The organism is Pseudoxanthomonas spadix BD-a59 (genome assembly GCF_000233915.3).
Classification (GTDB): Bacteria; Pseudomonadota; Gammaproteobacteria; order Xanthomonadales; family Xanthomonadaceae; genus Pseudoxanthomonas_A; species Pseudoxanthomonas_A spadix.
Genome location: NC_016147.2, coordinates 847,306 through 904,976 on the forward strand (window position 1 = coordinate 847,306; position 57,671 = coordinate 904,976).

Annotated in this window: 45 protein-coding genes and 1 tRNA gene (2 of these 46 only partly in view); 33 read left to right on the top strand and 13 right to left on the bottom strand. The window is 68.8% G+C overall.

Annotated elements, in window-relative coordinates:
- The 7 genes from tolA to DSC_RS03820 form a co-directional block, all read left to right on the top strand.
- On the top strand, positions 1–583 hold the 3' portion of the coding sequence (gene tolA / locus DSC_RS03790; RefSeq protein WP_014159808.1) for a cell envelope integrity protein TolA. Its footprint begins 434 nt before the window's first position; only the last 583 of its 1,017 coding nucleotides appear in the window; its start codon lies off the left edge, out of view; the stop codon is at positions 581–583.
- Between the two features lie 103 nt (positions 584–686).
- Positions 687–2,015, top strand: coding sequence for a Tol-Pal system beta propeller repeat protein TolB (gene tolB / locus DSC_RS03795; RefSeq protein WP_014159809.1), 1,329 nt, complete (start codon positions 687–689; stop codon positions 2,013–2,015).
- A 91-nt stretch (positions 2,016–2,106) separates the two neighbouring features.
- Positions 2,107–2,622 (top strand): peptidoglycan-associated lipoprotein Pal, encoded by a 516-nt coding sequence (gene pal, locus DSC_RS03800; protein ID WP_014159810.1) that lies wholly within the window; start codon positions 2,107–2,109, stop codon positions 2,620–2,622.
- A 183-nt stretch (positions 2,623–2,805) separates the two neighbouring features.
- Positions 2,806–3,645, top strand: coding sequence for a tol-pal system protein YbgF (ybgF, locus tag DSC_RS03805; protein ID WP_425476611.1), 840 nt, complete (start codon positions 2,806–2,808; stop codon positions 3,643–3,645).
- A gap of 100 nt (positions 3,646–3,745) precedes the next feature.
- Positions 3,746–4,435: a 7-carboxy-7-deazaguanine synthase QueE gene (queE, locus tag DSC_RS03810; RefSeq protein ID WP_014159812.1), complete on the top strand. Its 690-nt coding sequence runs from the start codon at positions 3,746–3,748 to the stop codon at positions 4,433–4,435.
- An 82-nt stretch (positions 4,436–4,517) separates the two neighbouring features.
- A complete protein-coding gene (gene queC / locus DSC_RS03815) occupies positions 4,518–5,198 on the top strand; it encodes a 7-cyano-7-deazaguanine synthase QueC (protein WP_014159813.1) in 681 nt (226 codons plus the stop codon).
- 85 nt (positions 5,199–5,283) lie between these two features.
- Positions 5,284–5,359: transfer RNA gene (locus DSC_RS03820), tRNA-Lys, on the top strand.
- 178 nt (positions 5,360–5,537) lie between these two features.
- Here DSC_RS03820 and hslO read toward each other — a convergent pair.
- Positions 5,538–6,428: an Hsp33 family molecular chaperone HslO gene (gene hslO, locus DSC_RS03825; RefSeq protein WP_043290936.1), complete on the bottom strand. Its 891-nt coding sequence runs from the start codon at positions 6,426–6,428 to the stop codon at positions 5,538–5,540.
- A 179-nt stretch (positions 6,429–6,607) separates the two neighbouring features.
- On the opposite strand from hslO, the gene mtgA reads away from it, so the two are divergent.
- From mtgA to DSC_RS03840, 3 genes are read left to right on the top strand one after another with little or no spacing between them, the layout of a single operon-like run.
- Positions 6,608–7,321 carry a monofunctional biosynthetic peptidoglycan transglycosylase gene (gene mtgA, locus DSC_RS03830; RefSeq protein WP_014159815.1) on the top strand — a complete coding sequence of 238 codons (714 nt, stop codon included), beginning with the start codon at positions 6,608–6,610 and terminating at the stop codon, positions 7,319–7,321.
- Positions 7,322–7,325: 4 nt separating this feature from the next.
- Positions 7,326–8,348, top strand: coding sequence for a glycosyltransferase family 2 protein (locus tag DSC_RS03835; RefSeq protein WP_014159816.1), 1,023 nt, complete (start codon positions 7,326–7,328; stop codon positions 8,346–8,348).
- On the top strand, positions 8,308–8,736 hold the full coding sequence (locus DSC_RS03840) for a CBS domain-containing protein (RefSeq protein WP_043290386.1): 429 nt from the start codon (positions 8,308–8,310) through the stop codon (positions 8,734–8,736). The genes DSC_RS03835 and DSC_RS03840 overlap by 41 nt, the downstream gene beginning before the upstream one ends.
- Positions 8,737–8,746: 10 nt before the next feature.
- On the opposite strand, the gene DSC_RS03845 is transcribed toward DSC_RS03840, so the two are convergent.
- The 5 genes from DSC_RS03845 to DSC_RS03865 form a co-directional block, all read right to left on the bottom strand.
- The gene (locus tag DSC_RS03845; protein WP_014159818.1) at positions 8,747–10,711 is read right to left on the bottom strand and encodes an AsmA family protein; all 1,965 of its coding nucleotides are present in this window, start codon (positions 10,709–10,711) and stop codon (positions 8,747–8,749) included.
- Between the two features lie 88 nt (positions 10,712–10,799).
- On the bottom strand, positions 10,800–11,468 hold the full coding sequence (trhA, locus tag DSC_RS03850) for a PAQR family membrane homeostasis protein TrhA (RefSeq protein WP_014159819.1): 669 nt from the start codon (positions 11,466–11,468) through the stop codon (positions 10,800–10,802).
- 118 nt (positions 11,469–11,586) lie between these two features.
- Positions 11,587–13,191, bottom strand: a complete 1,605-nt coding sequence (locus tag DSC_RS03855; protein ID WP_014159820.1) for a peptide chain release factor 3 — start codon at positions 13,189–13,191, stop codon at positions 11,587–11,589.
- Positions 13,192–13,362: 171 nt separating this feature from the next.
- Positions 13,363–13,980 carry a hypothetical protein gene (locus tag DSC_RS03860; RefSeq protein WP_014159821.1) on the bottom strand — a complete coding sequence of 206 codons (618 nt, stop codon included), beginning with the start codon at positions 13,978–13,980 and terminating at the stop codon, positions 13,363–13,365.
- A 110-nt stretch (positions 13,981–14,090) separates the two neighbouring features.
- Entirely contained in the window at positions 14,091–16,559 is a 2,469-nt protein-coding gene (locus tag DSC_RS03865; RefSeq protein WP_014159822.1) for a penicillin-binding protein 1A, read from the bottom strand.
- A 226-nt stretch (positions 16,560–16,785) separates the two neighbouring features.
- On the opposite strand from DSC_RS03865, the gene DSC_RS03870 reads away from it, so the two are divergent.
- The 13 genes from DSC_RS03870 (at position 16,786) to tkt (ending at position 32,437) form a co-directional block, all read left to right on the top strand.
- Positions 16,786–17,844 carry a pilus assembly protein PilM gene (locus tag DSC_RS03870; protein ID WP_014159823.1) on the top strand — a complete coding sequence of 353 codons (1,059 nt, stop codon included), beginning with the start codon at positions 16,786–16,788 and terminating at the stop codon, positions 17,842–17,844.
- Entirely contained in the window at positions 17,844–18,551 is a 708-nt protein-coding gene (locus DSC_RS03875) for a PilN domain-containing protein (protein WP_014159824.1), read from the top strand. The genes DSC_RS03870 and DSC_RS03875 overlap by 1 nt, the downstream gene beginning before the upstream one ends.
- Positions 18,548–19,216: a type IV pilus inner membrane component PilO gene (locus tag DSC_RS03880; RefSeq protein WP_014159825.1), complete on the top strand. Its 669-nt coding sequence runs from the start codon at positions 18,548–18,550 to the stop codon at positions 19,214–19,216. Before DSC_RS03875 ends, DSC_RS03880 begins: the two co-directional genes overlap by 4 nt.
- A gap of 17 nt (positions 19,217–19,233) precedes the next feature.
- Complete coding sequence (locus DSC_RS03885) at positions 19,234–19,749, top strand: pilus assembly protein PilP (protein ID WP_425476612.1); 516 nt, start codon at positions 19,234–19,236, stop codon at positions 19,747–19,749.
- A 14-nt stretch (positions 19,750–19,763) separates the two neighbouring features.
- Positions 19,764–21,644, top strand: a complete 1,881-nt coding sequence (locus tag DSC_RS03890) for a type IV pilus secretin PilQ (RefSeq protein ID WP_043290387.1) — start codon at positions 19,764–19,766, stop codon at positions 21,642–21,644.
- 211 nt (positions 21,645–21,855) lie between these two features.
- The gene (locus DSC_RS03895; protein ID WP_043290388.1) at positions 21,856–22,887 is read left to right on the top strand and encodes an AAA family ATPase; all 1,032 of its coding nucleotides are present in this window, start codon (positions 21,856–21,858) and stop codon (positions 22,885–22,887) included.
- Between the two features lie 140 nt (positions 22,888–23,027).
- Complete coding sequence (locus DSC_RS03900; RefSeq protein ID WP_014159829.1) at positions 23,028–23,894, top strand: DUF58 domain-containing protein; 867 nt, start codon at positions 23,028–23,030, stop codon at positions 23,892–23,894.
- A complete protein-coding gene (locus DSC_RS03905) occupies positions 23,891–24,355 on the top strand; it encodes a DUF4381 domain-containing protein (protein ID WP_014159830.1) in 465 nt (154 codons plus the stop codon). Before DSC_RS03900 ends, DSC_RS03905 begins: the two co-directional genes overlap by 4 nt.
- Positions 24,352–25,371, top strand: coding sequence for a vWA domain-containing protein (locus DSC_RS03910; RefSeq protein WP_014159831.1), 1,020 nt, complete (start codon positions 24,352–24,354; stop codon positions 25,369–25,371). Before DSC_RS03905 ends, DSC_RS03910 begins: the two co-directional genes overlap by 4 nt.
- Complete coding sequence (locus DSC_RS03915; RefSeq protein WP_014159832.1) at positions 25,368–27,155, top strand: VWA domain-containing protein; 1,788 nt, start codon at positions 25,368–25,370, stop codon at positions 27,153–27,155. The genes DSC_RS03910 and DSC_RS03915 overlap by 4 nt, the downstream gene beginning before the upstream one ends.
- Complete coding sequence (locus tag DSC_RS03920) at positions 27,155–28,915, top strand: BatD family protein (protein WP_014159833.1); 1,761 nt, start codon at positions 27,155–27,157, stop codon at positions 28,913–28,915. Before DSC_RS03915 ends, DSC_RS03920 begins: the two co-directional genes overlap by 1 nt.
- Positions 28,916–29,015: 100 nt before the next feature.
- Positions 29,016–30,320 carry a dicarboxylate/amino acid:cation symporter gene (locus tag DSC_RS03925; RefSeq protein WP_014159834.1) on the top strand — a complete coding sequence of 435 codons (1,305 nt, stop codon included), beginning with the start codon at positions 29,016–29,018 and terminating at the stop codon, positions 30,318–30,320.
- A gap of 107 nt (positions 30,321–30,427) precedes the next feature.
- Positions 30,428–32,437, top strand: coding sequence for a transketolase (tkt, locus tag DSC_RS03930; protein WP_014159835.1), 2,010 nt, complete (start codon positions 30,428–30,430; stop codon positions 32,435–32,437).
- A 100-nt stretch (positions 32,438–32,537) separates the two neighbouring features.
- Here the strand turns inward: tkt and DSC_RS03935 are convergent, their stop codons facing one another.
- A complete protein-coding gene (locus DSC_RS03935) occupies positions 32,538–34,637 on the bottom strand; it encodes a glycosyltransferase (protein ID WP_014159836.1) in 2,100 nt (699 codons plus the stop codon).
- A gap of 98 nt (positions 34,638–34,735) precedes the next feature.
- Here DSC_RS03935 and mrcB point away from each other — a divergent pair, with 98 nt between their 5' ends.
- The 4 genes from mrcB to DSC_RS03955 all read left to right on the top strand — a co-directional run bounded on the left by mrcB (position 34,736) and on the right by DSC_RS03955 (position 41,571).
- On the top strand, positions 34,736–37,174 hold the full coding sequence (mrcB, locus tag DSC_RS03940; RefSeq protein ID WP_014159837.1) for a penicillin-binding protein 1B: 2,439 nt from the start codon (positions 34,736–34,738) through the stop codon (positions 37,172–37,174).
- Positions 37,171–37,695 carry a hypothetical protein gene (locus DSC_RS03945; RefSeq protein ID WP_014159838.1) on the top strand — a complete coding sequence of 175 codons (525 nt, stop codon included), beginning with the start codon at positions 37,171–37,173 and terminating at the stop codon, positions 37,693–37,695. Before mrcB ends, DSC_RS03945 begins: the two co-directional genes overlap by 4 nt.
- 82 nt (positions 37,696–37,777) lie before the next feature.
- Positions 37,778–39,775, top strand: a complete 1,998-nt coding sequence (gene yoaA / locus DSC_RS03950; protein ID WP_014159839.1) for a DNA repair helicase YoaA — start codon at positions 37,778–37,780, stop codon at positions 39,773–39,775.
- A gap of 155 nt (positions 39,776–39,930) precedes the next feature.
- Complete coding sequence (locus DSC_RS03955) at positions 39,931–41,571, top strand: NAD+ synthase (RefSeq protein ID WP_014159840.1); 1,641 nt, start codon at positions 39,931–39,933, stop codon at positions 41,569–41,571.
- 161 nt (positions 41,572–41,732) lie between these two features.
- On the opposite strand, the gene DSC_RS03960 is transcribed toward DSC_RS03955, so the two are convergent.
- Positions 41,733–42,611: an outer membrane protein assembly factor BamD gene (locus tag DSC_RS03960; protein ID WP_014159841.1), complete on the bottom strand. Its 879-nt coding sequence runs from the start codon at positions 42,609–42,611 to the stop codon at positions 41,733–41,735.
- A gap of 107 nt (positions 42,612–42,718) precedes the next feature.
- Here DSC_RS03960 and rluD point away from each other — a divergent pair, with 107 nt between their 5' ends.
- The 4 genes from rluD (at position 42,719) to DSC_RS03980 (ending at position 47,009) form a co-directional block, all read left to right on the top strand.
- Positions 42,719–43,723 carry a 23S rRNA pseudouridine(1911/1915/1917) synthase RluD gene (rluD, locus tag DSC_RS03965; RefSeq protein WP_014159842.1) on the top strand — a complete coding sequence of 335 codons (1,005 nt, stop codon included), beginning with the start codon at positions 42,719–42,721 and terminating at the stop codon, positions 43,721–43,723.
- Positions 43,724–43,733: 10 nt separating this feature from the next.
- The gene (gene pgeF, locus DSC_RS03970) at positions 43,734–44,501 is read left to right on the top strand and encodes a peptidoglycan editing factor PgeF (protein ID WP_014159843.1); all 768 of its coding nucleotides are present in this window, start codon (positions 43,734–43,736) and stop codon (positions 44,499–44,501) included.
- A gap of 323 nt (positions 44,502–44,824) precedes the next feature.
- A complete protein-coding gene (locus tag DSC_RS03975) occupies positions 44,825–45,301 on the top strand; it encodes a DUF3574 domain-containing protein (protein WP_014159844.1) in 477 nt (158 codons plus the stop codon).
- Between the two features lie 112 nt (positions 45,302–45,413).
- Entirely contained in the window at positions 45,414–47,009 is a 1,596-nt protein-coding gene (locus DSC_RS03980; RefSeq protein ID WP_014159845.1) for a SulP family inorganic anion transporter, read from the top strand.
- A gap of 10 nt (positions 47,010–47,019) precedes the next feature.
- Here the strand turns inward: DSC_RS03980 and DSC_RS03985 are convergent, their stop codons facing one another.
- Positions 47,020–47,727, bottom strand: a complete 708-nt coding sequence (locus DSC_RS03985) for a glutathione S-transferase (RefSeq protein ID WP_014159846.1) — start codon at positions 47,725–47,727, stop codon at positions 47,020–47,022.
- A 75-nt stretch (positions 47,728–47,802) separates the two neighbouring features.
- Positions 47,803–48,081 carry a GIY-YIG nuclease family protein gene (locus tag DSC_RS03990; protein WP_014159847.1) on the bottom strand — a complete coding sequence of 93 codons (279 nt, stop codon included), beginning with the start codon at positions 48,079–48,081 and terminating at the stop codon, positions 47,803–47,805.
- 178 nt (positions 48,082–48,259) lie between these two features.
- Here DSC_RS03990 and clpB point away from each other — a divergent pair, with 178 nt between their 5' ends.
- Together clpB and DSC_RS04000 are read left to right on the top strand one after the other, a co-directional pair.
- Entirely contained in the window at positions 48,260–50,845 is a 2,586-nt protein-coding gene (gene clpB, locus DSC_RS03995; RefSeq protein WP_014159848.1) for an ATP-dependent chaperone ClpB, read from the top strand.
- A gap of 319 nt (positions 50,846–51,164) precedes the next feature.
- Positions 51,165–52,451: an O-acetylhomoserine aminocarboxypropyltransferase/cysteine synthase family protein gene (locus DSC_RS04000; RefSeq protein ID WP_014159849.1), complete on the top strand. Its 1,287-nt coding sequence runs from the start codon at positions 51,165–51,167 to the stop codon at positions 52,449–52,451.
- Positions 52,452–52,458: 7 nt separating this feature from the next.
- On the opposite strand, the gene ybaL is transcribed toward DSC_RS04000, so the two are convergent.
- The 3 genes from ybaL to DSC_RS04015 all read right to left on the bottom strand — a co-directional run.
- Positions 52,459–54,213 carry a YbaL family putative K(+) efflux transporter gene (gene ybaL, locus DSC_RS04005; protein ID WP_014159850.1) on the bottom strand — a complete coding sequence of 585 codons (1,755 nt, stop codon included), beginning with the start codon at positions 54,211–54,213 and terminating at the stop codon, positions 52,459–52,461.
- A gap of 334 nt (positions 54,214–54,547) precedes the next feature.
- A complete protein-coding gene (locus DSC_RS04010; protein ID WP_202944904.1) occupies positions 54,548–55,825 on the bottom strand; it encodes a S8 family peptidase in 1,278 nt (425 codons plus the stop codon).
- Between the two features lie 342 nt (positions 55,826–56,167).
- Positions 56,168–57,671: the 3' portion of a TonB-dependent receptor plug domain-containing protein gene (locus DSC_RS04015; RefSeq protein ID WP_193384091.1), read on the bottom strand. The gene runs 899 nt beyond the window's last position; only the last 1,504 of its 2,403 coding nucleotides appear in the window; its start codon lies off the right edge, out of view — the gene reads right to left on this strand; the stop codon is at positions 56,168–56,170.

Sequence of the window (57,671 nt, forward strand, 5' to 3'; positions counted from 1 at the left end):
CGCCCAGGAAAAGGCCGAGAGGGAACAGGAGGCCAAGCGCAGGCAGGAACAGATCGACCTGACCGAACGCAAGCGTCAGGAGGAAGCCGAGCGCAAGCAGCGCCTGGCCGAGCAGCAGCTGGAGGACGACCGCCAGAAGAAGCTGGCCGCGATCCGCGCCCAGCGCGAGCAGGCCGCCAGACAGGCCCGGCTGGCCGAACAGAAGCTGCGCCAGCTGGCCGACGCGCGCGCCAAGCAGGCCTCCGCGCAGGCCGCCACAGCCGCGCCGTCCGCCCCGCCGGGCCAGAACGGCGTCGACGAAGGCCTGCTGGCCAGGTACGCCGCGGCCATCCAGAGCGCGGTGGCCCAGCAGTGGACCCGGCCGGACAGCGTGTCGGTGGGGACCAGATGCGTGGTCGAGATCACCCAGCTGCCCGGCGGCGAGGTGATGGAAGCCCAAGTGCGCCCGGGTTGTCCGATGGACGCGGCCGGCCAGCGCTCGATCGAGGCCGCCGTGCTCAAGGCCCAGCCGCTGCCGTATCGCGGGTTCGAACCGGTGTTCCGGCGCAAGCTCACCTTCATCTTCGAGGCGCAGGACCGCTGAGGCCGCGCCTTGCGGGGTTCACGCCTCCTTGGCGTTCATGATTGCGAAAATGTTCACGCCCGGCCTGCTATCCCTAGCGCCCTTTCGCAAGACCCACGCCTCCATGAAGAAATTGTCGCACTGGTTCGTCGCGCTCATCGTCCTGCTGCTCCCGGCCCTGGGCCAGGCGCAGGATCAGGCCCTCGAGATCAACATCGTCGGCGGCAACGCCTCGGCGCTGCCCATCACGATCGTGCCGATGCCCTACCAGGGCTCCGGCGAGGCTCCGGCCACCGACGTCTCGCAGGTGGTCCGTGCGGACCTGGAGCGCTCCGGTGCCTTCCGCACCCTGCCAGAGGCCAGCATCGTCGAGAAGCCGACCCGCGGGGCGGAGATCCAGTACCCGACCTGGCGCGCGCTGAAGCAGGACTACATCGTCGTCGGCCGCGTGCTGGACGGCGGCAACGGCGCCTACCGGGTCGAGTACGAACTGTTCGACATCGCCAGGCAGGAGCGTCTGCTCGGCCTGGCCATGACCGGCCGCGCCAGCGCCATGCGCGATGTCGCCCACCAGATGGCCGATGCGATCTACGAAAAGATCACCGGCATCCGTGGCGCCTTCTGGACCCGCATCGCCTACGTCACCCAGACCGGCCTGGGCGCCAATGCGCGCTACGCGCTGATGATTGCCGACTCGGATGGGTTCAACCCGCAGACCATCGTGCGTTCGGCCGAACCGCTGCTCTCGCCCTCCTGGAGTCCCGATGGCCGCAGGCTGGCCTATGTCAGCTTCGAGCGCGGCAACTCCTCGATCTACCTGCAGGACATCACCACCGGCGCGCGTGAGCTGGTCGCCAGCTTCCGCGGGATCAACGGGGCGCCGGCATTCTCGCCCGATGGCCGCCGCCTGGCCCTGACCCTGTCGCGCAGCGGCAACCCGGAGATCTACGTGATGGACCTGGGCAGCAAGGCGCTGACCCAGATCACCAACCAGTACGGCATCGATACCGAGCCGACCTGGAGCGCCGACGGCAGCCAGCTCTATTTCACCTCCGATCGCGGCGGCCGGCCGCAGATCTACAAGGCCTCTTCCGGTGGCGGCGGTGCCACCCGGGTGACCTTCGAAGGCAACTACAACGCCACCCCGACCGTGTCCTACGATGGCAAGAAGATCGCCGTGGCCCAGGGCAGCGGCAGCACCTATCGCATCGCCATGATGGACACCAGCCTCGGCTCGCCGCGCTGGACCACGCTTTCGCCCGGTTCGCTCGATGAGTCACCGAGCTTTGCCCCCAACGCCTCGATGATCCTGTACGCCGCCCGCGAGGGTGGCCGGGGCGTGCTGTACGCCGTTTCCGCAGATGGCCGTGTCCGTCAGCGACTGGTGCTGGCCCAGGGTGATGTGCGTGAACCGGCCTGGTCGCCGTACCGCAACCCTGCACCGCAAAAATAACCCGGTCGTGCCATTCCGTTGGCTTAATATTGCGTTAAACTAGCGCACGTCTGTATCCCACCATCCCGGATTCGTGTCACAAGGAACCCACATGAACACCACGTTTCGCGTCGCTGCTCTGTCCCTGATGTCTGTGGCCGTTCTGGCCGGTTGCAAGAAAAACACGAAGGAAACCCCGCCGCCGCCGGCCGTCGAGCCGCCGCCGGCGATGACCCAGCCGGTCGAAACCTCCGGTCTGTATGGTCCGAGCGATCTGGATACCGACGCCTGCCTGCGTCAGCGCGTGGTCTACTTCGACCTGGACCAGGATTCGCTGAAGCCGGAGTTCCAGGCCATCATGGCGTGCCACGCCAAGTACCTGCGTGACCGTCCTTCGGCCCGGGTCAACCTGGAAGGCAACGCCGACGAGCGCGGTTCGCGCGAGTACAACCTGGGCCTGGGCGAGCGTCGCGGCAACGCGGTTTCCTCCGCCCTGCAGGCCGCCGGCGGTTCGGGTGCGCAGTTGTCGGTGGTGAGTTACGGCGAAGAGCGTCCGACCTGCACCGAGTCCAACGAAGACTGCTGGGCCAGGAATCGTCGCGTCGAGATCGTGTACACCGCGAAGTAATCGACGGCTGAACTTCAGGCCACCGCTTGCGGTGGTCCACCAGGGCCGGTGACCGGAGCGGGCAACAGGACACAACCTGTCTGCCCGACCTGGCACCGGCCCTTCTCATTGGCCCGCCATGATTCAATGCCGCTTCTGCCGTGCCATGCGCATCCCTTTCGTCACGTGAGCCCCATGCGTCCAATCCATTTCCGTGTGCTTCTGCCGGTCCTGCTGCTGTCGCTGGGACTGGTGCCCACTGCCTTGGCCCAGCGCGCCAGCCTGGCCGATCGGGTTGCCGCGCTCGAAGCGCAGTCGGCCAACAGCCGCGGCAACATCGACCAGCTCAACCAGCTCAACCAACTGCGCAGCGAACTGGCCGAGCTGCGCGGCATGGTCGAGCAATTGCAGAACGAAAACGCCCAGCTCAAGCAGCGCGCCAAGGACCAGTATCTGGACCTGGACGGGCGCATCGGCCGCCTGGAGGGCGGCGGTGGCGCAGCGCCTGCAGCTGCCGGTGCGGTGCCTTCGGTCGTGCCGCCGCCGGCTTCAGGGGGTGCTTCGGCCGCCACGCCGACGGCCGTTCCGGTCGCGGACGCGGCGGTGGAAGCGCCCCCGTCCGTGCACGGCGATGCCGGCGCGCTGGCCCAGGCCGGCGACGAGCGCACCGCCTACGGCGTGGCCTTCGATGCGCTGAAGAAGGGCGAGTACGCCGACGCGGCCAACCTGTTCACCAGCTTCCTGCAGCTGTATCCCGGCGGCGTGTATGCGCCCAACGCGCTGTACTGGCTGGGCGAGAGCTATTACGTCACCCAGAACTACCAGATGGCCGCCGACCAGTTCAGCGCGCTGATCGCGCGCTATCCCACCCATGACAAGGCGCCGGGTGCGCTGCTGAAGTTGGGCCTGGCGCAGTACGGCCTGGGAAAGGTCAACGACGCCGAGGGCACCCTGCAGTCGGTGATCCAGCAATATCCCAACAGCGATGTCGCACGCACCGCCGAAGACCGCCTGCATTCGATCCAGGTCGGCCAGATGCGCTGAGGTGGATGGCTTCATCCGGGCCGCTCGAACCTGTTGTGCTGAAGATCGTTGAACGCCACTGCGGGGTCTGCGGTGGTGCACCTGTTGGAGGCCCCGTGAGATGAACGCCACTGCCGCCGCCCTTCCCGGCGATATCGAACAATCACCGCAGGAGCGGCTGAAGATCACCGAGATCTTCCTGTCGCTGCAGGGCGAGGCCGATGCGGTCGGCTGGCCGACGGTGTTCGTGCGCCTGACCGGTTGTCCACTGCGCTGCAGCTACTGCGATACGGCCTACGCCTTCCATGGCGGCACCTGGTGGGAGATCGACGACATCCTGGCCGAGGTCGCGCGCCAGGGCGTGCGCCATGTGTGCGTGACCGGCGGCGAGCCGCTGGCGCAGAAGCGCTGCATCGGCCTGCTCGAGCGCCTGTGCGATGCTGGCCACGAAGTCTCGTTGGAAACCTCCGGCGCGATCGATGTCTCACAGGTTGATCCGCGGGTGTCACGGGTGGTCGACATCAAGACGCCGGGCTCGGGCGAGCTACACCGCAACCGTTGGCAGAACCTGGCGCTGCTGAGCGCGCGCGACCAGCTCAAGTTTGTCCTGTGCGGGCGCAGCGATTACGAATGGGCGCGCGCACTGGTGCGCGAGCACGCGTTGTCCGGCCGCTGCAGCGTGCTGTTCTCGCCGTCCAAGGATCAGTTGAGTCCGCGCGATCTGGCTGATTGGATCGTCGAAGATCGTCTGCCGGTGCGCTTTCAGATGCAGCTGCACAAGCTGCTGTGGAACGACGAACCCGGTCGCTGAGTCACCGGCCGCGCGTCCTGGCGCTAGTACCGTACTAGGCTATGCATCCCCCGCCCGCTCGAGCCGGCAAGAACAAACGCCCATGAAAAATGCAGTGGTTCTCGTCTCCGGCGGGATGGATTCGGCCGTGGTCCTGGCCATGGCCCGCGCGCAGGGCTTTGTGCCCTACGCCCTGAGTGTGCAGTACGGGCAGCGCCACACCTCCGAACTGGACGCGGCCGCGCGCATGGCCGCCGCGCTCGGTGCGGCCGCGCACAAGGTCGTCAATGTCGACCTGCGCAGCATCGGCGGCTCGGCCCTGACCGATGACATCCAGGTGCCCGTGCGGACCGGTGAAGAGCCGGGCGGCGAGGGCATCCCGGTCACCTACGTGCCGGCGCGCAACACCATCATGCTGTCCATCGCACTGGGCTGGGCCGAGGTGCTGGGCGCGGCCGACATCTTCTGCGGCGTCAACGCGGTGGACTACTCGGGCTACCCGGACTGCCGGCCGGAGTTCATCGCCGCTTTCCAGACGCTGGCCAACCTGGCGACCAAGGCCGGCGTGGAAGGGGCGGGCATCGTCGTGCATGCACCGCTGCAGTTCATGGGCAAGGCCCAGATCGTGCGCGAAGGGGTGGCGCTGGGCGTGGATTTTTCCAGCACGGTATCCTGCTACAACGCCGATGCGGCCGGCAGGGCCTGCGGCCATTGCGATGCCTGCCGCCTGCGCGCGGCCGGCTTTGCCGAGGCCGGCGTGGCCGATCCGACGCGCTACGCCTGATCGGGCGTGATAGATGCGATTCGCGCATCGGCGTAGCGATGCGGTAAAATTCCCGGCCCGGCGCAAGGCCGGGGCCGCAGTGTCCGGGCCGTTAGCTCAGTCGGTAGAGCAGAAGACTTTTAATCTTTTGGTCGATGGTTCGAATCCATCACGGCCCACCATCTCAGAGCCGCAGGAAAAACAGCTGGCGAGTCGGTCTGGCACCGTTGTTCTTGCCAGTGAGGTGGCCACTCCCGGGCCGCCCAGGTGATCAGCAAACCGGCACACCGCGCGGGCATCGAGCGCATCGGTCCTGGCCGGTTCTCCGGTCGCGCACCCCAGGCCGGTGCCGGTCGCACATCATTGCAGGCGCTCGGAGCCACTGGCCAACAGCGGTGCGCCTTCGAACAGCTGTGCGATCTGATCCGGGCTGAAGTGATAGCGGCGGCCGCAGAACTCGCAACGGATCTCGGCCTGGCCCTCCTCAGCGGCGGCCATGGCCTCCTCGCGTCCCAGCGAGACCAGCATGCCTTCGACCCGCTCGCGTGAGCACGAACAGGCAAAGCGCAGCGGCTGCTGGTTCAGCACCACCACCGACTCTTCGTGGAAAAGCCGGTGCAGCAGCGCGGTCGGCGCGGTGGCCAGCAGTTCCCCGCGGCCCAGGGTGTCAAACAGCATGCCGGCGCGCTGCCAGCCGTCGGCATCGCCTTCGTCGCCGGGCAGTTTCTGCAGCATGATTCCGGCAACCTGGTCGCCGTCGGCGGCCAGCAGCAAGCGCGTGGGCAGCTGTTCCGAACGCAGGAAGTAATCCTGGAAGGCAGCGTCCAGCGTGGCCGCACTGAGTTCGACCAGGCTCTGGTAGCGCTGCGGCTCGCGCGGGTCCAGGCCGGGGTTCTCGATGGTGATGGCCAGCAGCGCATCGTCGCCGAGTGCGGTCAGGTCGGCAGGCGCGTCGTGGCCATCTCGCAGCTGGACAATCCCGCGCACGGTGCCGGCGGCGGTGCACTCGGTAAACAGCGTGCGCAGGCCGACGCTGCTGCGCAGCTGTACCGACAGGCGCCCGTCGATCTTGACGTGGCCGGTGAACAGTGCCGCTGCCGCCACGGCCTGGCCGAGCAGGTCCCGGGCGCGGGGCGGGTAATGGGCCGGTTCGCGCAGGTCGGCCCAGGCCTGGCGCAGGCGCACGCTGACCCCGCGCACACCGGCCTGGGGGAGCAGGAAACGGGTACGCAGGTCGTCTGAAGACGGGATCGAGTTCACGGGTGCATCCAAGGGCAGCGGCCTCGCCTGGAGGTCCGTCAGAATCCCTAGCGTGCGGGCGGCCGCGGCACTTTCCAAGGCGGCGCCGGATCCTGGCCGTCAACGCAGTGGAACCAGCAAGTAACATTGCCGCTTCCGCATCATCGCGCAGGAGCCCGGCCATCGACCCCATGCCCGCCATCGCCCGACCGCGTCGCTGGCTGCGCTGGCTGCTGGCCCTGCCCTTGCTGATCGCGGCCGGCAGCGCGCTGCAGGTGGCGGTGTTGCGGTTCGTCGATCCGCCGGTGTCGGCCTTCATGATCGCCCGGCAGTTCGAAGCGTGGGGCCAGGGCCAGTGGCGCTTCCATCCGGCCTACCAATGGCGCGACTGGGACCAGATCGCCCCGGCGCTGCCGTTGTCGATGGTCGCCGCCGAGGATCAGCGCTTTGCCAGCCATGCCGGTTTCGACCTGCAGGCCATCGAGAAGGCGCGCGCCCACAACGCGCGCGGTGGCCGGGTCCGCGGTGCCAGCACGATCAGCCAGCAGGTGGCCAAGAACCTGTTCCTGTGGTCCGGGCGCAGTTACCTGCGCAAGGGCGTCGAGGCCTGGTACACGATGCTGATCGAGCTGCTGTGGCCCAAGCGGCGAATCCTGGAGGTCTACGCGAACATCGCCGAGTTCGGCGATGGCGTGTATGGCGCGCAGGCGGCCGCACGCGCCTTCTGGGGCGTGGATGCGTCGCGGCTCAGCGCCGAGCAGGCCGCGCGCCTGGCCGCGGTGCTGCCTGCGCCGCGCACCTACAGCGCGGTGCGCCCCGGCCCGTACGTCTCCCGCCGCGCGGCCTGGATCCAGCGCCAGACCCGCCAGATCGGCGGTATCGGCTACCTGCAGACCCTGGAGTGAGCTGATGGCCCAAGACCGCCTGACCGTGGTGATCGCCGCGCGCAACGAGGAGCAAGCCCTGCCGCGGTTGCACCAGCGCCTGCGCGCGGTGCTGGACCGGCTCGATGCCGTCTCCACCCGGGTGCTGTACATCGACGACGGCAGCACCGACCGCACCTGGGAGGCCATGCAGGCACTGGCCTCCCGCGACGCGCAGGTGGAATTGCTGCGGCTGTCGCGCAACTTCGGCAAGGAGGCGGCGCTGACCGCCGGCCTGGACCTGGTCGCCGAGGACAGCGCGGTGATGATCCTGGATGCCGATGGCCAGGACCCGCCGGAGCTGATCCCGCAGTTCGTCTCGGCCTGGCGCGAAGGGCATGACAACGTCTTTGGCACGCGGGTCGAACGCGATGGCGAAGGCTGGCTCAAGCGCTTCACCGCGCACGGTTTCTACCGCCTGATCGGGCGCCTGTCCAAGACCCCGATACCGGCCGACACCGGCGATTTCCGCCTGCTGTCGCCGCGTGCGCACCTGGCCCTGAGGCAACTGCGCGAGCGCCATCGTTTCATGAAGGGCCTGTTCGGCTGGGTCGGCTATGGGCCGCTGTCCATTCCCTACCATCGCCAGGCGCGCATCGCCGGGCGCAGCAAGTTTGGCGCGTGGAAGCTGTGGAACTTCGCCCTGGAAGGCATCACCAGCTTCTCCACCGCGCCGCTGCGCGCGGCCACCTACCTGGGTCTGATCGTGGCGGTGCTGTCCTTCGTCTACGCGGTGATCGTCATCGCGCGCGCGCTGGCCCATGGCGACCCGGTCGCCGGCTGGCCCAGCATGATGACCGTGGTGCTGTTCCTGGGCGGCACCCAGCTGATCGCGCTGGGCCTGATCGGGGAATACCTGGGCCGGCTCTACGAGGAAGCCAAGCAGCGGCCGCTGTACCTGGTCCAGCAGTGGCAGCCGGCGCGCGAAGGCGTATCCTTCGAGCCAACCGAAGCAGACGGAGCGCGCCATGCGCACAGTCAGGCAGTTGCTGGCGGGCAAGACCGCTGAACTGGTCACGGTGACACCGGATCAACCGGTGTTCGAGGCGGTCCGCAAGATGGACCAGCATGGTGTCGGTGCGGTCCTGGTGATGCGCGGCCAGGTGTTGGTCGGGATCCTGTCCGAGCGCGATTACGCGCGCAAGGTGGTGCTGCTGGAGCGCTCCTCGCGCAGCACCCGGGTCGAGCAGATCATGACCACCGAGGTGGTGACGGTGGAACCGCAGCAGAGCGTGGCCCACTGCATGGAAGTGATGACCAGGCGCCGCTTCCGCCACCTGCCAGTGGTGATGGAGGGCCGGGTGATCGGGGTCGTGTCGATCGGCGACCTGGTCAAGGCGGTGATCGAGGACCAGCAGGCCGATCTGGACGCGCTGCAGCGCTACATCGCCTCCTGAGCGCGGTCGCCTACTTGGCGTACTTGCCACCGCAGTCGCTGTCCTGGCCGGCCCCGGTGTCGATGGTGGCCAGCAGGGCCGCCGGCGGCGCGATGGCGCCCAGCGCCAGGGCCACGGCGCCGCGCAGGCCCAGTTTGCCCGGGTCGGGGTGGAACGAGGGGTCCTTCAACGTGCCACCGATCTTCAGCGGTGTGCGGAAGCTCAGGATGCTGCGGTCCTTGGGACGCGGGTTCAGTTCCAGCGCCAGCGATTCGTCCTTCAGATCGATCTGGCCGCTGCCGAGCACGATGGTGTCGGTGGTGTCAAAGGCCATGCTGCGGGTCTGCATCAGCCCGTTGGTGACGCCGAAGTCGGCGAAGGCACAGCGGATCGGCACCTGCTTGTCCTGGTTGAACAGATAACCCAGCGACTGCGTCACGTCCAGGCCGGCCAGTTCAACCAGCAGCTGCGGAATCTGGCCCTTGCCCATGCCCACCGCCACCTCGCCGTTGGCGTTGCCGGCCATGTGCGCGATCGAGTTGCCGGTGGTGTCGACGCGAACGTGTCCGCCGATGCGGCCGGTGGCGGCCTGGGCGATCTGGGCCTGGGGGAACAACCGGCCCAGGTCGAGCGTGTGCATCTGGATGTCGGCGCGGGTGCGGATGGTCGGGGCGCGCGCGTCCATGCCGATGTTCGAGCGGATCTTGCCGCCGGCGACGCCGAAGTCCAGCGGCTGCAGCTGCAGCAGGCCGTCGTTGAGCAGCAGGTGCGCCTCCATGTTGTCCAGAGGCAGTCGGGTGTTGATGTGCCCGGCCTGCAGGCGGACGTCGGCATCCATCGAACGCAGCTTGGACAGGTCATAGGGATCCTGCGGCAGCACGCGTGGGTCGGCGGCCAGCCTGGCGGCCCTGGATTCCTGCTCGGCGTTGCGGGTTTCGCCGGCACCGCCTTCGGGCGGCGCGCCGATGAAGCCAGCCAGATCATCCAGATCCAGCCGCTCGGACACCAGATCGGCCTGCAGCTTCAGGCGCGGTCGACCCAGGATCACCGTGGTCGAACCGGCCAGGTCGCTGTCGCCGACCTTGCCGGCGAAGTGGTCGTAACGCCAGGTGTGGCCATCGCGGGCCAGGTCGCCGTCGATGGCATACGGCGGTGATTCGGGCAGGGCCACGCCGATCAGCCGATACAGGTCAGCCAGGTTCTGCCCGGACAGCGCCAGACGCAGGTTGAACTGGCGCAGGTGCAGGGGGTCGACCAAGGTGCCGCGCGCGCGCGCCTTGGTGTCGCCGGCGGCGGCATGCAGATCGACGCGATACGGGCGCTGGCTGTTGGCCAGGTCCAGCGGCGACTGGATGCGTCCACCCAGGGTGAACGGGTTCTCGCTCCAGCGGCCGGCGCCGGTCAGGTCGATCGGCGGTGCCCTGTACTGCGCGTTGGGCTTGCCGCTGCTGGCCTGGATTTGCAGGTCGGTCTTGTTGGCGGCATCCAGATAGTGCAGGCGCCCGCGCTCGACCACGACCGCGCCAAAGCGCGGGCTCATGCCGCCTTTTCCGTCATCGGGCGTGTCGCCCTGGAACACCCAGTTGCCACCGCCCTGGCTGGCCGGGCGCGATTCCAGTTCCAGCACCGGTTGGATGATGCGGATCGCCGGCAGGAACAGGCTGCGCTGGAACAGCAGCTGGCCCAGTGCCACGTCCAGTTCCAGGCGCTGGGCAGTGGCCATCTCCGGCGCGGTCTTGCGCGCCCAATCGGCGTTGGCCAGGCGCAGGCGATCGGCGCCGATGGTGGTGATGCGGCCCAGGTCCACGTCCAGGTTGCCGTCGATATGGAAGGCGCGCCCGGTGTTGGCCGCCACGGCCCGCTCCACCGGGCCCTTGAACCAGTTCCAGTCCCAGAAGCCGATCAACAGCACGATCAACACTGCCGCGATGGCCAGCGCGGTCAGGACTGGATGGGCGCGGGCGACATTGCGCGAGGGCGGCTTGGCAGGGCTCATGCGGGGCCACTATCGACAGCCTGGGTGTCTACGTGCTGCGAAGGCAGGAGCAGGCATTCAGCCCCGCCCTGACGCTCCGCGAAGCCGATCAACCGCCGTGATGCAGCCGTGGTCCCACCACCTGGCCGGTCACTGCAACGAAGTGGCAGACGCTGCCGGCCAGCACGAACAGGTGCCAGATCGCGTGGAAGTAGCGCACCGAGTCGCGCTGGTAGAAATAGGTGCCCAGGGTGTAGAAGATCCCGCCGGCCAGCAGCCAACCCAGGGTGAAGGCATCGACCGATTTCAGCAGGGGTTCGATCGCCACCACCACCAGCCAGCCCATCGCCAGGTACAGGCCGGTGGAAAGCAATCTGAAGCGGCCGGTGAAGAACAGCTTGAACACCACCCCGAACAGCGCGATCGTCCACACCGCAGCAAACATCCCCCAGCCCCAGGGCCCGCGCAGCCCGATCAGCAGGATCGGCGTGTAGGTGCCGGCGATCAGCAGGTAGATCGCGCAATGGTCGAAGACCTGCAGCCGCGCCTTGGCCATCGGATGCTGGATGGCGTGATACAGCGTGGAGGCCACGTACAGCAGCAACAGGGTCACGCTGAACACGATCGCCGTGCCCAGCTGCCAGCCATCGCCATACAGCGCCGCCAGGGTGATCAGCACCGCGCCGCCGGCCAGCGCGGCGATCGCGCCCAGGCCGTGGGTCAGGGCACTGGCGATCTCGTCGCGGACGTTGGTCTTGGGATGTGCCTGCAGCGCCATGTCCTGACTTTATCGCAGCCCATTCCCGGCCAGATGTGAGAATGGGCGGAGAGGCTGCACCGCTGCCAAGTCGTGTTCAGCCCGGGTGTGCAGCCGAGTTGCCGTTTGACCGACTGGATCAGTCGGCCAGCGCGCTGTGGGCGTGCTCGCGGGTCGCGCGGAAGATCACCTCCGGCGCGCGTTCCTGGGCCAGCTGCAGGTTGACCCGGGTTGGTGCCAGATACACCAGCTGGCCGGCCGCGTCGATGGCCAGGTTGGCGGCGTTCTTCTCGCGGAACTCTTCGAGCTTCTTTGGATCGGCGCACTCGATCCAGCGCGCGGTGGTGACCGCGACCGGCTCGAAGATCGCATCCACGCCGTATTCGTCCTTCAGCCGGTAGGCGACCACCTCGAACTGCAGCACGCCCACTGCACCCAGGATCAGGTCGTTGCTCATCAGCGGGCGGAAGAACTGGGTCGCCCCTTCCTCGGACAGCTGGGCCAGGCCCTTCTGCAGCTGCTTGAGCTTGAGCGGGTCGCGCAGGCGCGCGCGGCGGAACAGTTCCGGGGCGAAGTTGGGAATGCCGGTGAAGCTCAAGGATTCGCCTTCGGTGAAGGTGTCGCCGATGGAGATCGTGCCGTGGTTATGGATGCCGATCACATCGCCCGGCCAGGCTTCGGCGGCGATCTCGCGGTCGGAGGCCATGAAGGTCAGCGCGTTGGCCAGCTTGTGCTCCTTGGCCGTGCGCACGTGGAAGGCCTTCATGCCGGCAGTGAACTTGCCCGAGCACACGCGCATGAACGCCACTCGGTCGCGATGCTGCGGGTCCATGTTGGCCTGAATCTTGAACACGAAGCCGGACAGCTTGTCCTCGGTCGGTTGCACCTGGCGGCTGGTGGTGGCACGCGGCTGCGGCGGCGGGGCGTGTTCGACGAAGAAATCCAGCAGCGGCTGCACCCCGAAGTTGTTCACGCCCGAGCCGAAGAACACCGGCGTCTGCCGGCCGGCGCGGTAGGCGTCCAGGTCGAAGCCATTGCTCGCGCCCTGGACCAGCTCCAGCTCGTCGCGCAGCTCGGCCAGCATCGCCTGGCCGAGCTTCTCGGCCAGGCCCGGAGCGTCGAGCGAGGCGAAGATGGTCGAGTCCTGGCGGGTGAAGTTGCGGCCCGGCTCGTACAGGTGCACCTGGCCGGTGATCAGGTGGACCACGCCTTTCAGGCGCTGGCCCATGCCGATCGGCCAGGTCACCGGCGCGCACTGGATGCCCAGCACGGTTTCCACTTCGTCCAGCAGCTCGATCGGGTCCTTGCCCTCGCGATCGAGCTTGTTGATGAAGGTCATGATCGGGGTGTCGCGCAGCCGGCACACTTCCATCAGCTTGATGGTGCGCTCCTCCACGCCCTTGGCCACGTCGATGACCATCAGCGCCGAGTCCACTGCGGTCAGCACCCGGTAGGTGTCCTCGCCGAAGTCGGCGTGGCCGGGCGTGTCGAGCAGGTTGACGATCTTGCCCTCGTACGGGAACTGCATCACCGAGGAGGTCACCGAGATCCCGCGCTCCTTTTCCAGCGCCATCCAGTCCGAGGTCGCATGGCGCGCGGCCTTGCGGCCCTTGACCGAACCGGCCATCTGGATCGCACCGCCAAACAGCAGCAGCTTTTCGGTCAGGGTGGTCTTGCCGGCGTCGGGATGGGAAATGATGGCGAAGGTGCGGCGGCGCGCGGCTTCGCGGGAGACATCGGACATGGCGGTGGCGCCGGCACGGGCGCTGATGAGCGGTCAGGAAGCCGGCAAGTATAGCGGGGCAGGTGGTCCGGACCGGACGATGTTGGACCAACAGGCGCGCAGGAGCGCACCATGGGCGCGATGGGGCTTCCCCGGAACAGCCCCATCGCGCCCATGGACCCCCTGCGCCCCTCAGACGGCCAGCAGGCGCTCGAGCTGGGAAGCCGAGGCACGCGCCATCGGCTGTCCGTCCACCGGCGAGAGCGGCGCCTGGCGCAATGCCTGGCGCGGCAACACGGCCAGTTCGAAGTGCACCCCGTCGGCGGCAAAACCCCACACCGTGACCTCGGCATTGCGCTGGCGGTCCATGCGCAGCCGGCGCACGCGCACATCGGCCGGAATGCGCTGGTCGTCCAGGAAACGGGCAACGGCTTCCTGGTCATCGCTGTGCAGGTGCAGCTGCACCGGTGAACGCGCATCGGCGGTGCCGTCCAGGACCGGCCCCAGCAGGCGCGGCGAGAACGCAGCGAAGAACTCCATCGCCTGCAACGCGGCCTGGCGCAGCCGGCGCAGCAGTGCGGCATGATCCGGGCCGGCAAACAGGCGCTGGTACTCGCGCAACGCCGCCTGGACCTCGTGGTTGCGCGGAAGCGAGGCATCGTCGTGGATGCCAAGCCGGCTGGCGGCCTTGCGCTTGGCCAGCTGGTAGTCACCGATGCCGCTTTCGGCGATCAGGCGGGCTGCTTCGTGGGCCAGCCGGCGCCGGCGCTCGGCTGTGTGGATCTGGGCGTGCTGGCGGGCGTGGTGCATGGCGGGCCTCTGGCTTCGAGCAGTGAGCAAGGAGGAGTGAGAAGTGAGCGAAAGATGGATTGGGCTTTTGCTTTTGCTCACTTCTCACTCCTCCCCACTCACTCCTGGCTTCAAAAGATGTCGAACGCGGCCTCGTCGGTGGCGTTCTCGTCCTGCAGCGCATCATCGCCCTGCATGCGCTCCAGATCCTCGATCTTGATCCATTCGGTTGCGCCGTTCCTGGTGACCTCGACCATGCCCTCGGGCGGCGCATTCGGGGTGATCGGCTTGTCCTTCAGGGCCACGCGCATGTAGTCGATCCAGATCGGCAGCGCGGCCTTGCCGCCGTATTCGCGGTAGCCGAGCGAGCGGAAGTTGTCCCTGCCCACCCACACCGTGGTCACGTATGGCCCGGCGAAGCCGGAGAACCAGGCATCGCGGTGGTCGTTGGTCGAGCCGGTCTTGCCGGCGGTGTCCTCGCGGCCGAGCACGTTGGCTGCGGTGCCGGTGCCACGCCGGACCACGTCGCGCATCATCGACACCAGCTGGTAGGAGGTGCGCTCATCGATCGCACGCGGCGCCACCTTGGTGCCCGGCGGCGGCGTCTGCGGGGCAGGGTCGGGTTCGGAGGTGGCCAGCGGCGCGGGCCTGGTCGGCTGCTGGGTCTGCACCGGACCGAAGTTGAAACCATCGACCACCTGGCTCGGCGCCGGCGCGTTGGCGCCATGGCGACCGCAGGCACGGCAGGCGGTGGCCGGGTTTTCCTTGAACACCACCTTGCCGTCGCGGTCCTTGACCACATCGACCAGCCACGGCGTCACCAGCGAGCCGCCGTTGGCCAGCACTGCATAGCCGCGCGCCATCGACATCGGCGTCAGCGACGCCGAGCCCAGCGCCATCGACAGGTTCGGCGGCAGCTCGGCGATGTCGAAGCCGAACTGGCTGATGTACTTGCGTGCGAAGTCCACGCCGATCGCATCGAGCAAGCGCACCGAGACCAGGTTCTTGGATCGCACCAGCGCCTCGCGCAGGCGCATGGGACCGGCAAACTTGCCGTCGTCGTTGCCCGGGCGCCAGACATGCCCGCGGCGGTCGCGGAACACCACCGGCGCATCCAGCACGATCGACAGCGGGTTGAAACCCTTTTCGAACGCGGCCGAATACAGGAACGGCTTGAAGCTCGAACCCGGCTGGCGCCGCGCCTGGGTGGCGCGGTTGAACTTGTTGGCGGCAAAACTGAAGCCGCCGACCAGCGCGCGGATCGCGCCGTTGTTGGCGTCCAGCGAAACCAGCGCCGACTGTGCCTGCGGCAGTTGCTCCAGGGTATAGACGTATTCGGCCGTGGCATCGGGCTGGGCGGGTTTGCTGTCGGCATCGGCCAGCGCCTTGCGCTTGGCACCGACGCGGACCAGGTCACCGCGTGCCAGCAGCTTGCCCGGGGTGCGGCCGGTCCACCTGCTGGCTGCCGCGCCCAGCACGATCTGGCGCGCGTCGCGGGTGACAACCGTGGCGCTGTCGCCGGAAGTACCGGCGACGATCGCCGGGTCGAGCCCGCCTTCGGAGGCGATCCCGGCCAGGTGCGCGGCCAGCGACTCGGCGTCGGCATCGGAGGCCAGGTCGACATGCTTCTCCGCGCCGCGCCAGCCATGGCGGTGGTCGTACACCGCCAGGCCGTCGCGCACCGCCTTGTCGGCGGCCGGCTGCAGCAGCGGGTCGATCGTGGTGGTGACGTGGTAGCCCTTTTCCAGGACGTCGCCGCCGAACCTGGCGAGCATTTCCTGGCGCACCATCTCGGCGATGTACGGCGCATAGACTTCCACCGGGCGCTCGTGCGGTGCGGCGTGCGGCGGCTCGGCCTTGGCGGCGTCGGCCTGGGCCTGGGTGATGTAGCCGTCCTCGCGCATGCGCTCGATCACGTACACGCTGCGCTGCTGGTTGCGCACCGGGTTGCTGATCGGATTGCCGCTGGAGGGGAATTTCAGCGAGCTCACCAAGGTCGCCGCCTCGGCCAGGGTCAGCTCCTCGAGCGGCTTGCCGTAGTAGAACTCGGCCGCCGCGGCGACGCCGTAGGCGCGATTGCCGAAGAAGCTCTTGTTGAGGTACAGCTCCAGGATCTGGTCCTTGCTCAGCATCGCCTCGATGCGCATGGCCAGCAGCATTTCGGCCAGCTTGCGGGTGTAGCTGTACTCGGAACTCAGGAAAAACTGCCGCGCCACCTGCTGGGTGATGGTACTGCCACCTGCCACCCGTCCCTCCCGGGTCAGGGTCTGCCACACCGCCCGCGAAATGCCCTTCGGGTCGATCCCGCGGTGCGTGTAGAAGTTGGCGTCCTCGGCCGCCACGAAGGCCTGCTGGACCTTCCGGGGGACCTGGTCGATGGCGACCGGATAGCGTCGGGTCTCGCCGAACATGCCGATCAGCTGGCCATTGCTGGCATAGACGTACATCGGTTCCTGCAACTGGACATCACGCAGGGACTGGATCGAGGGCAGCCTGGACGAAATGGAGTAATAAAAGAAGCCTAGAATCACCGCGCCCACCAGGGCGCCGACCAGGCACAGACCAATCGCCCAGCGCAGCAGGCGGCGGAAACGGGACATCAGGGAGCTTCCGATTGCACAATTCGTGGCACGGGAGTATAGATGCTTCCGGAAGCGGGGTTGGCTTCCTTGGGGGAAACAAACACTTGGGCGACATCCTTACAAGAACGCGTAAGGCGTCACGGGTTGCTGTACAAGTGCTTGCGGGTTGTGAATAATTCATTATTAATGTGAGGGTGGGCTGAATCCGCTCGCTCAGGTTCCGCCGGTCGGAAGGGGATACACCGTGGGGCTCATCCCGAAAAGTCAGTCCTCGCTGATCGGCGTGGACATCAGCTCGACTGCGGTCAAGCTGTTGCAGTTGTCGCGGGTCGGCAATCGTTTCCGCGTGGAACACTACGCCGTGGAGCCGCTGCCGCCGAATGCGGTGGTGGAAAAGAACATCGTCGAGGTCGAGGCGGTCGGCGAGGCCATCCGCCGTGCGGTGACCCGGGCCGGAACCAAGACCAGGAATGCCGCCGCTGCAGTGGCCGGTTCGGCGGTGATCACCAAGATCATCCCGATGCCCGCCGAGCTGGACGAGAACGAGATGGAAGCCCAGATCGAGCTCGAGGCAGTCAACTACATTCCATATCCCATCGAGGAAGTGAACCTGGATTTCGAGGTGCTCGGGCCGCTGCCCAGCAACCCGGAAATGGTCCAGGTTCTGCTGGCCGCCTCGCGCTCGGAGAACGTGGAACTGCGCCAGTCCGCGCTGGAACTCGGTGGACTGACCGCCAAGGTCATGGACGTGGAGGCCTTTGCGGTCGAGAACGCTTTTGCGCTGCTGGCGGGCGATCTGCCGGTGCCGCATGACGGCGTGGTCGCGCTGGTGGACATCGGTGCCACCATGACCACCCTCAACGTGATCCGCAGCGGCCGCAGCCTGTACAGCCGCGAACAGGTCTTCGGCGGCAAGCAGCTCACCGACGAGGTCATGCGTCGCTATGGCCTGACCTACGAGGAAGCCGGCATGGCCAAGCGCCAGGGCGGCCTGCCGGAAAGCTACGAGGTCGAGGTGCTGGAGCCGTTCAAGGAAGCCACGGTCCAGCAGATCAGCCGCCTGCTGCAGTTCTTCTATGCAGGGAGTGAATTCAATCGGGTCGACCAGATCGTCCTGGCCGGCGGTTGCGCGGCCCTGACAGGCCTGCCGGAGATGGTGGAGGAGCAGCTCGGCGTGTCGACCGTGGTCGCCAATCCGCTGGCGCAGATGACCCTGGGTCCACGCGTGCAGGCGCATGCGCTGGCGCAGGATGCGCCGGCGCTGATGATCGCCACCGGCCTGGCCCTGCGGAGCTTCGACTGATGGCAAAGATCAATCTTCTTCCGTGGCGCGCGGAACGTCGCGCGCAGCGCCAGAAGGAGTTCTACGGCATGTTGGGCATGGCCGCGGCCATCGCGGTCGTGCTGGCGCTCTTCATCTGGTTCTACTACAACGGCCAGATCGACGGCCAGAGGGAACGCAACGCCTTCCTGCAGGGCAAGATCACCGAGGTCGATGCCCAGATCAAGGAAATCGATGCACTGGACAAGCAGAAGGGTCGCCTGCTGGCGCGCAAGAAGGTCATCGAGGAGCTGCAGGCCAACCGCTCGCAGATGGTGCACCTGTTCGATTCGCTGGTGCGCACCATCCCCGATGGGGTGGTGCTGTCCAGCCTCAAGCAGGACGGCAACATCCTGACCCTGCAGGGCCGCTCGCAGTCCAACGCGCGGGTCAGTACCTACATGCGCAATCTGGAAGGTTCGGGCTGGATGACCAAACCAGACCTGTCGATCATCGAGGCCAAGGCCGAAGGCCAGTCCGGTGGGGCGCCGGTGCCTGCACCGATTGCTGGCCGCGCGCTGCCCTATGTGTTCACCCTGAAAGTCGAGCTGGCCACGCCTGCCGATCCAGGCGCGGTCCCGGTCGTTGACCCGACCGCAACGCCGGCGGCCCCGGGCGCGCCTGCCGCGCCGGCCACCACGACGCCTCCGCCAGCCCCCACGCAGACGCAAGGGAGCCCGTCGTCATGAGTCAGAAGAAAGTCAAGCTCAACGAGCTGGATTTCAGCAATATCGGCGGCTGGCCGCAGAACTACAAGATCGGGTTCTGTGCCCTCGTCGGCCTGTTCATCCTGATCCTGGCCTACCTGCTGGTGTTCCGTAGCCAGGGCGAAGAACTGGAGGGCCTTGAGAGCCAGGAATCGACCCTGCGCGCCGAGTTCGAGCAGAAGGCCGGGCGCGCGGCAAACCTGCAGCCACTCAAGCAGCAGCTGGCGCAAATGGAGCAGGTGCTGCAGCAGATGCTGCGCCAGCTGCCGAGCAAGACCGAGATGCCCGACCTGATCGTGGACATCTCGCAGACTGCCCTGTCCAGTGGCCTGACCAACGAGCTGTTCCAGCCCGGCCCGGAAACGCCCAAGGAGTTCTACGTCGAAAAGCCGATCGCGCTGCGCATGGTGGGCAGCTACCACCAGTTCGGCGCCTTTGTCAGTGGCGTGGCGTCGCTGCCGCGCGTGGTCATCCTGACCATGCATGACATTTCGCTGCAGCCGGTCGACCCGAAGACCGGCGCCACCAGCAACGGCAGCCTGGAACTGTCCGGTACGGTCAAGACCTATCGCTACATGGACGAGGAAGAAACCGCCGCGCAGGAGAAGGCGGCCGCCGGCACGCGGCCTGCAGGAGCACAGCCATGAGTCGCGCCTTCTCGGTCATGCTGCTTCGCCTGTCGGTCGCTGTTGCCGCGCTGGCCATGGCCGGCTGCACCCGCGGCATCACCAGCACCCCTGGTGATGCGCCCAACCTGGAGGACTGGGTGGCCAACGTGCGCGCACGCCCGGCACCGCCCCTGGAGCCGTTGCCGGTCATGCAGCAGTTCGAGACCTTTGAATATGCGGCGCAGGGACTGCGCGACCCGTTCAGCGCGGCCTGGAGCACCACCGACGCCGGTGGCCTGCGCCCGGACCCCAATCGCCGCAAGGAAACGCTCGAGCAGTATCCGTTGGACAGCTTGAAGATGGTGGGGACGATCGGCAGCGGTCCCGGACTGGTCGCGCTGGTGATGGCGCCGGACAAGGTGACCTATCGCGTTTCTCCGGGCGACTACATGGGCCAGAGCGATGGCCGGGTCACCGATGTGCAAGCCGACCGCGTCGATCTTGTTGAGCTGGTGCCAGACGGTGCCGGCGGCTGGCTGGAGCGTCCAGCTGCTGTGACGTTAGATCAATGATTAGGGGATACACGATGACCGCTTCCAACGCTCGTAGCCAGCGGCCTTTGCGGCGCGCGGCCACCCACTGGCAATACGCACTGGTACTGGCGATTGCCGCCGTGGCCGGCGTTGCGCCGACATTCGCCGCGCAGCCCTCCACGCCCGGCGGTGCTGCGCAGACCAGTGCGGTGCAGGTTTCGGACATCGACTTCCGCCGCGCGGAAGACGGATCGGGGCGGTTGATCCTGAAGTTCGACCGCGAGGGTGCATCGCCTGACCTGCGCACCGAGGAAGGCAAGGTGATCGTGGACCTGGCCAATGTGGCCATGCCGGCCTCGCTGCAGAAGCCGATGAGCGTCATCGATTTTGCGACGCCGGTGCAGCGCATCGATGCGCACGCTGTGGGCAAGGGGTCGCAGCTGGTGCTTGATATCAAGGGCGTGGTCGAGTCGCTGGCCTACCAGACCGAAGACCAATACGTGGTCGAGATCAGCCCCAGGACGGGGAAGCTGGCGGTCGGTGCCGCCTCGAACCAGGTCGCAGGCTCGGCGCAGCTGGGCGTGGCGGCGGTCAAGCCATACTCAGGCAAGCCGGTGACCTTCAACTTCCAGGACGTGCCGGTGCGCACGGTCCTGCAGCTGATCGCCGAGGAGTCCAACCTCAACATCGTCGCCTCGGACACGGTCCAGGGCAGCGTGACGCTGCGCCTGGTCAACGTGCCGTGGGACCAGGCGCTGGACATCGTCCTGCGTGCAAAGGGGCTGGACAAGCGCCGCGATGGCAGCGTGGTCTGGGTCGCGCCGCAGCCTGAGCTGGCCAAGTTCGAGCAGGACAAGGAAGACGCGCGCATCGCGATCGAGAACCGCGAGGACCTGATTACCGATTACGTCCAGATCAATTACCACAGCGCAACCGAAATCCACAAGGCATTGACCGAGGCCAAGGGCATTGGCGGCAGCGGCGGCGGTGGCAGTGGCAGTGCTGGCAGCAACAACGAGAATGGCTTTCTGTCCCAGCGCGGTCGCCTGGTGGCCGACGAGCGGACCAACACCCTGATGATCAGCGACATTCCGAAGAAGGTCGCTTCGATGCGCGAGCTGATCGGCGTGATCGATCGCCCGGTTGACCAGGTGCTGATCGAGGCGCGGATCGTGGTGGCGACGGACACCTTCGCGCGTGATCTGGGAGCAAGATTCGGCGTGGCTGGTACCCGGGTCGGCGATCGGACCCAGATCATCGGTGGCAACACAGCCGATGTCGTGAACATCGCCAATGGCAATGATCGCCAGTTTCCGGATGCCTACAACGTGAACCTGCCTGCAGGCACTTATACGAATGGCAATGCCGCGAGTCTGGCTTACACCTTGCTCGGGACCAATTTCAGCCTGGATGTTGAACTTTCCGCGCTGCAGGAAGAGGGCCGTGGCGAGGTGATCTCCAATCCACGAATCATCACCGCCAATCAGCGCGAAGGTGACATCAAGCAGGGCAGGGAAGTGGGCTATGTGACCATTACCGGTGGGACCGGGGGCACGGCCGCCACACCGAACGTTCAGTTCAAGGAAGCGCTGCTCGAGCTGAAGGTCACGCCGACCATCACGCATGATGGGCGCATTTTCTTGAATATGTTCGTCAAGAAGGACGACATTGCCCGCTACATCGATCTTCCGGGTTACGGGACCGTGCCTGAGCTCAATCGACGCGAGATCAACACGGCCGTACTGGTCGAGGACGGCCAGACCGTGGTGATCGGTGGTGTCTACGAATTCACCGACGACGCCTCGGTGGCCAAGGTGCCATTCCTGGCGGACATCCCCTTCCTCGGCAACCTGTTCAAGAAGCAGGGCAAGCAGAAGAACAAGGCAGAATTGCTGATCTTCGTGACGCCGAAGGTGATTGCGGTTCGTCAGTAGCGGCACCGGCGGCTGACGCCACATGGACGGGACCTTCGGGTCCCGTTTCCCATTGGGATGTGCGGTTGCCCGTCAGCCGATAGGGGGCCATCGCGCGGACCACGGACGCCAGGGCCTTCGTTAAACCCGGATCTCGGGTTATGGTGCAGGGCGGAACCCCGCAGACTGGCGCCGGTCCAATCCCGCATTGGTCCTGACTGTGAGACACCCAATGGCCTCTTCCCCCGACGTGCTTCCTCCTGCGGCGCCTGTGCCCCAGGCGACTTCGGACAATCGGCTGCATGAGGCCTTCATCGCGCTGCGGGCCTCGCTGTCGCAGACCATCGTGGGCCAGCAGGCGCTGGTGGACCGGCTGCTGATCGCGCTGCTGGCCGACGGGCATCTGCTGGTCGAAGGTGCGCCGGGTCTGGCCAAGACGATGGCGATCCGGGCGCTGGCGGCGCGGTTGGAGGCCGATTTTGCCCGAGTGCAGTTCACTCCCGACCTGCTGCCGGCCGACCTGACCGGCACCGAGGTCTGGCGCCCGCAGGATGGGCGCTTCGAGTTCCAGGCCGGTCCGATCTTCCATCCGATCCTGCTGGCCGACGAGATCAACCGCGCCCCGGCCAAGGTCCAGTCGGCGCTGCTGGAGGCCATGGGCGAGCGCCAGGTCACCGTCGGCCGGCACACCTATCCGCTGCCGCCGCTGTTCCTGGTGATGGCCACCCAGAACCCGATCGAGCAGGAAGGCACCTTCCCGCTGCCCGAGGCGCAGCTGGACCGCTTCCTGATGCACGTGAAGATCGGCTACCCGGAGGCCTCGGCCGAGACCGAAATCCTGCGCCTGGCCCGCGAGCGTGCGCGCGACGCGCTGGAACCGGCGGCGGGCGAACAGCTGGCGCGCATGCCGCTGGAGGATGTGTTCGCGGCGCGCCGGCAGGTGCTGGAACTGCACATGGCGCCGGCCCTGGAGCGTTACCTGATCGAGCTGGTCCTGGCCTCGCGCGATGCCGCGCGCTACGACGCGGCGCTGGCCCGGCGCATTGCCTGGGGCGCCAGCCCGCGCGGCTCGATCGCCCTGGAACGCTGCGCGCGGGCCAATGCGTGGCTGGCCGGGCGCGACTACGTGACCCCGGAAGACGTCCGTGCCGTGGCGCCGGACGTGCTGCGCCACCGCGTGCTGCCCAGCTACGAAGCCACGGCCGAAGGCTGGGATGGCGCGCGCCTGGTCGAGGCACTGATCGAACGCGTGCCGTTGCCATGAGCGTCGGGACCCGGGACCCGGAACCGGGGTCCGGCGAGAGCACGCGCAGGCGCCGAAGTGTCCTTGCCGATGGACGCGTTCCCGCGCCAGGTTCCCCTGTCCCCGGGGTCGGCGACGGCCTCAGGCCAACCCTGGCCGAGTTGATCCAGCTGCGTGCCCTGGCCCAACGCCGACCTGCGGCGCGGCGCGGCAGCCATCACCTGACCGGGCCGGCGGCCTCGCCGCTCCGCGGGCGCGGCATGGAGTATGCCGAGTCGCGCGAATACGTGGCCGGAGACGATGCCCGCCACATCGACTGGCGGCTGACCGCGCGCAGCGGCAAGCCGCACACCAAGCTGTTCCAGGCCGAACGCGAGCGCCTGACCCTGATCGTGGCCGACACCGCGCCGGCGCTGTACTTCGGCACCCGGGTGCGCTTCAAGTCGGTGCAGGCCGCGCGTGCCGGGGCGCTGGCGGCCTGGGCGGCGGTGCGCGATGGCGACCGGATCTCGGTGCTGCGCGGCGCCGGGCGCGAGGCGCCGGTGCCACCGGCCTCGGGCACCCGCGGCGCGTTGCGGGCCCTGGACGGCCTGATGCGCTGGTATGCACAGCGACCGGACGACGATCTGGGCCTGGCGCCGGCCCTGGAACACGCCCAGCGCGTGCTGCGGCCCGGCTCGCGGCTGGTGGTGCTGGCCGATCCGCGCAGCGTGGCGCAAGTGCCCCAGATCCGCTGGCCGTCGCTGGCCGGGCACCACGAGGTGATCGTGCTGCTGCTGACCGATGCCCTGGAACAGGCCCCGCCCAAGGCCACGCTGCCCTTCCAGTCCGGTGACCACCGCGTCGAGCTGGACCTGGGCGATGCCGCGCAGCGCCAGCGCTGGGGGCGCGAATTCGTCCAGCCGCTGCACGCCGCGCTCGAGTACCTGCCGGCGCGCGGGGTGCGCGTGTTCGCGCTGCGCGCCGATGCGGCCAGCGACGCCTGGCTGCCGCTGCTGGGGCGCGCGCCGGCGCCGGCCACCGCATGATCGCCGCCGCGCCGCAACCGCTGGTCCTGCGCGACGTGCACGTGCCGCCTGCGCCCGGTTGGTGGCCGCCCGCGCCGGGCTGGTGGCTGGCGCTGCTGGTGATCGCGCTGGCGGTCGGCGTCCCGCTGCTGTTGCAGCAGCGCCGGCGCGCGCGCCGGCGGCGCTGGGCGGCGCTGTTCGACCGCGACTGCGATGCGGCGTCGGCGCCGCCGGTACAGGTGGCCGCGGCCTCCGAACTGCTGCGCCGCGCCGCGCGCAACGTCGATCGCCATGCCGACCGGCTGCAGGGCCAGGCCTGGCTGACCTTCCTGGACGGCACCAACGGCCAGCCATTCAGTGCCGGTCCGGGCCGGTTGCTCGAGGACGGCGGCTACCGGCGGCGGGTCGATCCGCGCCAGCTTGAACAGCTGCGCGAGCTCGCGCGCGCGCGCTTCGTGCAGCTGATGGAAGGCCGGCGATGAGCCTGGCCGCACAATGGCTGCAGGAATTCAGGCAGGTGTTCGGCGGCTTTGCCTGGCCGTGGATGTGGCTGGCGCTGCCGCTGCCGTGGCTGGTGGCCTGGCTGGCGCCGGCTGCGCGCAGCCAGTCGCCGGCGCTGCGCGTGCCCTATGGCGAGCGCCTGGACGGCATCGCCACCACCGGCGCTTCGGTGCGCCGGCTGCGGGTGAACTGGCTGGCGGCGCTGGCCTGGGTCCTGCTGTGCCTGGCCGCCGCGCGCCCGCAGCAACTGGGCGCGGCGATCACCCCGCCGCAGGCCGGACGCGACCTGATGCTGGCAGTGGACCTTTCCGGAAGCATGCGCGAGCCGGACATGGAGTTGGGCGGCCGCCCGGTCGATCGGTTGACCGCGGCCAAGGCGGTGCTGGCCGACTTCCTGGATCGGCGCATTGGCGATCGGGTCGGCCTGCTGGTGTTCGGCAACCGGGCCTACACGGTGGCCCCGCTCACCCTGGATCGCGATTCGGTGCGCGACCAGCTGCGCGACATGGTCAGCGGCCTGGCCGGGCGCGAGACCGCGATCGGCGATGCGATCGGCCTGGCGGTCAAGCGCCTGAGCCAGCAGCCGGCCGGCCAGCGCGTGCTGATCCTGCTCACCGACGGGGTCAATACCGCCGGCGCGCTGGACCCGCAGAAAGCCGCCGAGCTGGCCAGGAACCAGGGCGTGCGCATCCACACCATCGCCTTCGGCGGTGACGGGGCCGGCCTGTCGGTGTTCGGCATGCGCCTGCCGGGCCAGGGGGCCGACGACATCGACGAGGAGGGCCTGCGCGCGATCGCCGACACCACCGGCGGGCGGTTTTTCCGCGCCCGCGATACCGAGGAGCTGGTGGGCATCTATTCGGAGCTGGATCGGATCGAGCCGATCTCGCGCCCTGGTCGCGCGGTGCAGCCGCGCATCGAACGCTACCCGCTGCCCTTGGCGTTGGCCCTGGGCTGCGGACTGCTGGCCCTGGCCTGGCGAGGACTGCGCCGATGAACCGCGGCGGCTGGGAATGGTTCGTGACCGGGTTCAAGGAGTTCCACTTCCTGCGGCCGTGGTGGCTGCTGGCGCTGCTGGCCCTGCCGCTGCTGTGGTGGCTGTGGCAACAGACCCAGCGCCGCGCCAACGCCTGGCGCGGACTGGTGGACGCGCACCTGCTGGCGCACCTGCAGGCGGGCGGCGGGCGTCGGCAGCGGCTGGCGCTGCTCGGCAGCATCGCTGCCTGGGTGCTGGGCAGCGTCGCGCTGGCCGGGCCCAGCTGGCGCCAGGACGAACAACCGCTGTGGCAGACCCGCGCACCGCTGGTGATCGCGCTGGATCTGTCCGGCACGATCAACGCCAACGACCTGCCGCCCTCGCGCCTGCTGCAGGCGCGGGCCAAGCTGGCCACGCTGCTGCGCGAACGCGCTGGCGGCCAGGTCGCGCTGGTGGTCTACGCGGGCGAGGCCTTCACCGTGGCCCCGCTGACCGATGACGCGGCCAACGTGGCGCTGTTTCTGGATGCGCTGGACCCGGGCATCATGCCGGCCGCCGGCAGCGATGCCGGCAAGGCCATTGCGCTGTCGCAGGCGCTGATGCGCCGGGCCGGGTTCGACCGGGGCCAGATCCTGCTGCTGACCGACCATGCCGACGGCGAAGCCCAAGGCGCGGCCCGGCGCGCGGCCAGCGCCGGCTTCAACGTGTCGGTGCTGGGCCTGGGCACGCCGACCGGCGCGGCATACCGCGATGCCGATGGCAGGATCGGGCGCGCGCAACTGGATGCCGCTTCGCTGCAACGCCTGGCCGCGGCCGGGGGCGGGCGCTACCAGGCACTGACTGCCGGCGATGGCGACCTCAAGGCGCTGGGCGTGCTGACTCCGCAATCGGAAAGCGCCAGCGCCGCCAAGGGCGAGAAGGGGATCGCCTGGCGCGACCAGGGCTACTGGTTCCTGCCGCTGCTGATGCTGGTGTGCCTGCTCGGCTTCCGGCGCGGTGGCGTGCTGGCTGCGCTGCTGCTGTGCGTGACCCTGCCGGTGGCGCAGCCGGCCGCGGCCGCGGCTGTGGACTGGTGGGCGCGCGCCGACCAGAAGACCCAGCAGCGCCTCGAACAAGGCGCGCAGGCCTATCGCAAGGGTGACTTTGCCGCGGCGCAGGCGCAGTTTCAGGGTATCGACAGCGCCGACGGCCTGTACAACCTGGGCAACGCGCTGGCCAGGCAGGGCCAGTACGACCAGGCCATCGCCGCCTACGATGCCGCGCTGGAAAAACAGCCCGGCATGGAGGACGCCATCGCCAACCGCGCCGCAGTCCAGGCCGCGCGCAAGCCGCCGCCGCCGGGCGGGCAGGGCAAGCAGGGCGGCCAGCAGGGCAAGGGCCAGGACAAGCCGCCGTCGCAGAGCGGCCAGCAGGGCGACAAGTCGCAGCAGCAGGGTGGCCAGGGCCAGCAGGATCCCGGCGACCAGAAGCCCGCCCAGGACAGCTCCGATCCGGGCAAGCCGCAGGACGGCAAGGACCCGGCCTCCGACGCCCAGGCCGACCCGCCCCAGTCGGCCGCCGAACAGCAGCAACGCCAGCAGGCCGCCGACCAGGCCCAACGGCGCAGGATGCAGCAGGCCATGCAGCGCAACGGCCAGGATCCAGCGCAGCCCGGGCAGGCGCAGGCCAGACCCGAGACCGCGGCCGAGCGGGAACAGCGCCAGGCCACCGAAGCCTGGCTGCGACGCGTGCCCGACGACCCGGGCGGCCTGTTGAAGGCCAAGTTCCAGCTCGAATACCAGCGACGCCAGAGGGAAGGAGAATGATGCGAGCCGCCGCTTTCGGGCAGGCCCATGGCCAGCGGGCCGCCGCGTGCCTGTCGTCCAGGGTCGTGCTGGCACTGGTCCTGCTGCTGGCCAGCGCTGCACCGGCGCTGGCTGCCACGCGCGCCTGGCTGGACCGCTCGCGCACCGCGATGGGCCAGCCGGTGGTGCTGAACATCGAAAGCGACCAGGACATCGGCCAGCCTGACCTGGCCCCGCTGCAGCGCGACTTCGAGGTCGTCGACACGTCCAGCAGCCGGCGGATGGAGATGGTCAACGGCCGGGTCAGCCGCAGCACCCTGCTGGCCATCACCCTGCAGCCGCGCCGCACCGGCGAGCTGAGCGTGCCGGCGCTGGACATCCAGGGCCAACGCACGCCGATCCTGGGCCTGCGCGTGACCGAGGCCCCGGCTGCGCAACCGGGCAACGCCAACGCCTATATCGAGACCGTGGTCGACGACCTGACGCCCTACGTGCAGCAGACCGTCGGGGTGACCCTGCGCCTGTACTACGCCGTGCCGCTGGTGTCCGGGCAGCTGGACATCGATCCGCCGCAGGGCACCTCGCTGCAGCGCGTCGGCGATGACGTGCAGTCCACCCGCGAGGTCAACGGCCGGCGCTACAGCGTGGTCGAACGGCGCTTCCTGCTGGTGCCCGACCGCAGCGGCAACCTGACCCTGCCGGCGGCGCGGTTCTCCGGGCGCGGTGCCGGCGGCGGCGGACTGTTCGATTCGATGCTGGGCATGGGCCAGCGCAGCGACCTGAGCGCAGTCGGCCAGGAGCAGACCCTGCACGTGCAGGCCCAGCCGGCCGACGCCCCGCAGCCGTGGCTGCCGCTGGCCGACCTGCGCCTGCGCTATGCCAGCACCCCGCGCCAGCTCAAGGCCGGCCAGGCCAGCAGTTTCGCGGTCGAAGCCACCGCGCGCGGCGCCACCCGCGCGCAGCTGCCCGAGCTGCCCACGCCGAGGGTGGACGGCGCGCAGGTATTCGCCGAGCCGCCGCAGTTCGCCGAAAGCTTCGACGGCCCCACGCCCGTGGTGAAAGTCACCCGTCAGTATTCGCTGGTGCCCAACGGCGCCGGCAGGCTGGCGCTGCCGGGCCTGAAGATGGACTGGTGGGACGTCAAGGCCGATCGGGCCAGGACCGCGTCACTGCCGGACCTGCAGCTGGAGGTCGCGGCGGGCTCGGGCAGTTTCGCCGATGCGACCCTGCCGCAGCCGGCGGCGGCCAGCGTGCCAACCGGAGTGCAGGACAGCGGCCGCCAGGACAGCTCGGTGGTCACCGCCACGGCGCCGGCCAGCGGCCTGCGCGATCCCCGGCTCTGGATGCTGGCCGCCTGCGGTTTCGCGCTGCTGTGGCTGCTGACCCTGGGCTGGATCTTCCTGCGAGCGCGGCGCGCGCCGACGCGTGCGGTCGCGCGCGTGGCGCCCGCCCCTGCGCCTGCGCCCGAAGCGCGCGCGCGCTTCGGCCTGCCCGACCTGCGCCGGGCGCTGGATACCGGCACCCTGGACGAAGTGGGCCAGGTGCTGGTCGGCATGGCGCCGCCACCGGCGCGCGATCTGGACGCGGTGGCCGCCCGGCTGGCCGATCCGGCGCAGCGTCGGGCGCTGGACAGCCTGCGCCGTGCCCGCTGGGCCGGCGGCGACGGCACCCAGGCGCGCACTGCGCTGCGCGAGGCGTTTGCAGGCGGGCCCAGGTGGATCAGCCCGCGTGCAGGGACCACTGACCCGGATCCACTGCCGCCGCTGTATCCGCAGCGCTGAGCCCGCGCCGGCCGGCGCGGGCCCGTGCGGGTGTGGCCGAAGCGCGACGGACACCTTTGTTAAGCTCCCGTGCTTGCCCGTACCCACCAGGATCTTTCGCATGACCGAAGCTGCTTCCGGCAAGTCCAGGCTCCCCTTGCATTGGAAGATGCTGATCGGATTCATGCTGGGCCTGGTGCTGGGCCTGATCGTGCACGGCACCGTGGGCGCCGATGCGCAATGGGTCAGGCACGTGACCAGCGTGACCCAGCCGGCGGGCACCATCTTCCTGCGCCTGATCTTCATGCTGGTGCTGCCGCTGCTGTTCTCGGCGCTGGTGTGCGGCATCTCGGAAATGGGCGACGTGCGCGCGCTTGGCCGGATCGGCTGGAAGACCCTGGGCTACACCATCCTGGCCTCGGGGCTGGCCGTGGTCCTGGGCCTGGTGCTGGTCAACCTGTTCAAGCCCGGGGCCGGCACCGACCCGGTCGTTGCCCGGCAGATGCTGGACGCCGGCGCCGAGCGTGCCCAGGCGATCATCAGCAAGGGCAAGGCCGCACCGGGTGGGGCGGACATGCTGCTGTCGATCGTGCCGGCCAACGTGGTCAGTGCCGCCGCCAACGACCAGATCATGGGGGTGATGTTCTTTGCCCTGATGATCGGGGTGGGCGTGGTCCTGACCCGCAGCGAGAAGACCGCCGTGTTCCGCAATGCGGTCGAAGGCCTGTTCGAGATCTCCATGACCCTGATCACCCTGGTGATCAGGCTGGCGCCGTACGCGGTGTTCTGCTTCATGTTCAACCTGGCCACGCTGTTCGGCTGGGACCTGCTGCTCAGGCTCGGCGCCTATGTCGGGGTGGTGGTGCTGGCCCTGGCGATCCACATGTTCGTGGTCTATTCGGCGCTGCTGAAGTGGGCCGGCTGGTCGCCGCTGAGATGGTTCGGCGCGGTGCGCGAGGTGATGGTGCTGTCCTTTTCCACCGCCTCGTCCAATGCCACCCTGCCGACCTCGCTGCGGGTGGCCGAAGAAAACCTGCACCTGCCGAGCAAGGTCTCGCGCTTCGTGCTGACCGTGGGCGCGACCGCCAACCAGAACGGCACGGCCTTGTTCGAAGGTGTCACCGTGCTGTTCCTGGCCCAGTTCTTCGGGGTGGAGCTTTCGCTGACCCAGCAGGTCACGGTGATGCTGGTGTGCATCCTGGGCGGAATCGGCACCGCCGGGGTGCCGGCCGGTTCGCTGCCGGTGGTGGCGCTGATCTGCGGCATGGTCGGGGTGCCGCCGGAAGGGATCGGCATCATCCTGGGCGTGGACCGGTTCCTGGACATGTGCCGCACCACGCTCAACACCACCGGTGACCTGGTGCTGGCCACCCTGGTCTCCCGGGGCGAGCAGGACGCGCCCGACCCGGACGCCATCAACGCCTGACCGGCCCGGCCGGACGTGCGGGCGAGGGTTCATTTCACCGGAACGGGCCGGGATGGGACAATGCGGGTTCCTGGCGTTGCTTGCGCCGTCTTTTGCCCGTCCCCGACATGCCCGCTCCCACCCGCCGTCAGCTCGCCAACGCCATCCGTTTCCTCGCCGCCGATGCGGTCCAGGCCGCCAATTCCGGCCATCCGGGCATGCCCATGGGCATGGCCGACATCGCCGAAGTGCTGTGGAACGACTACCTCAGCCACAATCCCAACAATCCCAAGTGGTTCAACCGCGACCGTTTCGTGCTGTCCAACGGCCACGGCTCGATGCTGCAGTACGCGCTGCTGCACCTGACCGGCTATGACCTGCCGCTGGAGGAACTGAAGAATTTCCGCCAGCTGCATTCCAGGACCCCGGGTCACCCGGAGAGCCACCTCACCCCCGGGATCGAGACCACCACCGGTCCGCTGGGGCAGGGCTTTGCCAACGCGGTGGGCTTCGCCCTGGCCGAGAAGCTGCTGGCCCAGCGCTACAACCGCCCCGAGTACAGCGTCGTCGATCACCGCACCTGGGTGTTCATGGGCGACGGCTGCATGATGGAGGGCATCTCGCACGAGGCCGCCTCGCTGGCCGGGACCCTGGGCCTGGGCAAGCTGGTGGCCTTCTGGGACGACAACAAGATCTCCATCGACGGCGAGACCGAAGGCTGGTTCACCGACGACACCCCGGCGCGCTTTGCCGCCTACGGCTGGCACACCATCGGCCCGATCGACGGCCACGACCCGGACCGGATCAAGGCCGCGATCGAGGAAGCGCTCGCCATCACCGATCGCCCGACCCTGATCGCCTGCAAGACCACCATCGGGTTCGGTTCGCCCAACAAGGCCGGCAAGGAATCCAGCCACGGCTCGGCGCTGGGCAAGGAGGAAGTGGAAGCCACGCGCAAGGCGCTGGACTGGCCGTACCCGGCCTTCGAGATCCCGCAGGAGATCTACGACGGCTGGCGCGCCGGCGGTGCCGGTTCGTTGCGCCAGGCCGAGTGGGAGCAGTTGTTCGACAAATATGCCAGGCAGCTCCCGGCCCAGGCCACCGAGTTGATCCGCCGCTCGCACCACGAATTACCGGAAGACTTCGTCCAGGCCGCCGACGCCTACGTGGCCAGGCTGCAGGCCGAAAGCCCGGAAATCGCCTCGCGCAAGGCCTCCCAGCAGACCATCGAGACCTTCGCCGCGCTGCTGCCCGAACTGCTGGGCGGCTCGGCCGACCTGGCCCCGTCCAACCTGACCCTGTGGAAGAACGCCAAGACCGCCGTCGGTGACGACCCGGGCGCCAACTACGTGCATTACGGCGTGCGCGAGTTCGGCATGAGTGCCATCGTCAACGGCGTGGCCCAGCACGGCGGCTTCATTCCCTTCGATGCCACCTTCCTGACCTTCAGCGACTACGCGCGCAACGCGGTGCGCATGAGCGCGCTGATGCGCAGCCACGCCATCCACGTGTACACCCACGACTCGATCGGCCTGGGCGAGGACGGCCCGACTCACCAGCCGGTCGAGCACCTGGCCAGCCTGCGCCTGATCCCGGGCAACGATGTGTGGCGCCCGTGCGATGCGGTGGAAACGGCGGCCTGCTGGAAAGCCGCGGTGACCCGCACCGATGGCCCCAGCTGCCTGGTCTTCAGCCGCCAGAACCTCAAGCCGCAGCCGCGCGACAAGGCCGGCATCGACGGCATCTACCGCGGCGGCTACGTGCTGGCCGAGGCCGAGGGCGGCACCGCCAAGGTGATCCTGATCGCGACCGGTTCGGAAGTGGGCATCGCCTCACAGGCGCGCGAGAAGCTGCAGGCCGCGGGCATCCCCACCCGCCTGGTGTCGATGCCCTCGACCGACGTGTTCGACCGCCAGGACCTGGGCTACCGCGAGTCGGTGTTGCCGCCCTCGATCCGCGCCCGGGTGGCGGTGGAAGCGGCCTCGACCGATTTCTGGTTCAAGTACGTGGGCCTGGACGGCACCGTGGTGGGCATGACCACCTTTGGCGAGTCGGCCCCGGCGGAACAGCTGTTCCCGTATTTCGGCTTCACCGCCGACCATGTGGTGGAGGCGGCGCAGAGCGTGATCCGCGGCTGAGGCGTTGGTTGGCCGCGTCTGAGAGAAGGCCGGGCAATGGGGTCGACGTGGCCGGTGCGAGCTGTCACCGGCACGTCCACCCGATCAAGGCATCGGCTCGTCAAAAGAACACGCGCCGCACCGTGGCCCGCGCCGCGTCCAGCGAAAAATGCCGCTGCACGTTGTCGATGCCATTGGCGGCCAGCTGCTGCCACAGCCGCGCATCGCCATGCAGGCGCACCACCGCGGCAGCGAACGCCTGCGGTGTATCGGCCACCAGCACATCCAGGCCATCGCGCAGGTGCATGCCTTCGACCGCCACGGTGGTGGCCACCACCGGCAGGCCGTGGGCCATGGCCTGGTTGATCTTGCCCTTGACCCCTGCGCCGTAGCGCAGCGGCGCCAGCGCGATGCGGCTGCCTTCCAGCAGCGGCAGCAGGTCCGGGACGTGGCCGTGCACGAGGATGCCGGGCTGACTGGCCAGCGCCTGGATCGGCGGCGGCGGCGCGATGCCGACGATGTGCAACTGCACCTGCGGCAGCTGCGCGCGGACCAGCGGGAAGATGGCATGGGCAAACCAGACCACCGCGTCCACGTTCGGCGGATGGTGGAAGCCGCCGACGAACAGCAGGTCGCGGCGCGCCTGGAACGCCGCGCCGGCGCCGCCGGGCTGGTGCAGGTTGGACAGGATTTCCACGTGCACCGCCGGCGCCTGACGCGCCAGTTCCTCGCGTTCGACGGTGCTGACCACCAGCGTGGTGTCGGCGGCATGCATCACCGCCAGTTCCAGCGCCTGGGTGGCCTGGGACTGCCTGAGCAGTACGGGGTCGCCCAGGGTCTGCGCCCCACGGCGCTCGCGCAGGTAGTGCAGGTCCACCGTGTCGAAAATCACCCTGGCCTGCGGCGCGTGCTTGCGCAACAGTGGCAGCAGCGCATCGGCCACGTAATGGCGGCACACCAGCACCCGCGCGAAGCGGCCACCGTGCTGGCGCAGGAACTGCGGCAGGCCCTTGACGAAAGGCGCATGCCAGACCTCCACGCCCATGCCCTGCAGCGCCGGCGTGTAGCCGGGGACCAGGCCCGCATCGGCGGCGATGAAGCACACGTGCGCGCCTTCCTGCTGCAGCAGCGCGATCAGGTTGACCAGCCGCAGCGAGGCCGAATCGCGATCGGGCCTGGGGGTCAAGGCGTCGATCACCAGCACCTGCCGCTGGCCCGCATGCAGGCTGGCCGGCGAAGGTGGCCTGCGCTGCGCCGGCTGCCGGGCCAGGGCCGCACGCCACTTGTCGGCGAACACGCCGGCGTTGCGCAGCTGGCAGGCCTTGATCCCGGTGTTCTCGTCGGTGCCGGCGGTGGCGCCTTCGCGATGGACCACCACCGAGCCCGGCTGGTAGCGCACCTGGTAGCCGGCCGCGCGCACGGCGAAGGCCAGGTCGGTGTCCTCGTAGTAGGCCGGCGCGTAGCGGGCGTCGAAGCCGCCGAGGCGTTCGAACAGCGCCCGCGGCACGGCGATCGCGGCCCCGGAGACGTAATCGGCCTGGCGCACGTAGCTGTAGCGCGGATCGTGTGGCGCATCGAAGCGCCCGTAATTCCAGGCCGAACCATCGGCGAACACCACCGCGCCGGCTTCCTGCAGGCGGCCATCGGGATAGACCAGCCTGGCCCCGGCCAGGCCGGTCTGCGGATGGCTGGTGAAAGTGGCCAGCAGCGCCTCCAGCCAGCCGGGCTGGGGCAGGGTGTCGTTGTTGAGGAACACCACGTAGTCGCCGCGCGCCAGCGCCGCGCCGTCGTTGCAGGCGGCGATGAAGCCGCCGTTGGTCGCGCGCCGGTGGTAGCGCAGGCCCTGCACCTGCGGCAGGCACTGGCCGCTGGCGTCGGGCGAGCCGTCGTCGACCACGATGATCTCCACCGCAAGCCCTGGCGGATGCGCGGCCAGCGCGCGCAGGCAATCCACGGTCATCTGCAGCTGGCCGTAGACCGGGATGACGATGCTCGCCCGCGGCGCTTCCGAGCACGGCACCGCAAACGGGGCGAAGGGTTCGCAGGCCGGCAGCCACAGCGGCGCGGCGGCGAGCGGGCGGCGCAGTTGCCCGGCCAGGCGCTGCCAGGCGCGGTGGGCGGTGGGCGCAAGGCCGCGGGTCCGGGCGCTGGCCACCATCCGGCGCAGGGTGGACGTCGCGCGCGTGAACAGGAAGCGCGCGTCATCCAGCAGCATCGACATGGGCGGTCCTGACTCCAGCTGATCGGGCGGCGGGCCTTGCAAGTCCGGGGTTCATCGGCCTGCTAGACTCTCCAGTCCTTTCCATTGTCGCATCCGAAGTGGCCCGCAACGACGACGAACACGACGCCGACGACACGTACGACGATCAGGAAGACGAAGCTCACGCACGGCCCGCTTCGGTGTGGCGCCGCCGCCTGATCACCCTTGCCTTGGCCCTGGCCGGACTGGGACTGGGCTTCATGATTCCCTACGTGGCCTACCTGAACCACCAGGTGAGCCAGCGCTTTGGTGCGCTGCAGTGGCAGATCCCCACGCGGGTCTACGCGCGTCCGCTGCCGCTGGCCCCGGGCCAGGCACTGGACGCGGCCACGCTGAAGACCGAGCTGGACGCGGCCTCCTACCAGGAGGACGACACCGGCCAGGCACCGGGAACCTACGCCCGCAGCGGCAACCGTTTCACCATCGCCAGCCGGGGTTTCACCGACGTGGACCACATCATCCCGGCCACCCGGGTGCAGGTGACCCTGTCCAATGGCGAGGTGCTGGGCCTGCGCGACCTGGCCCGTGGCCGCAACATCAGGTCCTCGCGGCTGGACCCGGCCCGCATCGCCACCCTGTACGGCAAGCGTCAGGAAGAGCGCCGCCTGGTTCGCCTGGAGGACGTGCCGGAATTGCTGGTCACCGGCCTGCAGGCGGTGGAGGACCGCGACTTTGCCACCCACCACGGCATCGACCTGTCCGGCATCGCGCGCGCGGGCTGGGAGTTCCTCGCCAGCGCCGGGCAGGTGCGCCAGGGCGCCAGCACCCTGACCCAGCAGCTGGCCCGCAGTGGCCTGCTCGGCATCGGCCGCGAGCAGACCCTTGGCCGCAAGTTCAACGAGATCCTCTATGCGGTGATCCTGGAGGCGCGCTACGACAAGCGCACCCTCCTGGAGGCCTACTTCAACCAGGTGTACTGGGGCCAGCGCGGCGGCCAGGCCATCCATGGCGTGTCGGCGGCTTCCGAGTTCTGGTTCGGGCGCGAGCTGGACAGCCTGTCCACCGAGCAGATGGCGCTGCTGATCGGGATCGTCAAAGGCCCGTCCTACTACGATCCGCGCCGCCACCCCGAGCGCGCCAGGGAACGCCGCGACCTGGCCCTGCGCCGGATGCTGGCGACCAAACTGATCGACCAGAAAGAGTTCGACCGCGCCGTGGCCGCACCGCTGGGCGTGACCCGGGAACCGGGGATCACCGCGGCCAACCGGTTCCCGGCCTACGTCGACCTGGTCCGCCGCCAGCTGGCCCATGACTATCCCGAAGACGCGCTGCAGGGCGCTGGGCTGACCGTGATGACCGGCATGTCGCCCTCGGCCCAGGCCTACGCCGAAGGCGCGGTGACCGGCACCATCACCCGGCTGGAAAAGGGCAAGCGTCCGCCGCTGCAGGCCGGCTTGGTGATGACCGACGTGCACAATGGCGACGTGCTGGCGGTGATCGGCAACCGCCAGGTGGCCGCGCCCGGTTTCAACCGTGCGCTGGAGGCCCAGCGCCAGGTCGGTTCGCTGATCAAGCCGTTCGTCTACCTGCTGGCGCTGGCCCAGCCGGACAGCTGGTCGCTGGCCAGCTGGATCGACGATGCGCCGATCACCGTGCCGCTGGGCCGCGGCAAGCGCTGGCGCCCGGCCAATGCAGACAACCGCAGCCATGGCCGGGTCCGGTTGATCGATGCGCTGGCCCGTTCCTACAACCAGGCCACCGTAGCGCTGGGCATGAAGGTCGATCCGCAACGGGTGGCCGAGCTGCTCAAGGTGCTGGCCGGCATCCAGGCCGATCCCAATCCCTCGCTGCTGCTGGGCGCCACCGACCAGAGCCCGTATGCGATGGCGCAGGCGTACCAGTTTCTGGCCTCCGGCGGCCAGATCCAGCCGCTGCACGCGGTGCGCGGCGTGATCGATGCCCAGGGCCGGGTGCTCAACCGTTACGACAAGACCCCGACCGCGGCGCAGAAGGGCGATTCCATCGCCGCGCGCCTGATCAGCATCGCGCTGCAGGAGGCGGTCACCGACGGCACCGGCCGCCAGCTGCTGTCCGACGGCCTGGGGCGCCTGTCGCCGGCCGGCAAGACCGGCACCAGCAACGACGGGCGCGACAGCTGGTTTGCCGGCTACACCGGCGACCACCTGGCCGTGGTGTGGATGGGCAACGACCAGAACCTGGAGACCGGCCTGTATGGCGCCACCGGCGCGATGCGGGTCTGGTCGGGCATCTTCTCGCGCCTGCCCAGTGCGCCGTTGCAGGTCTCCAGCGAAGGCCTGGAGTGGAGGTGGGTAGCCGAATCGGCTGCGGTCGACGCCAGCTGCCCGGGTGCGCGCCGGTTCCCGTTCGTGGCCGGCTTTGCACCGTCCCAGCAGCCATGCCCGCTCTACGACACCGGCGAGGAAAGCAGCAGCGGCGGTTGGCGCCGCTGGTTCGGCCTGCCGCCCAGGGAGCCGGACCAGCCGGCGCGCGAACTGCCGTCCCTGCCACCGCCGCCACCGTCCACGAGCCCGCTATGAACCGTGCCTTCCGCCTTGCCCTGACTGCTGCGCTGCTGCTGCCACTGGCTGGCTGCGTGACCGAGCCACCGCCAGCGCCGGCCCCGGCCCCGCCGCGGCTCACCCCGACCCAGGCGCTCAACGCGGTGCTGGCCGTGGCCGGGGCCGACGACCGCGAGGTGGCGATCCAACCGGTGCGCGATCCGCAAGTGGAAGACCTGCGCCAGGCGTCGCTGGACGCGCAGCGGCGCGGCGACTGGAAGGCCTCGGCCGATGCACTCAACCAGGCGCTGCTGATCACTCCGGACGATCCGGCGGTGCTGCAGGAACGCGCCGAGGTCGCCCTGGCCCTGGGCGAATGGGAGCGGGCCGAGACGCTTGCGCGCAAGGCCCTGGCACTGGGCTCGCGGACCGGGCCGCTGTGCCGCCGCCACTGGGCCACCATCGAGCAGTCGCAGCTGGCCCGGGGCGAAGACCGCAACGCCATCTCGGCCCACGCGCAGATCGCCAACTGCACCGTGGCCGGGTTCAACCGGATGTGAGCCGGGCCGTGCCGGGCAAGCCACTGCCGAGCGCACCGGCGCCGGCCCGGTCCGCCTTGGCGGGGCAGGGAAACCGCGCCTGATGTCGCAGCTGTCCCAGGCCAGCCGCGAGGCGTTGGGTGAGGGCGGGGCGCTGGCGGTGCGGCTGGAGCAGTTCGTCCCGCGCCAGGCCCAGCTGAGCCTGACCGCCGCGATCGCCGATGCGCTGGAAGCGCGCGACACCCTGCTGGCCGAGGCCGGCACCGGCACCGGCAAGACCTTCGCCTATCTGGTCCCGGTGCTGCTGTCGGGGATGAAGGCGATCCTGTCCACCGGCACCCGCGCGCTGCAGGACCAGCTGTTCCACCGCGACCTGCCGCGGGTGCGCGCGGCGCTGGGCGTGGGCCACAGCGCGGCGCTGCTCAAGGGGCGCGCCAATTATCTATGCCGCTATCGGCTGGGCCAGGCGCGCGGCGCGCCGCAGTTCGCCAGCCGCGAGCAGGTCGACCAGTTCCAGCGGATCGTGGTCTGGAGCGGGCGCACCCGCCACGGCGACATGGCCGAACTGGAATCGCTGCCCGAGGATTCGCCGCTGCTGCCCCTGGTGACCTCGACCGTGGACAACTGCCTGGGCACCGAATGCCCGTTCTGGGACGACTGCTTCGTGGTCCAGGCGCGCCAGCGCGCGCAGGCCGCCGACATCGTGGTGGTCAACCACCACCTGCTGCTGGCCGACCTGGCGCTCAAGCAGGAAGGCTTCGGCGAGATCCTGCCCGGTGCCCAGGCCTTCGTCATCGACGAGGCCCACCAGCTGCCGGAACTGGCGGCCAACTTCTTCGGCGAAGCCTTCGGCCTGCGTCCGTTGCAGGAACTGGTCGGCGATGCCTTCGCCGAAAGCCGCGCGGTGCCTGGTGCGTTGGCCCAGGTCGAACCGCTGGCGCGCGCCCTGGACTTTTCCGTGCGTCAGCTGCGCGCGGCGATGGAAGGGTTGCCACCGCGCGGCACCCGCCAGCGCGCACTGGGCAGTCCGGCGGTGGCCGAGGGCTTTGACACCTTGATGATCGCGCTGCAGGACCTGGCCGGTGTGCTGGCGCCGCTGGCCGCGGCCGCGCCGGGCCTGGATGCCTGCCACGCCCGGGCACGCGAGATCAGCGGCCGGCTGCAGCGCTGGCTGGGCCAAGCGCCGGGACCCGGGGAAGACCAGGACGGCGTGGCATCTGCGGCTTTTGCCATTCCGGGTCCCGAGTCCCGGGTCCCGGCTCCCGGCTCCTCCGACGTGTTCTGGTACGAGCTGACCCCGCGCGGGTTCCGCTGCCAGCGCACGCCGCTGGATGTGTCCGCGCCGCTGCGCCAGCATCGGCAGGCCTCGCACGCGGCCTGGATCTTCACCTCAGCCACGCTGGCGGTGGGTGGCGGCTTTGACCACATCGCCACCCGGCTGGGCCTGGACGATCCGCACACGCTGCTGCAGCCCAGCCCGTTCGACTGGCCGCGCCAGGCGCTGTGCTACCAGCCGCCCGGCCTGCCCGATCCGAACGCGCGCGGCTACGGCACCGCCCTGATCGCCGCGCTGTTGCCGGTGCTGCATGCCTCCGGCGGCCGTGCGTTCCTGCTGTTTGCCTCGCACCGGGCGCTGCGCGAGGCCGCGCAAGCCCTGCGCGATGCGCCGTGGCCGCTGTTCGTGCAGGGCCAGGCGCCGCGCGCCACGCTGCTGCAGCGCTTTCGCGAATCGGGCAACGGCGTGCTGCTGGGTTCGGCCAGTTTCCGCGAAGGCGTGGACGTGGTTGGTGAGGCGCTGAGCGTGGTGGCCATCGACAAGCTGCCCTTCGCCGCGCCGGATGATCCGGTGTTCGAGGCCAGGCTGGAAGCGATCCGCAACGCCGGCGGCAATCCGTTCCGCGACGAGCAGCTGCCGCAGGCGGTGATCGCGCTCAAGCAGGGCGTGGGCCGGCTGATTCGCAGCGAGTCCGATCGCGGCGTGCTGGTGCTGTGCGACCCGCGCCTGTCCAGCAAGGCCTACGGCCGCACCTTTCTGCAGTCGCTGCCGCCGTTTGCGCGCACCCGCGAGGTAGCCGATGTGCAGGCATTCTTCGGCCAGTAACCAATCAAGAAGCGGCCTGCCGTGGGAGCCGCTACAGCGGCGATGAGGCGTTACCGGTCAAGCTTCATCGCCGCTGTCGCGGCTCCCACCAAGCCGGCCTGCGTGTTCTGAAATAATGCGGCTGTCTCTCCCGCTTCCTCCGCTCCAGGTGACCCATGTCCGCAACGCTCCGCATCGCGATGGCGCAGTTCGATTTCCCGGTCGGCGACCTGGCGGGCAACACCACCCGCATCATCGACCAGATCGCGCTGGCCCGTGAGGAATTCGGCGCCGACCTGGTGCTGTTCCCCGAGCTGGCCCTGAGCGGCTATCCACCGGAAGACCTGCTGATGCGGCCCTCGTTCCTGGCCGATTGCCACGCGGCGATGGAGCAAGTGGCCAGGGCGGTCGGCGGGGACATTACCGCGGTGGTGGGCTGGCCGGAGAGTGCCGGCAGCGTGCTCTACAACGCCGCCTGCGTGCTGCGCGATGGCCAAGTCATTGCCAACTATCGCAAGCGCGAGCTGCCCAACTACAACGTCTTCGACGAGCGCCGCTATTTCCACGTCGATCCCGACGGCGGCCCGTGCGTGTTCGAGGTCAAGGGCGTGCCGGTCGGCCTGGTGATCTGCGAGGACCTGTGGTTCCCCGAGCCGCTGGCCGAGACCGCCGCGCAGGGCGCACAGCTGGTGCTGGTGCCCAACGCCTCGCCGTTCGAACACAACAAGCACGCCCAGCGCGATGCGCTGCTGGCCCAGCGCGTGCGCGAGACCGGTGTGGCCCTGGCCTACATCAACCTGGTCGGTGGCCAGGATGCGCTGGTGTTCGACGGTGCCTCGGTGGTGGCCAGCGGCAACGGCGAGATCTCGCCAGCGGCTTCGGCCTTCACCGAGCAGTGGCTGGTGGTGGACTACGAGGCCGACAGCCGGATGTTCACGCCGGTGCAGTGGCAGGACGAAGGCGACGAGAGCCGCGATGCGCTGGCCTGGCGCGCGGTGGTGCGCGGGATCGCCGACTACTGCCGCAAGAACGGCTTCTCCAAGGCGTGGGTGGCACTGTCCGGCGGCATCGATTCGTCGATCGTGCTGGCGATGGCGGTCGAGGCGCTGGGCGCCGAGAACGTCACCGCCGTGCGCCTGCCCTCGCGCTACACGGCGGACTTGTCCAATTCGCTGGCCCAGGAGCAGTGCCAGGCGCTGGGCGTGCGCATGGAGACCATCGCCATCGAAAGCGCGTTCACCGGTTTCCTCGACGCGCTGGGCCCGATGTTCGAGGGCCGCCAGCCCGACACCACCGAGGAGAACCTGCAGTCGCGCGCGCGCGGGGCGATCATGATGGCCCTGTCCAACAAGTTCGGCGGGCTGCTGTTGACCACCGGCAACAAGAGCGAGTACGCGGTCGGCTACGCCACCATCTACGGCGACATGTGCGGCGGCTATGCGCCGATCAAGGACCTGTACAAGACCGAGGTGTTCGCGCTGGCGCGCTGGCGCAATACCGTCGGCGGCGCGCCGGTGATCCCGCAGGGGGTGATCGAGCGCCCGCCCTCGGCCGAACTGCGCCAGAACCAGCTGGACCAGGACTCGCTGCCGCCCTACGACGTGCTGGACGCCATCCTGACCCGCTACGTGGACCTGGAGCAGTCGCGTGCCGAGATCATCGCCGCCGGTTTCGACGCCGAGGTGGTCAACCGCATGCTGCGCCTGGTGCGCATGAGCGAATGGAAGCGCCAGCAGGCCGCGCCCGGCCCCAAGGTCTCCCAGCGCGCCTTCGGCCGCGAACGTCGCTATCCGATCAGCAACCGCTATCCGGCGTAGGAGCCTGGGCTGACAAAGCCCCCGTGGGAGCCGCTTCAGCGGCGATGGGATCTCACTTGCGGGAATGCCTCATCGCCGCTGAAGCGGCTCCCACAGGGGGCGTTGCGACGAAACAGGGGCCTTGCGGCCCCTGTTCCGTGCGTGCGCTGGCGCGGCCCGGATCACTGCCTGCGCGCGTCCTCGTTGTCCAGCGCGGACTTCTCGCCGGCGAACGGGTTGAGCTTGCGGATGGTCATCGGATAGTCGGGCCAGTTGCCACTCAGCCACGGGTGCTGCGGGTCGTTCATCTGCAGCACGCGGCGGGCATCGTCGGCCAGGGTCTTGTTGTCCAGCCTGGTGTAGGCCTCGGCCAGGACGGCGACCGCGTCGTATTGGTACTTGCTCTGCGGGTAGGTTTCCAGGATGTACTTGGCCCGGGTCGCCGCCGCGATGTAGGCACCGCGGTTCAGGTAATACAGGGCCGTGTCCATCTCGTGGCGGGCGAAGGTGTTGCGCAACTCGATCATGCGCCGGCGTGCATCCTCGGCGTAGCGGCTGTTGGGGTAGCGCTCGGAGACGGTGTTGAAGTCGCTGTAACCCTGCAGCGGGGTGGACAGGTCGCGGCGGCTGGAATCCAGGCGCCAGACCTTCTGCAGGAACACCGTGTCGCGACTGGCGTTGGCCAGGCCGCGCAGGTAGTACATGTAGGGCACGTTGCGCTGGGTGGGATAGGTGCGCAGGAAGCGGTCGATACTGGACACCGCCTCGTCCATCTTGCCGGACTTGTACTGGGCGTAGGCGATTTCCATCTGCGCCTGCTCGGTGTACGGGCCGTATGGGTACTGGGCGATCAGCGCCTGGAACTGCTTCTCCGCGCCGCTCCAGTTGCCGTGGGTCATGTCGGCGTGGGCTTCGGCGTAGATGGCCTCCACCGGACGGGACTCGGCGGCCTTGTCCTTGTTGTTGCGGCCACAGCCGGTGGCGGTGAGGGCCACCACCAGGAGCAGGAGCAGGACGCGGACGGCGGGGCGGGTGAACTGGGCTGCGAGGCGCTGGGACATGGGCTGGCGGCCTGGGCCGCGTCGGGGAAACGAGGCGGCGATGATAGCCTAGGCCGCTGCCGGGCCATGAATGTCCGGTCAATCGAACCCGACGGCCCTGTGACGAAATGACCGCTTCCCCCGACCACGACACCCTGCCGGACTCGGCCAGCGCCGAAGGTCCGCGCACCGCGGTGGTGCCTGCGCATGCCGCCGGGCGCCGGTTCGACGCGGTCCTGGCCGAGCTGTTCCCGGAGTTTTCCCGCTCGCGCCTAGCCGAATGGATCAAGTCCGGCGATGCGCTGCTGGACGGCGAGCAGGCGCGCACGCGCGATCCGGTGACCCCCGGGCAGGTCGCCAGCCTGCAGGTGGTGCTGGACACCCAGACCCACGCCCAGCCCGAGGACATTGCGCTGCAGGTCCTGTATGAGGACAGCGAGGTCATCGTCCTGGACAAGCCGGCCGGGCTGGTGGTGCACCCCGGCGCCGGCAATCCGACCGGGACCCTGGTCAACGCGCTGCTGTTCCATGACCGGTCGCTGTCGGCGCTGCCGCGCGCGGGCATCGTCCACCGCCTGGACAAGGACACCTCCGGGGTGATGGTGGTGGCCAGGACCCTGCCGGCGCACGCCTCGCTGGTGGCCCAGCTGTCCGCGCGCCAGGTGCATCGCCAGTACCTGGCCGTGGTGGTGGGGGCGATGGTCTCCGGCGCCACCGTCGATGCGCCGATCGACCGCCACCCGCGCGACCGCCTGAAGATGGCCGTGCGCGAGGATGGCCGTGATGCCGTGACCCACGTGCGCCTGCGCGAACGCTTCCGCGGCCATACCGCGGTCGAGTGCCGCCTGGAAACCGGCCGCACCCACCAGATCCGCGTGCACATGGCGCACCTGCGCTTCCCGATCGTGGGTGATCCGCTGTACGGCGGCCCGCTGCGCCTGCCGCGCGGCGCCGACGAGGAACTCACCGCCCGGCTGCGCGGCTTCCGCCGCCAGGCGCTGCACGCCGAGACGCTGGAATTCACCCACCCCACCACCGGCGAGCCGGTGCGTACCAGTGCGCCGGTTCCGGCCGACATGCTGGCGCTGATGGCGGCCCTGCGCGCCGACGCGGCCGCGCACAAGGCCAAATGAGCCTGCCGGCATGAGCGCGCTGCTGCCCGCCGACTGGCCGGCGCCGCCCGGCGTGCGGGCCTTGAGCACGCTGCGCTTCGGGGCCGGCGGCTCGGCGCCGCCGTTCGACACCTTCAACCTGGGCAACCGCAGCGCGAGCGACGGCGATAGGCCGGCCCAGGTGGAAGCCAACCGTGCCGAACTGGCGATGTTGGTCGAGCTGCCGTCGCTGCCGCACTGGCTGCGCCAGGTGCATGGCACCGGCGTGGCGCGCTTGGATGTGCCGTTGGCGGTGCCGCGCGCGGCTTCCGAGGAACCCGAGGCCGACGCAGCGGTCACCGCCACGCCTGAAGTGGTCCTGGCGATCCTCACCGCCGACTGTCTGCCGGTGGTGCTGGCCGCGGCAGATGGCAGCGAGGTGGCGGCCGCGCATGCCGGCTGGCGCGGACTGGCCGGTGGCGTGCTGGAAGCCACGGTTGCGGCGATGACCACGGCGCCTGCGCGCATCCGCGCCTGGCTGGGGCCGGCGGCCGGACCGCAGGCCTACGAGATCGGCCGGGAGGTGTTCGATGCGCTCACCGCCTCCGATCCGGAGGCTGCAGCCGCCTTCATTGCCACCCGGCCTGGCCACTGGCGGGTTGACCTGTACGCGCTGGCGCGGCGCCGGCTGGCGGCCGTGGGCGTGACCGATGTCCATGGCGGCGGCCTGTGCACCATCTCCGCACCCGGCCGCTTCTTCTCGCATCGACGTGACGGCCGCAGCGGGCGGCTGGCCACGCTGGTCTGGCGCGCCCCCTGAGCGCGGCGTGCCCCTTGGCCATGAAGGCCAGTCACACCGCTGCTGCTTGCACTCTGCCGCCGCTGTGCCAGCGTGCTGAGCGAGGCGCCGTTCAACGCGCTGCCGGCGCCACCACCTGCACGCCCCGACCTCGCAGCGACGTGTCGGGTGCTGGACTGCACGGGCCTGGGGGCGCTCCGCTTTTCCAGACTTCCCCCAGCGCGATTCAGATCGGACAATCGGGGCATCTGCGCAGGTTGGCGGATGTTGTCCCGGCATGACAGCGCGCCGCCAGGTGCGTCACCGTGCGCCTCTTCTTCAGCTGTTTCCCGGAGTTTGTGCCGATGTTGCTGCGTGCCGCGCTGCTGCTTTCCCTGCTGACCCTGGGCGCCTGCGTCACCACGCAGGGCACTGCTGCGCCGCAGGTCGGCACGACCGCCTCACTGCAGGGCGATGCCTTGCGCCCGGCGGCTGCCACCGGCTGGATCCGTAGCGAGCTGTACTTCGGTGTGGGCCAGGAGAGCGGCGCGGTTGATCGGCCTCAGGGTGCACCGATCAGCGAGGCCCGGTGGCGCGCCTTCCTGGACAAGGAAGTGACCCCGCGTTTCCCGGATGGCCTGACCGTGTTCGATGCCGAGGGCCAGTGGTTGTTCCGCGGCGCGGCCGAGCCCAGCCGGCTCGAGACCAAGGTGCTGGTGGTGCTGCACCCTGACACGCCCGCGCGCCGCGCCGACATCGAGGCCATCCGCCTGGCCTGGAAGCAGGCCACCGGCCACCAGTCGGTGCTGTGGTCGCGCCAGCCGGTCGAGGTCTCGTTCTGAGCGCGTGCGCCGGTGTTCGTGGCGCTCGAGCGTGGCGATCGGCCGTGGCGGCGCTGTTCGCCGCGAAGCCGACCCCTTAGCATCGCCCTCCCCTGCTTTTGCGAACGTCGACATGTCCCACGCCGCTTCGCCCTCTCCGTTCCGCCCGCGCTGGTTCGTCGCCGGCGATCTCAATGGGTTCTTCGGTCTGGTGGTGGACAACCTGTCGATCCTGGGCTTCATCGCGATGGCGCTGGTGGGGATCTTCCGGTTTCCGGCCGAGGTGGTGTTCGGGCGGATGTTCCCGGGCACGGCCTTTGGGGTGCTGGTGGGCAACCTGGCCTACACCTGGATGGCGCGCAGGCTGGCGGCCAGGAGCGGGCGCGAGGATGTGACCGCGATGCCGCTGGGGCTGGACGCGCCGACCAGCATCGGCATGGCGCTGCTGGTGCTGGGCCCGGCCTTTGCCGGCTTCAAGGCCGGCGGGATGACGCCCGAGGCGGCGGCGATGGCCACCTGGCAGCTGGGCATGGCTGCACTGATGATCATGGGACTGTTCAAGCTGGTGCTCTCGTTCTTTGGCGAAGCGGTCACCCGCGCGCTGCCGCGTGCGGCGCTGCTGGGATCGATCGCCGGGATCGCGCTGGTGCTGATGGGCTTCTTGCCGCTGCTGGAAACGCTCAAGTCGCCGGTCGTGGGCCTGCTGACGCTGGGCCTGCTGCTGTATGTGCTGATCGCCAAGGGCCGGCTGCCGGTCAAGCTGCCGGGGGTGCTGGTGGCCTTCGTGGTCGGCACGCTGCTGTATTACGCGCTGGGCCTGGCCGGGCTGGGCGCGCCGGGCTTCAAGCTGCCCGAACTGGTGCCACCGCAGATCGCGCTGCCGCTGCCGTCGCTGGGTTTCGTCACCGGCATGGCCGATGCGCTTGCCTACCTGCCGCTGCTGCTGCCGTTCGGCCTGCTGATGGTGGTCGGCGGGATCAACGTGTCCGAAAGCGCGCGTGCGGCCGGCGACGACTACCGCACCCGCGACATCCTGCTGGTGGAAGCCATCGCCACCCTGATCGCCGGCGTCTGCGGCGGGGTGGCCCAGACCACGCCCTACATCGGCCAGCCGGCTTACAAGCACATGGGCGCGCGCAGCGGTTACACGCTGCTGACGGGCCTGTTCATCGGTATCGGCGGCATGCTGGGGGTGGTGTCGATGCTGGTGCAGTGGCTGCCGCTGGCGGTGCTCTCGCCGATCATCGTGTACGTGGCCATCGACATCACCACCCAGGCCTTCCAGGCCACCCCGCACAGGCATGCCGGGGCGATGGTGCTGGGTTTTTTGCCCTCGGTGGCCTACCTGCTGCTGATCAAGGCCCATGGCTGGATCGGGCCCGAGCAGTTCGTCGCGATGACCACCACGGTCAATGGCCAGGGCCTGCCGGAAATGGCGGTGATCCTGGTGCTGGGCAACGGCTTCATCCTCACTGCGATGCTGTGGATCAGCGCGGTGGCGGCGATGGTCGATGGCGCGCTGCGGCGGGCGGCGGTCTTCTGGGCGGTGGCTGCGGCAATGACCCTGTTCGGGGTGATCCATTCGGTGGCCCCCAACGGCGCGCTGACCCTGCCCTGGCAGCTGGAAGGGCTGGGGCGCACGCTGTGCTGGCAGTTCGCTGGCGCCTATGCCGCGCTGGCGGCGTTGATGGCGGCGTTGTCGCTGCAGTCCACGGCGAGCCTTCGATAGGCGCGCTGCCTCACGCCGCATCCAGCTCAGGATAGTGGCGGAAGAGGCCGCGGGTGTTGAACGCCACCCGCCGCTCGGAGGCCAGATAGGCGGCGATGTTCGGTCGCTGCGCGATGCGCGCCCTGAGCGCCTGCAGCAGCGGCAGGGTGGGCGCCAGGGTGGCCATGCGCTTGGGGAACATGTACTCCAGCCCGCTCATCACCTGGAACAGCGACAGGTCCACGTAGGAGTGCTGGCCCAGCGCGTGCCTGCCGCCGCCCTGTTCCAGCACGTCCTCGAAATAGCCCAGGAACTTGGGCAGGCGGTTGCTGCGCAGGTCCTCGGCGCGACGCCGCGCTTCGGTCTTCTGGTCTTCGTAGTACAGCGCGCTGGCGATCGGGTGATGGGTGTCGTGCACCTCGGCGACCAGGTCGGTGATGGTCATCTGCAGCTGCAGCGCCTGCAGGCGGCGCGATTCGGCCTGCGGCACCAGCCCCAGGTGCGGGCCCAGGTAATGCAGGATGCCGGCGACCTGGGCGATCACCAGGCGACCGGCCTTGAGGAATGGAGGTGCGAACGGGCGCGCGCCCTCGTGCTGGCCTTCCAGGAAGGCGTTCATGGCCGCATCGCCTTCCACGCGCGCCACATCGGTGTAGTCGGCGGCCGCATCTTCCAGCGCCAGGCGGACGAACTCGCCGCGGCCCTGCAGCCCGGTCCAGTAATACAGGTCGTAGTGCATGGTGCAGCTCCGCAGTCGGGGGGCACCCAGGCTAGGCCAGCGTCGGCACGTACGGCGTGATCAGGGGCGCGTGGATCAGGTCAATGCGACCACCCCGGTCTCGCCCAGCAACCAGGCCAGCTTGCGGTCACGGGGCAGCTGCTTGACCTGCCATTCGGCCCGCGCGGCGCTGGCGCGGTCGGGGTAGCTGCGGCTGGCCAGGATGCACACGGGCGGGTGGGCGCGTGTGTAGCGCGCGCCGCGGCCCTGCACGTGGGCCTGGAAGCGGGCCTGCACATCGTTGCTGATGCCGCAGTAATAGCTGCCGTCGCGGCACTGGAGCAGGTAGACCGACCAGGAGGTGGGGGTGGGCATGAGGGTCATGATGCCGCAGGCGGGGCGCGCCCTTGCGCAGGATCAAGGCGCGCCAGCGGTCAGGCCGGCACCCTGCAGCGGGTTCAATCGGTTGGCGCAGCCGCCTTGAAACCCGCCCTGCCAACGCCATGTCGGTGACATTGCCGGCCTTGCCGGCCCCCCCTTCGAGGATTTCCCAATGCGGATGGACAAACTCACTTCGCGCTTCCAGCAAGCCCTGGCCGATGCCCAGTCGCTGGCCGTGGGCCGCGACCACAACTTCATCGAACCGGTGCACCTGATGGTGGCGCTGCTGGATCAGTCCGGCGGTAGCACCCGCGCGCTGCTGCAGCAGGCCGGGGTCAACGTGCCGGTGCTGCGCGAGCGCCTGGGCGAGTCGCTGGAGGCACTGCCCAAGGTCACCGGCCAGGCCGGCAACCTGTCGGTGGGCAACGACCTGGGCCGCCTGCTCAACCAGACCGACAAGCTGGCCCAGCAACATGGCGATGCCTTCATCGCCAGCGAGTGGTTCGTGCTGGCGGCGGTGGAAGACAATGGCCCGCTGGGCCTGGCCTTGCGCACGGCCGGTGCCGACAAAAAGAAGGTCGAAGCAGCCATCGACAAGATCCGCGGCGGCGAGAGCGTGCAGTCCGAAAACGCCGAGGACCAGCGCCAGGCGCTGGAGAAATACACCATCGACCTGACCGCACGCGCCGAGAGCGGCAAGCTGGATCCGGTGATCGGCCGCGACGAGGAGATCCGCCGCACCATCCAGGTGCTGCAGCGCCGGACCAAGAACAACCCGGTGCTGATCGGCGAGCCGGGCGTGGGCAAGACCGCGATCGTCGAAGGCCTGGCCCAGCGCATCGTCAATGGCGAGGTGCCGGAGAACCTGAAGAACAAGCGGGTGCTGTCGCTGGACATGGGCGCGCTGATCGCCGGCGCCAAGTTCCGCGGGGAATTCGAGGAGCGTCTGAAGGGCGTGCTCAATGACCTGGCCAAGAGCGAGGGCCAGATCATCCTGTTCATCGACGAGCTGCACACCATGGTCGGCGCCGGCAAGGCCGAGGGCTCGATGGATGCGGGCAATATGCTCAAGCCGGCGCTGGCCCGTGGCGAGCTGCACTGCGTCGGTGCGACCACGCTGGACGAGTACCGCAAGTACATCGAGAAGGATGCCGCGCTCGAGCGCCGCTTCCAGAAGGTGTTTGTCGGCGAGCCGTCGGTGGAAGACACCATCGCGATCCTGCGCGGCCTCAAGGAGCGCTACGCCGTGCACCACGGTGTGGAGATCACCGACCCGGCCATCGTCGCGGCGGCCACCCTGTCCCACCGCTACATCGCCGACCGTCAGCTGCCGGACAAGGCCATCGACCTGATGGACGAGGCCGCCAGCCGTATCCGCATGGAGATCGATTCCAAGCCGGAGGAACTGGACCGCATGGAGCGCCGCCTGATCCAGCTCAAGACCCAGCGCGAGATGCTGAAGAAGGAGAAGGACGCCGAATCGGCCAAGCGCCTGGCCGACCTGGAAGCGGACATCGACACCTTGGAACGCGAGTTCTCCGACCTCAACGAAGTCTGGAAATCGGAAAAGGCCGCGCTGCAGGGCGCCACCCGGATCAAGGAGCAGATCGAGGCGGCCAGGGTGGAACTGGAAGGCGCCCAGCGCCGCCAGGACTATGCGCGCATGAGCGAGATCCAGTACGGGGTGCTGCCGCAGCTGGAGAAGCAGCTGGCCGAAGCCCAGGCGGCCGAGCAGCAGGAGTTCAAGCTGGTCCAGGACCGGGTCACTGCCGAGGAGATCGCCGAGGTGGTTTCGCGCTGGACCGGCATCCCGGTGTCCAAGATGCTCGAGGGCGAGCGCGAGAAGCTGCTCAAGATGGAAGACCAGCTGCGCGAGCGCGTGGTCGGCCAGGAGGAGGCGATCAAGGTCGTGTCCGATTCGGTGCGTCGCTCGCGTGCCGGCCTGTCCGATCCAAACCGGCCCAGCGGTTCGTTCCTGTTCCTGGGCCCGACCGGCGTGGGCAAGACCGAGCTGTGCAAGGCGCTGGCCGAATTCCTGTTCGACAGCAGCGAGGCGATGATCCGCATCGACATGAGCGAGTTCATGGAGAAGCATTCGGTCGCCCGGCTGATCGGCGCGCCCCCGGGCTACGTGGGTTATGAGGAAGGCGGTTACCTGACCGAGGCGGTGCGTCGTCGCCCGTACTCGCTGATCCTGCTGGACGAGGTGGAAAAGGCGCACGGCGATGTGTTCAACATCCTGCTGCAGGTGCTCGACGATGGCCGCCTGACCGATGGCCAGGGCCGCACCGTGGACTTCCGCAACACCGTGATCGTGATGACCTCCAACCTGGGCAGCCAGCTGATCCAGGAGATGTCGCACGATGAAAGCGCCGAGTCCTACACCAAGATCAAGGCGGCGGTCATGGGCGTGGTCCAGGCGCACTTCCGGCCCGAGTTCATCAACCGGCTCGATGACATCGTGGTGTTCCATCCGCTGGACAAGGTCCAGATCCGCCAGATCGCCAGGATCCAGCTGCGCGGGCTGGAAGCGCGCCTGCGTGATCGCGGGATCGGGCTGGAGGTGTCCGATGCGGCGCTGAGCATCCTGGGCGATATCGGGTTCGACCCGGTCTACGGCGCACGTCCACTCAAGCGCGCGATCCAGTCGCAGCTGGAAAACCCGCTGGCGCAGAAGATCCTGTCCGGCGCGTTCGTCAGCGGCGACACCGTGCAGGTCGACGCGGCAGGGGGGCGGCTGGTGTTCGCCAAGGCGTAAGAAGGTCTGAATTCTTTGCTGTATGTCGCCATCCCCGCGCTCAACGGCGCGGGGATGGCGTTTTTGTTTTGAGCCGTTCCGGGGCAAGCCCAGCCGAGCGCCAACCGCGCTGGATGCATGCCAGCCCCACGCTACGGGATGCGGCGTCCAAGGAAGGCACTTGGCACGCGCCCCGCGCAAACGCGCCGTGTCGGTACCGGCGTAGTCGGATCGCTCATGCGCTGATTGCCTTTGGACATGAGCCGGGGTGGTGGAGGCCACCCCCGGCGCGACGGGCTGGGCTATCGTCGCCTTCCTTCTGCCCCAGTGAACCTGTGCCATGACCCAGCCCCAGTGGAAGCCCGAAACCATCGCCGTGCACGGTGGCTACAGCCCCGACCCGACCACCCGCGCGGTCGCCGTGCCGATCTACCAGACCGTGGCCTTCGCCTTCGACAGCACCCAGCACGGCGCGGACCTGTTCGACCTGAAGGTGCCGGGCAACATCTACAGCCGGATCATGAATCCGACCAACGAGGTGCTGGAGCAGCGCATGGCCGCCCTGGAGGGCGGGATCGGTGCGCTCGCGCTGGCCTCCGGGCAGGCGGCGGTGACCTACGCGATCCAGACCATCGCCGAGGCCGGCGACAACATCGTCTCCTCCAGCGCGCTGTACGGCGGCACCTACAACCTGTTCGCGCACACCCTGCCGCAGTTCGGCATCAGCACGCGCTTTGCCGATTATCGTGATCCACAGGCCTTCGCCGGCCTGATCGACGAGCGCACCAAGGCGGTGTTCGTCGAATCGATCGGCAACCCGCGCGGCAACATCACCGACATCGAGGCGGTGGCCGCAATCGCCCATGCGCACGGCGTGCCGTTGATCGTGGACAACACCGTCGCCACGCCCTACCTGTTGCGCCCGATCGACTTCGGCGCCGACATCGTGGTCCATTCGCTGACCAAGTACCTGGGCGGGCACGGCAACAGCCTGGGCGGGGCGATCGTCGATTCCGGGCGCTTCCCGTGGGCCGAGCACAAGGCCCGCTTCGGCCGCCTCAACGAGCCGGACGTCAGCTACCACGGCGTGGTCTATACCGAGGCCCTGGGCGAGGCGGCCTACATCGGTCGTGCGCGCGTGGTGCCGCTGCGCAATACCGGCGCGGCGCTGTCGCCGTTCAATGCCTTCCTGATCCTGCAGGGGATCGAGACCCTGGCCCTGCGCATGGACCGGATCAACGCCAACACCCTGGCCGTGGCCCATTACCTGCAGCAGCATGCCCGGGTGCAGTGGGTCAACTATGCCGCCCTGCCGGACCATCCCGAACATGCGCTGGCGCGCAAATACCTGCGCGGTCACGGCTCGGGCGTGCTCACCTTCGGTCTGCCCGGCGGGCGCGAGGCCGGCGCCCGCTTCCTGGACGCGCTGCAGCTGTTCACCCGCCTGGTCAACATCGGCGATGCCAAGTCGCTGGCCACCCATCCGGCCTCGACCACCCACCGCCAGCTCTCGCCCGAGGAACTGGACAAGGCCGGGGTGGGCATCGACACGGTGCGCCTGTCGCTGGGGATCGAACACATCGACGACCTGCTGGCCGACCTGGAACAGGCCCTGGCCCAGGCCTGAGCGGGCGCTACGGCACCGGCTGCACGCGCAGGGCGCGGTAGGGCGGGGTGGCCAGGATCATCTCGGCCAGCGAATGGGCCAGTTCGCGTTCGGCCAGGACCGCGCCATCGGCGCCGTGTGCGAGCAGGTGCGCAACCTCGGCTTCGCTGTGGGCGCGCGCCAGCACGGTCAGGTTCGGGTTGAGCGCCCGCAACTTGGCGATGGCCTCGCCGGCTTCCAGCGGCTGGGCGATGGCCAGCACCGCGATCCTGGCCTTGTCCGGTTGCGCCTCGGCCAGCACCGCATCGGCCGCCGCGCTGCCGCGGATGGCGGCAATGCCGGCGGCGTGCGCCCTTTCCACGTTGTCGCGGTTGTCATCGATCACCACCAGCGGCACCCCGCGCTCGCGCAGCAAGCGCGCCAGGTGGCTGCCCACGCGCCCGTAGCCGATCACGATGGCGTGCTCGTGCGCCTCCAGCGGCGGGCCGGGCCGCGGCTCGGGTTCGGCGGCCGGGGTGACCCCGGCGGTGTTCATGCCGTGGCGCCGGTTCCAGGCATCCAGGGCGGTGAACAGGAACGGATTGGCCACGATCGACAGCAGCGCCCCGGCCAGGATCAAGTCGTGCCCTTGCTGCGGCAGGATCTTCAGGCTCAGGCCCAGCCCGGCCAGGATGAAGGAGAACTCGCCGATCTGCGCCAGGCTGGCCGAGATGGTCAGCGCCGTGCCCTTGGGATGGCCGAACGCGCGCACGATGAGGTAGGCCGCCGCCGACTTGCCGACCACGATGATCAGGAAGCTCGCCAGCACCTGCAGCGGGTAGGTCACCAGGATGGCCGGGTCGAACAGCATGCCGACCGAGACGAAGAACAGCACTGCGAACGCATCGCGCAGCGGCAGCGAATCGCTGGCCGCCTTGTGGCTCAGCTCCGACTCGTTGAGCAGCATCCCGGCAAAGAACGCGCCCAGCGCGAAGCTCACCCCGAACAGCCTGGCCGAGCCGAACGCCACCCCCAGGGCGATGGCCAGCACTGACAGGGTGAACAGCTCGCGCGAGCCGGTGGCCGCGACCTTCTCCAGCGTCCACGGGATCACCCGCCTGCCCACCACCAGCATCACCGCCACGAACGCGGCCACCTGCAGCAGGGTGATGCCGATGGCCTTGGCGATCGACAGCCAGGCGTTCGGTTCGGCCTGGGCAGCCTTGACCGCCGCGCCGCCGCCGGCCTCGGCCACGGCCTGCGCGGTGGCGCCGTCGCCCAGCGCGCCGGCCAGCGCCGGCAGCAGCACCAGGGCCAGGACCATGGCCAGGTCTTCCACGATCAGCCAGCCCACGGCGATGCGGCCCTTGTTGGTGTCCAGCATGCGCCGGTCTTCCATCGCCCGCAGCAGCACCACCGTGCTGGCCACCGACAGGGCCAGGCCGAACACCAGGCCCTGCAGCGCGTTCCAGCCCATCCACCAGGCCAGCCCGAAGCCCAGCGCCGTGGCCACGGCGATCTGCGCGATCGCGCCGGGGACGGCGATCTTCCTGACCGACATCAGGTCTTCCAGCGAGAAGTGCAGGCCGACGCCGAACATCAACAGCATCACCCCCAGCTCGGACAGCTGGGTGGCCAGGTCCTGGTCGGCGACAAAGCCGGGCGTGAACGGCCCGACCACCATGCCCGCCACCAGATAGCCCACCAGCGGCGAGAGCCTGAGCCTGTTGGCCAGCGCGCCGAACACGAACGCCACGACCAGGCCGACGGCGATGATGTCGATCAGGCTGGTGTCGTGGTGCATGGCGTGTCCCCGTTAGGCTCGTCTACTCGTGGCCCGAGTTTCGCGCAATCGGCACAGGCCGGGAAAATCGAAACTGACTCGCCGGTTCATGTCATCTATCGAAGACGGACGCCGCCGACAGCAGGACACCGGCGGCTGACACCGGAAGCAGCGGGTGTGCGCACGCGCTTGACCGGTGGCAAACCGGATCGAGCGGGTTCTGGTCCGCGCAATGAAAAAGGCCCCGACATGCATCGGGGCCTTGGCCAAATCAGGCCGTCCGGATCGGCGCTTGCACCGAAGCGCTGACGGAAAACCGGATCCGGTCTTCCGCCGGGCGCTGCGGTACCTGCTGCTAGAAGCCGCTCACGTTGAGCCGGCCACCGGTGACGGTCTTGCCTTGCAGGGAGGTGGTCGGCACGGTGTTGTCGAGAATCGCCGCCTTGATGTCCGCCGCGCTGGCACCGGGACGGGTCGAGGCGTACAGCGCCGCGGCGCCGGTTACATGCGGGGTGGCCATGGAGGTGCCGTTGTAGCTGGCGTAGCCGGCGGTGACCTTGCCCTTGTTGCTGACCGGCACGGTGGAGTAGATCGCCGAACCCGGCGCGCCCAGGTCCACGGTGGTCTTGCCCCACTGCGAGAAGCTGGACAGCGCGCCGGTGTTGGTGATGGAGGCCACGGCGATCACGTTCGCGTTCGGGTAGTTGGACGGGTAGCTGGCGGTGGTGTCGTTGTCGACCGCGTCGTTGCCTGCGGCGGCCACGAACAGGATCTCGGCGCTGCCGGCGCGGGTGATGGCGTCCTGCAGCGCCTGGGAGAAGCCGCCGCCGCCCCAGGAATTGTTGGTGGCGACGATGTTCAGGCCATGGCGGGTCTTGAGGTCGGTGATGTAGTCCACCGCCTTGACCGCATTGGCGGTGGTGCCCCCGCGGCGGCCCAGGAACTTGGCGCTGATCAGCTTGATCCCGCTCCAGCACACCCCCGCCACGCCCTTGCCGTTGCCACCCACGCCGGCGATGGTGCCGGAGACATGGGTGCCATGGTCGTCGCTGGCGCCGCCGGAGTTGATGTTGTTGGTGCCGCCGTCGAAGTCCCAGCCGCGAATGTCATCGACATAGCCGTTGCCGTCGTTGTCCACGCCATCGGCCGCGTCATAGGGGTTGGACCAGATGTTCGGTGCCAGATCGTCGTGGCTGTAGTAGATGCCCTCGTCGATCACCCCGACCAGCACGTTGCTGCAGGCGGTGTGGCCTGCGGTCCAGGCTTCGCCGGCCTGCGAGCCGTACTGGTTGGCCGGGCTGGTGCCGTCGCCGTACATGCCCCACAGCGAACCGTTGGAGTAGTAGGTATCGTTGGAGGTCGCGCCGATGGTGTAGACCCAGTTCGGCTCGGCGTAGTCGACGGCCGGGTCGCTGCTCAGTACCTGGATGGCCGCAGCCAGGTCCTGACCACTGCGCAGCTTCAACAGCGCCAGTTCGCCCTGCTTGCCATTGCCGGGGCGGACGATGTCCAGCTTGCTGGCACCCAGGCCATGCTCGATCGCCTCGCGATCGGCGGCGGTGGCGCCGTCGCGGTACTTGATCAGCAATTCATCGGGCTGGTGCAGACGCCCGGCCTTCAGGGACTGGGCCACCAGGTCGGGCCTACCCGCGGCCTGGGCCGAAAACGACACACCCAGAATCGCTACCACTGCACCTGCCAGAACCCCAAACCGCGTGCTGATCGCCATCGATGCGTCACTCCGTGTTGTATGAATGAGAAAGGGAGGCCGTTAAGCCGCCAGTCAAGTTAGCCGATCGTAAACCCAACATGTGCGTTTTCGGTCACTTTTCTGAAATCTTCACAGCCGATAGGCAACCAACGGCCTGGCAAGAACACCCCCACCCTGAATGGCGGGGCGCCGCGCGGACGCTTCGCCATAAAACAACCCCGGCGCGAAGCCGGGGTTGGTCGGGTCGCGCGGTGGCGTGCGGGCTTACCAGGTATAGGCGATGCGGCCATACACGTAGGCGCCGTTGAAGCCGAACGGCGAGTAGTTGCTGTACTGGAAGATCCCGCTGGTGGAGTTCACGTAGCGGTTCTCGTCCGGGTAGGTGTCGAACACGTTGTCTGCGCCCAGGGTGAGGGTCCACTGCTGGGTCGGCTTGTAGCTGGCCGCCACGTCCACCAGCCATTCGGCATCGTAGCTCTGGTCGTTGGCCGGCACGGTCGCGTTGCGCACGGTGACGCTGCCGTAGCGGGTCCCGGTCAGGCTCAGGTTCCAGCGGTCCGAATGCCAGGTGCCGCCCAAGATCGTCTTGTTCTTCGGGAAGCTGTCTTCCAGGCGGCCGACTTCGTCACGGGCGATCAGCGGGGTGCTGATGCCCAGCTCCGCCAGCGCGGCCGGCGAGGCCTCCAGGCGGGTGATTTCGGTCTCCCCATAGCTGTAGCTGGCCGTCAGGTCCAGGGCGCTGGCCGCGAACGGCACGGTGTAGCTGCCGACCACGTCCACGCCCTTGGTGCGGGTGTCGGCGGCGTTGGTGAAGTAGCGGAACTGGGTCACCTGGTCCACGCCCAGGCTGGACAGCAGCGCCTGCGCGGCGGCATTGGTGTTGATGTTGGAGGACAGCAGGATGCGGTCGTCGATCTCGATCTGGTAGGCATCGACCGTCAGCGAGAACTGGTCGGTCGGCTGCAGCACCAGGCCCAGGCTGTAGTTGGTGGAGGTCTCGGCGTCCAGCGGCTTGGCGCCCAGGGCCTGGGCGATGGCGGTGTCGGCCGGGAAGGTGCCGCTCTGGTAGAAGACGCCGTTGGTGATCGTGCTGGAGATCGCCTGAAAGCTCTGCTGGGCCAGCGATGGGGCGCGGAAGCCGTTGGAGACCGTACCGCGCAGCGCAACCATGTCGGTGAACGCGTAACGCGCCGACAGCTTGCCCGAGGCCTTGCTGCCGAAGTCGGAGTAGTCCTCGTAGCGTCCGGTCAGGCCGGCGGAGAACTTGTCGGTGAAGTCGGCTTCCACACCGGCATAGACCGCGTAGTTGTGGCGGTCGGCGTGCACGGCGTTGGCCGGGGTGAAGCCGCCGAAGCCCTGTGCCCCGGAGCTGGAGCCGGGGATGCCCAGGCCCGCATTGGCGTACGAGCCATATACGCCCGGCGACTGGTTCCACTTCTCCTCACGATATTCAGCGCCGAAGGACAGCGTCACCGGGTAGGCCAGGCCCCAGTCCAGGGCCTGGGTGAAATCGGCGTTGAGGATGTTCTGGGTGTACTCCAGCGCCCCGTCGTAGAAGCGGGTCGGGCTGGTGTCGCCGAGCGTGTAATTGATGGTGTTGTCGGTGGCGTAATCGATCCTGTTGTAGCCGTAGTTGTAGCTGACATCCCAGGCAAAGCCGCCTTCGGTATTGCCCTTGAGCCCGGCAATGAGCGAGCGGTCCTTGGAGTACTGGTTGATCACCGGCACGTAGCCGTCCGGGTAATACATGGCCAGCAGCGCGGCCTGG

Excerpts from the sequence above, each read along its gene's own strand:
- DSC_RS03890 (WP_043290387.1), top strand. The coding sequence starts at position 19,764 with ATGACCGCTTCCAACGCTCGTAGCCAGCGGCCTTTGCGGCGCGCGGCC.
- DSC_RS03885 (WP_425476612.1), top strand. The coding sequence starts at position 19,234 with ATGCTGCTTCGCCTGTCGGTCGCTGTTGCCGCGCTGGCCATGGCCGGC.
- trhA (WP_014159819.1), bottom strand. The coding sequence starts at position 11,468 with ATGGCGCTGCAGGCACATCCCAAGACCAACGTCCGCGACGAGATCGCC.
- DSC_RS03845 (WP_014159818.1), bottom strand. The coding sequence starts at position 10,711 with ATGAGCCCTGCCAAGCCGCCCTCGCGCAATGTCGCCCGCGCCCATCCA.
- DSC_RS03955 (WP_014159840.1), top strand. The coding sequence starts at position 39,931 with ATGTCCGCAACGCTCCGCATCGCGATGGCGCAGTTCGATTTCCCGGTC.
- DSC_RS03920 (WP_014159833.1), top strand. The coding sequence starts at position 27,155 with ATGCGAGCCGCCGCTTTCGGGCAGGCCCATGGCCAGCGGGCCGCCGCG.
- DSC_RS03895 (WP_043290388.1), top strand. The coding sequence starts at position 21,856 with ATGGCCTCTTCCCCCGACGTGCTTCCTCCTGCGGCGCCTGTGCCCCAG.
- DSC_RS04000 (WP_014159849.1), top strand. The coding sequence starts at position 51,165 with ATGACCCAGCCCCAGTGGAAGCCCGAAACCATCGCCGTGCACGGTGGC.
- DSC_RS03935 (WP_014159836.1), bottom strand. The coding sequence starts at position 34,637 with ATGTCGATGCTGCTGGATGACGCGCGCTTCCTGTTCACGCGCGCGACG.
- DSC_RS03925 (WP_014159834.1), top strand. The coding sequence starts at position 29,016 with ATGACCGAAGCTGCTTCCGGCAAGTCCAGGCTCCCCTTGCATTGGAAG.
- DSC_RS03960 (WP_014159841.1), bottom strand. The coding sequence starts at position 42,611 with ATGTCCCAGCGCCTCGCAGCCCAGTTCACCCGCCCCGCCGTCCGCGTC.
- tkt (WP_014159835.1), top strand. The coding sequence starts at position 30,428 with ATGCCCGCTCCCACCCGCCGTCAGCTCGCCAACGCCATCCGTTTCCTC.
- DSC_RS03865 (WP_014159822.1), bottom strand. The coding sequence starts at position 16,559 with ATGTCCCGTTTCCGCCGCCTGCTGCGCTGGGCGATTGGTCTGTGCCTG.
- DSC_RS03875 (WP_014159824.1), top strand. The coding sequence starts at position 17,844 with ATGGCAAAGATCAATCTTCTTCCGTGGCGCGCGGAACGTCGCGCGCAG.
- pgeF (WP_014159843.1), top strand. The coding sequence starts at position 43,734 with ATGAGCGCGCTGCTGCCCGCCGACTGGCCGGCGCCGCCCGGCGTGCGG.
- DSC_RS03905 (WP_014159830.1), top strand. The coding sequence starts at position 23,891 with ATGATCGCCGCCGCGCCGCAACCGCTGGTCCTGCGCGACGTGCACGTG.
- pal (WP_014159810.1), top strand. The coding sequence starts at position 2,107 with ATGAACACCACGTTTCGCGTCGCTGCTCTGTCCCTGATGTCTGTGGCC.
- ybaL (WP_014159850.1), bottom strand. The coding sequence starts at position 54,213 with ATGCACCACGACACCAGCCTGATCGACATCATCGCCGTCGGCCTGGTC.
- yoaA (WP_014159839.1), top strand. The coding sequence starts at position 37,778 with ATGTCGCAGCTGTCCCAGGCCAGCCGCGAGGCGTTGGGTGAGGGCGGG.
- DSC_RS03840 (WP_043290386.1), top strand. The coding sequence starts at position 8,308 with ATGCGCACAGTCAGGCAGTTGCTGGCGGGCAAGACCGCTGAACTGGTC.
- DSC_RS03915 (WP_014159832.1), top strand. The coding sequence starts at position 25,368 with ATGAACCGCGGCGGCTGGGAATGGTTCGTGACCGGGTTCAAGGAGTTC.
- DSC_RS03910 (WP_014159831.1), top strand. The coding sequence starts at position 24,352 with ATGAGCCTGGCCGCACAATGGCTGCAGGAATTCAGGCAGGTGTTCGGC.
- DSC_RS03860 (WP_014159821.1), bottom strand. The coding sequence starts at position 13,980 with ATGCACCACGCCCGCCAGCACGCCCAGATCCACACAGCCGAGCGCCGG.
- clpB (WP_014159848.1), top strand. The coding sequence starts at position 48,260 with ATGCGGATGGACAAACTCACTTCGCGCTTCCAGCAAGCCCTGGCCGAT.
- mtgA (WP_014159815.1), top strand. The coding sequence starts at position 6,608 with ATGCCCGCCATCGCCCGACCGCGTCGCTGGCTGCGCTGGCTGCTGGCC.
- DSC_RS03975 (WP_014159844.1), top strand. The coding sequence starts at position 44,825 with ATGTTGCTGCGTGCCGCGCTGCTGCTTTCCCTGCTGACCCTGGGCGCC.
- DSC_RS03990 (WP_014159847.1), bottom strand. The coding sequence starts at position 48,081 with ATGCCCACCCCCACCTCCTGGTCGGTCTACCTGCTCCAGTGCCGCGAC.
- tolB (WP_014159809.1), top strand. The coding sequence starts at position 687 with ATGAAGAAATTGTCGCACTGGTTCGTCGCGCTCATCGTCCTGCTGCTC.
- DSC_RS03985 (WP_014159846.1), bottom strand. The coding sequence starts at position 47,727 with ATGCACTACGACCTGTATTACTGGACCGGGCTGCAGGGCCGCGGCGAG.
- rluD (WP_014159842.1), top strand. The coding sequence starts at position 42,719 with ATGACCGCTTCCCCCGACCACGACACCCTGCCGGACTCGGCCAGCGCC.
- DSC_RS03835 (WP_014159816.1), top strand. The coding sequence starts at position 7,326 with ATGGCCCAAGACCGCCTGACCGTGGTGATCGCCGCGCGCAACGAGGAG.
- queC (WP_014159813.1), top strand. The coding sequence starts at position 4,518 with ATGAAAAATGCAGTGGTTCTCGTCTCCGGCGGGATGGATTCGGCCGTG.
- DSC_RS03945 (WP_014159838.1), top strand. The coding sequence starts at position 37,171 with ATGAACCGTGCCTTCCGCCTTGCCCTGACTGCTGCGCTGCTGCTGCCA.
- DSC_RS03880 (WP_014159825.1), top strand. The coding sequence starts at position 18,548 with ATGAGTCAGAAGAAAGTCAAGCTCAACGAGCTGGATTTCAGCAATATC.
- DSC_RS03855 (WP_014159820.1), bottom strand. The coding sequence starts at position 13,191 with ATGTCCGATGTCTCCCGCGAAGCCGCGCGCCGCCGCACCTTCGCCATC.
- queE (WP_014159812.1), top strand. The coding sequence starts at position 3,746 with ATGAACGCCACTGCCGCCGCCCTTCCCGGCGATATCGAACAATCACCG.
- DSC_RS03980 (WP_014159845.1), top strand. The coding sequence starts at position 45,414 with ATGTCCCACGCCGCTTCGCCCTCTCCGTTCCGCCCGCGCTGGTTCGTC.